Below are 57,671 nucleotides of genomic sequence, written 5' to 3'. Positions count from 1 at the left end.
GGGCGTTTTAACTGAATGACTCATAGGATTCCCGGAGAGAAAAGAACACCGAAGAGGGGGCAAGAAAAAACCTCTGCCAAACACGAAGAAGGCCAATTCTTAAGGCTGGCAGAGGCTGACCCGTTGAGAAAAACCGGACAGGCCCTCCCCAAAGGTGCGTTTGCAAAGAGTGGTGGAGCTAAGCGGGATCGAACCGCTGACCTCTTGAATGCCATTCAAGCGCTCTCCCAGCTGAGCTATAGCCCCACATGTTCTTGAAGCATCCGGCAACGACAACCCGCCGGACACGCTGGTTCAAATACCACCCCGGGGCATGGCATGTCAAGCGTTTTCTCCAGGAAAAGTCCTGCCATTTTTCTTGCCAAGCCCAGATGAGTCTGTTACAGTCTGGGAGATTTTCTTCTATAGTCATAACTCTCTGGAAATTAAAGGCATTCTAATAAAACGTAGAGGTAACCGCATTATGTTCTCGCCCTTTGATTCGCTGTTCGGATGGCTCTCCAACGATCTGGCCATTGACCTGGGGACTGCTAACACCCTGGTTTTCGTGAAAGGCAAGGGCATTGTCCTGCGGGAACCCTCGGTGGTCGCCATCCGCAAGGATGCGCGCACCAACAAGGTTCTGGCCGTGGGCAAAGAGGCAAAAATGATGCTGGGCCGCACCCCGGGCAATATCATCGCGGTCAGGCCGATCAAGGACGGCGTCATCGCCGATTTTGAAGTGACCGAGGCCATGCTGCGCTACTTCATTAATAAGGTCCACAATCGCCGCACCCTGGTGCATCCCCGCATCATTATCAGCGTTCCCTCCGGCATCACCCAGGTTGAAAAAAGGGCGGTCAAGGAATCCGCAGAATCGGCGGGCGCCCGCGAGGTGTATCTCATCGAAGAGCCGATGGCCGCGGCCATCGGCGCAGGTTTGCCCATCACCGAACCCACCGCCAACATGGTGGTCGATATCGGCGGCGGCACCACCGAGGTGGCGGTGATCTCCCTGGCCGGCATCGTCTATGCCAGCTCCCTGCGGGTGGCGGGCGACAAGATGGACGAGGCCATCCTCCATTACATCAAGCGCAAGCATAACCTGGCCATCGGCGAACACACCGCCGAGGTCATCAAAACAACCATCGGCGATGTCATGCCCGAGCCTCCCTACGACACCATGGAGGTCAAGGGCCGCGATCTTGTTTCCGGCGTACCGAAAACCCTGACCATTACCTCGGAGGAAATCCGCACCGCCATCACCGAGCAGGTTGACGCGATCATCGAGGCGGTCAAGATGGCCCTCGAACTGACCCCGCCGGAACTTTCCGCGGACATCGTCGACCAGGGCATTGTTCTCACCGGCGGCGGCGCCTTGCTCCGCAATCTTGACAAAAGGCTTTCCGAGGAAACCGGCTTGCCCATCATCATTGCGGAAGACCCCCTCTCCTCCGTGGTGCTCGGCTCAGGCAAAGCCCTGGAGAACATCGACATCCTCAAAGAGGTAATGACCACCTGAGCAAGAACGCGCAGGCCGTATTCTTGCTCGGTGTTAAGCAAAAAACCAAGGCGCACTTTCCTCTCTTTTCGGTATTCTCACGAGAAACATGGCGACATATAACTATTTGCAGAGTCTGTGATGAAGAAAAAAAACAAACGCGCCAGGCAGATCAGACTCTTTCTTTTTTTCGGCCTTCTTCTCGCCCTGTTCATTGTTCTCATTGTCTCCACGGTGGGCCGCCAGGAATTCAACGCTCCCCACAAACTAGCCCTTGAGGTCATCGGCACGGCCCAGTATGCCATGACCCGGATGACGGGAAGTTTCAAGAACGGCTGGCGGAATTATACCGCGCTGATCAACGTCCGGGAAGAAAATGCCCGGTTGCGGGAAGAGCTCCAGAAACACAAGGCCGTCAACAACGAATACCGGGAAGCCGTGGCAACCAATGTCCGGCTGGCAAAGCTCCTCGAAATGAAGGAAACTCTCCCGGCCCCCACCCTCACCGCCGAGATCATCGGGGTGGACCCTTCCCAGTGGTTCAAGACCATCATTATTGACCGGGGCAGCAGCGATGGCGTTCAAGCCGGCATGCCGGCCGTGACCGTCGAAGGCGTTGTGGGACAGGTCACGAACACCTCCCCCCATTTTGCCAAGATCTTGCTGGCAACCGACCCAAACAGCGCCCTTGACGGCCTGATCCAGGAAACCAGGGTTCAGGGAATCGTCAAAGGGGGCGGGGCCAACTTCCACATGGAATATGTCCTCAAAAACAGCGAAGTGGCCGAAGGCGACAGAATCGTCACCTCCGGGATCGGCGGAGTTTTCCCAAAGGGCGTGCCGATCGGCACCGTATCAAAGGTCGAAAGATCAGGCCGGGGGATGTTCCAGGAAATCGAGATCCAGCCTGCTGCGGATTTTTCCCAACTTGAATATCTTATTATTGTCATGAAAAAGGATCCGCTGGCCAAATAATGCTGCGCACTTACCGGGAAAAAATATTTCTTATCGAGGACGCGGCACGATTCCCCCAGGCGATGCGCCGGGGGGTGCTTCCAACAATCTCAACCCAGACTCCGACCCAATGGTTCTAAGTTTTCTTTTTCTTTCAGGGACCATTCTCCTCATCCTGCAGACCACCTTGCTCAATTCCTTGCCCGAGTGGTTTGGCAGGCCCAACTTCCTGTTTTTGTTTATCGTTTTTCTCGGCACCTACCTCGATGTTTACAAGGGCGCGGTACTGGCCCTGCTGTTCGGCCTGATCATGGATATCTTTTCCGGAGTTTTTCTCGGCCTGCACCCGGTGATCTACCTCGTCCTCTTCTTCCTCCTCCAGGTCATTTCCAGACACCTGGCCATCAATGAGTCGATTCAACAGATTCCGGTGGTCGCCTTGAGCTATCTCTTCACCGCCAGCAGCATCTTCATCTTCACTTCAATCCTGTCGCCGGAGAGCAGGTTGTACTGGGCCTGGGGAAATGAAATTCTGCAAATGCTTATTCTCTCCGTGCTCTGCATTCCGTTTTTCAATTTTTTCCATTGGCTCACCACGGTTTTTGACAGCAAGAACGCCAACAATCCGTTCCGCCGCCATAAAACAGGAAACCGCTACCGGATGTAGCAAGGATCCCCCTCGAAAAACATGCCACCACGTCCCCTTGCCAAAATAAACAAGATTGACCCGGCCGAACTCAAGATGCTCAAAAAGCGGATTGATATCGCCATGGTCGTGATCATTGTCTCCGCCACCCTCCTCTTGACCAGGCTCTGGTATCTGCAGATTTACCGTGGCGATGAGTACGCAAAGCTTTCGGAGATCAACCGTATCCGCATCCAGGAAATCGCCGCGCCACGCGGCAACATCCTTGACCGGACCGGCCAACCCATCATCACCAACCGCCCTCGTTTCAATGTGGTCTGGAACCGGGAAGACGCTCCCAACCCCGATGCGGTCATAAAGGATCTTGCCAAGATCCTCAACGAAGATATTTCCGTCCTTCTGGACAGAATCCGGGCTGCCACCGAAAATCCCCGCTACATGCCCACCAGGCTGAAAGAGGACATCGACTGGGAAACCCTGGTCACCATCGAGAACAAACACCTTTCGCTTCCCGGGGTCCGCATCGAGGTCATGCCTTCCCGCGACTATCTCTACGGTGATTTCGCCTCCCACCTGGTCGGCTACCTCGGCGAAATAAGCCGGGCGGAACTGTCGGAAAAGCACTATGCCACTTACCAAAGCGGCGACCAGGTTGGGAAACAGGGGGTTGAGAAGATCTTTGAAAAGTATCTCAAGGGCGAAAAAGGGAGGAACTATCTGGAGGTTGACGTCCATGGGTTTGAACAGCGCCAGATGCAGTTGCAGGATCCCTATCCCGGCAACGACCTGCACCTGACCCTTGATGTCGATCTGCAGCGTACCGCGGAGGAAGCCATGGCCGGCAAGGCCGGAGCCGTGGTGGTCATGGAAGTGAACACCGGCAATCTGCTGGTCATGAGCAGCAATCCCCCGCTACACCTCCAGGAATTTATCGGCGGCATTTCGCAAACCGACTGGGACAGGATGCTCAACGACCCGCTGCATCCCCTGCTCGACAAAACCATCCAAGGACAGTATCCGCCCGGCTCCGTCTTCAAGATCGCCACCGCCCTGGCGGCCATTTCCGAAGGCATTGTCACTCCGGACGCCACCTACTTCTGCGGCGGCTCCCTGAATTTCGGCAACCGGAGGTACGGTTGCTGGAAGAAAGGCGGTCACGGCACGGTGGATTTTCAACGGGCCCTGATCGAATCCTGCGATGTTTATTTTTATTCGGTGGGAATGCGGCTGGGAGTCGACAAAATCGCCAAATACGCAAACAGCCTTGGCCTGGGGAAGAAAACCGGCATCGACCTCGAACATGAAAAAGGCGGGATCATTCCATCATCGGCCTGGAAACAGCAACGCTACAAGGAAAAATGGCAGGACGGGGAAACCCTCTCGGTGGCCATCGGCCAGGGGTATGTACTGACCACCCCTCTGCAGCTCTGCCGCATGACCGCGGCAGTGGTCAACGGCGGCACCCTCTACCGTCCCCAACTGGTGCACAGCATCACGGCTCCGGACGGGAAAACCCTGAAAACATTCAGCCCGGTCAGCGAGGGCAAGATCCTCGGTTCCGCCCACTCCCTCGCACTCATCAAGGAAGCCTTGGTCGGGGTAGTGAACTCGCCGGGCGGCACCGCCAAGGCGGTGGCGCTTCCGGATGTGCTCATCGGCGGCAAGACCGGCACCGCCCAGGTGGTAAACCTCTCCCATGTCGCAGGCATGAGTGAAAAATCCATCCCCTACAAATACCGGGATCATGCCTGGTTCACCTCCTTCGCTCCGGCGGAAAATCCGGAGATTGCCATAACCGTCCTGGTGGAGCATGGCCAGCACGGCGGTTCCGCGGCCGGCCCCGTTGCCAAAGCGGTGTTCAAGCGTTACTTCGAACTTAAAAACGGCAAGCCGGAAAACCCAGCGGAGGAACCGCCCCCCTCCCCAGCCATGGATGAAAAGGGAGAATAACATGCTACGCTTTGATCGCCGCCTGCTGCTGAATATCGATTGGGTTCTCATCATGGCCGTGCTCGTTGTCGCGCTCATCGGCCTGGCCAACCTGTACAGCTCGACCCATTTGTACACCAATGTGGGGGCGCCGCTCTATCTCAAGGAACTCACCTACTACCTCTTCGGCGCGGCTGTCATTCTGCTCATCGTCAGCATTGATTACCGGGTGCTGCTCGCCCTGAATTACCCGTTGTATGGGGCGATGATCCTCCTGCTGGTCGTAGCGCTTGCCGTCGGCAAAACAGTCGGCGGCTCCCAGCGCTGGATCGATCTCGGCTTTTTCCGGTTGCAGCCTTCGGAACCGGCCAAGCTGATTCTGGTCGTTACCCTGGCAAGTTACTATTACCGCAAGGAAACGGGAAAAGGCTTCGGCCTGCTCGATCTGGCGGTCCCGGCCCTGTTGACCGGTCTGCCCTTTCTGCTGATCGCCAAACAGCCCGATCTCGGCACAGCTCTTTTGCTGGCCTTTGTCTTTGCCTCAATGACCCTGTTTGTCAAACTCCGCTGGGCCACCCTGGCAACCCTTTTGTGCGTCGGCCTCTCGGCCATCCCCATCGCCTGGAAATTTTTCCTGAAACCATACCAGCGCCAGCGGGTTGCCACCTTTCTCAACCCGGAAAACGACCCCTTGGGCACGGGCTATCACATCATCCAGTCAAAAATCGCCGTGGGCAGCGGCTTGATCTTCGGCAAGGGATACTTGCAAGGAACCCAAGGCCAGCTCGACTTCCTGCCGGAGCGGCACACCGACTTCGCCTTTTCGGTCTGGGCCGAGGAGTGGGGATTTTTCGGCTCCGCCCTGCTGATAATCTGCTACTTCTTCATGATCCTCTGGGGGCTGAACATCGCCATCTCCGCCAGGGATAAGTTCGGGGTATTGCTTGCATTCGGCGTGGTTTCGCTCATCTTCTGGCAGGCATTCATCAACCTGGCCATGGTCATGGGGTTGCTGCCCGTGGTGGGAGTGCCCCTGCCCCTCTTCAGTTATGGCGGCTCCTCGCTGCTCACAAACCTGGCAGGCCTCGGCCTCCTGATGAATATCCGGATGCGGCGCTACATGGGGACGAGCTGATCGACGCGGTCCATTCAGGTCTTAAAGAACTTCAGTTCGGTACAGACACGTTTCTGCTGATCGCGCACATCCCCGCTTATTTCCGCTTTCCCAAGTTCGTTGCAGATATTTTGGATTTTTCGGACGCGGTCCCGGATGCTGCCGATAGTTTGATTGATGGTTCCGACCAGATCCCGAAAGGGATCTCGGGGCCGCAATTTGATTTCCACCGTCAGGTTTCCCTTGCCTACTTCCGCCAACTCCTTTTCGATCCGATAAATCGGCCCGGCAATCTTTTGCGGCAAAAAAACGGCAAGGAGCATTCCGCTCAACAAACTTACCAGGGAACCTGCGGCAACCACCGGCCAGAGCAGATCACTGACCCGCCTGATGGTAATATGGGCATCATAAAAAGAATCGCCGAGTTCCTGGTTGGCATAAAAATACAGAATAAGAGCGGCAATCAGGGAGCTCAGGAGAACCACCCCGAAAATCCGCACCAGCAACCAGCGCTGCAACTCTTTTTTCACCGCCATATTCAATTTCTTTCTTTTAAAATCGGTCATGCCTCTCCCTCATTTTTTTGTTTCCATCCCGCTGTCGGAACATCAGCCGAAATTTTTATGACAGCCAAGGCATAATCTCTTTTTATCGCTCTTTACCACCCGGGCTTCATTGTCCGAGGCGTGGGCCACATGGCAGGTCATGCAGGTGAGCCGGCCATCACCAAGAATTTTATACTCACGGCTATCAATGATCATTCCTCGCTTGGGTTGCACATCCACGGGATGCGACAACACTCCCTTTGTTTGCGGATGACAGGTCAAACAAACGCCGGTATTGAGAAAACGGGGATCAACCAAGGGCAGATGTTCCGACGGAAGCTTGCCGCTCTGAAGACCGGAGTCTTTACTCGAAGCATGCATCGGCCCGTCAAGTGTCCCGAGCCGCATACTGGTCGGTTGATTAGTGACAAATCTGGCAAAAAACCGGTTGTCCACCCTGAAATATTTTCCGGAGACCGTGACCTTTTCAGTCGTTTTTGTTTTTTCGATACTCGGCTTGCTGAAAAATGCGTGAGTGGAAAACGTTTTGAGAGGCGAAACCTTTTGGTTGCCGAAAATATCCCGTGAAGCAACAGAAAAAGTGTACGTTTTGCGCGGCTGCAAATCCGTGAGCAGCATTTCATGATCCTTGGACAACCAGGGATCAACGATATTTTTGCGCGTCGCTTCGTTTTCACCATACAGCACCGTCGAGTCCGTAACCCTGTCGGTTTTCCAAGTAACCCGCGCTGTCAGAAAAACGCCCTGCTTTACCTCCTCCACATTGAGTTCTGTAATTTCCGGCGGCTTGGTAACCGCGGCCAACTGCTCGGCCTCCTGGAAATTCGGCAACTGCACTTCCAGCCGCAACGTTTTCTTGCCCTGTCCATCCGCCTGGAGAATGATCTTCTTGCCTGCCAAGGCCGGCGGAATGGAGAACCAGTATTCCATCCCCTGCCGAGGATAACTCCCTGGCAGCCAGCGGACCTTGCTCTCCTCTTTTTTGGCAACAGGTGTCCGGTCCGCTCCGATTGTGGCAATGTGGCACAATGCACACTGTTTTTCCCGGACCGGGGCATGCACATACCGCTTGTTCGCCGTATCCTCGCAAACCTCCCGGTGACATGCGCAGCACTGTTCAGGGCCAATCACCCCACCGGCAATCCCCCCTCCATGCCCAGCAAAAAAAAAAGGCCGCACACAACACTCCCACCACGAGTACGAGAGCGAAAGGTCTCAAGCGATTATGCAAAACGTTCTCCATCTTTTCCGTTTTTCCATTCTTGGAATACCCATCGCGGGCTTACTGCACAACGAGGAGATGCTGCGGTTTCGTGCCGAGTTCGACATGCTGAACAACCCGGCTTGCCGTCTGGTCGACAACAGCAAGCCTTCCCGTGGCCTGTTCCGCGACATACACCCATTTATGCCTGGTGGAAACCGCCATCTCCAAAGGCATCCCCCCAACTCGAATATCCCGGACCACTGTCTGCTGCCGGATGGCGAGCAGGGAGATTGTACTATCCAGAGAGTTGCTTATATATATCCGGTTGTCATTTTGAACCAGACGTCGAGGCCTGGACCCGACATTGAGCCTTTTACTGATCTGCCCGCTGCGCACATCATAAATACCCACTGTGTTCGACGCGCTTTCCGCCACAAAGAGATAATTGTCCGTGACCAGCAATCCGTCCGGCCCATTGCCCGTCAAGACAGTACTCCTGGTGGCCAAGGTTTCCGGATCAAGCAAATACACCGCCTGTGACAGGCCTGACGAGATAGCCAGTTGCTCACGATCGGGCACCCAGAGCATAAAACGCGGCTTGTCGCCCAGACGCACACGCCTGTCCAGGGTGCCTTGCAGCAGATCGATTTTGAGCAAGGAATCCCCGTCTTGATCAAGAACGTATCCCCATTTTCCATTATTCGTCACGAAATAGGACGGATTGACGCTCATGGGGATCTTGATCCGATCGATAATTCTGCTTGTGGCTGCTTCCACCACAAAGATGGTTGCATCCTTCGTGGCCAGCACATACAACCGCTTCCGATCCGCGTCATATGCCATGTATGTGGGCGTGCCGCTTATGGCAAGGGAACCGCAGACCCGGTTATTATCGGTTCGAACCAGATATACCGTATCGATTTCCGGACAACTCACGTAGGCCAGATCGGCAAGCAGGGGAAATTGTTCTGGCAATACCGCCAAGCTGGGGATGAAAAACGCGCTATTCCGTAAGGATGCTTCCTCATCCCAGGCCAGGAAAAGGGATCGGCTCATTCCTGCGTCCAAACGGAAATCGCCGGGCAGGGGCAACTCCACCACCGGTTCCGGCACTGCGAGGAACAGCTTCTCGCTCTGCCGTACCACCGCGGCTTTGTTGATGGTCAAACGCAAGGCCCTGTAACGGCCGGGCGCCACTGGCCCTCGAGCGACAAAACGCTGCCCGCCCATAATTTCTCCGGCTCCAAACGGCGTTGCTTGCATATCCAGGGGAATAACCGTATTTTCGCCCACCAGGGCCACGGAATCCACCTCCATCCAGAGTCCGGCGGAAGCAGGCTTGACAAGATGCAAAAAAACGGAAAGCAGGGCCTCATTGGCTGCAGCCGTCCTGGCCGGCGCAAGGGGAGGAGCCGAAGGCTTCACCTCGGCGCCAAGACAGGAGCTGAGCAGCAGGGCCAGAAGCAGAAGGACAAAACCGTTGCGCCCTCTCTGCCGACAGGGCCTTGAATCAATATCGTTTTTGTTTTCCGATCCGAATGATGTCATGGCTTCCTTGCCTTGCTGTTAATTCGTTGAAACCACATCCTGTACAATACCAAAAACGGCATGGGTGCCGAAGCGGAAAAGGCAAGAAGCACTGGGTATTCCCTTACTACGCCTAAAATGTCTTTCGATATGTCGGTGTTTTCCCCTTAGTTAACAACCAACTGTCATTAGAGCCATGGAAATGGCAGTTCCCGCAGGGGACCGGGTTGGAGGACGGCTGCCCCCCATGGCAGGATGTGCACTGAACCGGGTTTGGATAGGGCGCATTTGCAACGAGGTGATGAATCGATTCCATGCCTCCGGAATGGCAACGGCTGCAAAGCGGTCCCAAGGCATTGACAGTGCTGATTGCCCCGGAAAGTTCGGCCCCGTTTACCCTCCGCCGCAGAAGCATGATGTTCGATGAACCGTGGGGTTCATGACAGTCCAGGCAGGAAAAAACGAAATTGCTCTTGGATGAGGCTGCGGTGTCGTATGGTTCCCTGAAATTAGCAGGGTTACTGTCCCTGGCAAGGCCTCCATGCTTTTCCCCGCCGACCGCCCAGTTTATCACTCTGAGATTACGATTCAGGGTGGTGCTCCAGATGGTATTGGTGCTGGAATGACAATCGGTGCAGAACCCCACATAGTCCGGGGTTTTAGAACCGTCCGTGATGCTGCCCCCATCCGGCTCCCGGTAGGCGCTGACGTATGTGCTCTGCCAAGTGAGATAGGGCGCTTCGTAGCTATAGGATGACATCAACTGGGGGGAAGCCTCTCCCCAGAGACTGAAATGACTGGAGGGCTTTGAAATGGCGGAGTTTGCCGGAATGGAAACCCAGTTCCGCTTGGCCAAATGCGGATTATGGCAGCCGTCGCAGGGATTGCTGGAGTCGCTGAACCAGAGGTATGCGCTGGAATTGTTGACAAAGGTTTTGATGTCGCCGAGGTTATGGTAGGAGGCCTGGTTGAAGGCCGCAATGATGGATTGGGGGCCGGTCGCCAGACCTCCGCCCCCAAAGGTTGCGCTGTAATCCCGGTTTGTTACCTGCTGGGCCGACCCCGTGCTGTTGTGACAATAAAAACAAAAATTGCTCGTTTCGAGATACGGTTTTACCGCCGGATCAAGGCTCCCGGCAAAAAGCGCATAGGGGCTTGCCGCTCCGCCCGCCGGCGCAGGTTCATCGCCGGTGAGGCTGGCATGCATTTCATGGCAATGTCCGCAGTTGCCCCGACCGTATCCGGCGCTGGCCATCACCGCACGTTCCACCCCGATCGTGCCGGAACCGTGGGCAGAGAGCAAATAAGCCCCGGCCAGGGCCGCAGCAGGCAGGAAAAGGCAGAACAATCCAGCCCCAAAAGCAGCCTTGCGTGTTAGTTTTTGCTTGTATGACATACCGCGCACCCGTTATAGCCATCCGCCTGCGGCCACTTTTTGTAATCCCAGCGCATTATTGCGTCATACGGGGAGCCATGGGCCCGATGGCAGGAAAGACACATGACGATGGCATCATCGCTGGCAGCATAGACAGAGGTGTTCACCACGGGAGTGGTGCTGGCGGTTGCAACGGGAGAGATGACACTGTAGGGGTTGGCAGTGCCGGTTCCACTGTTATAGGTTGCATATTCCGTGGATGATACCGACCGGCTCATGTCAAAATCAATAGGATGCCTGAGCCAGACCCCAGCGCCAAAAGAACCTGCCGCCATCTTACCGCCGCCGTTATGAAAATCGCCATGACACCGGGCGCAGTGACTGCTGATGGAGCCGGCGGCCAGATTGGCCTCTGAACTGCGATCCACCCCGTAATACTTGTTGTGTTGATTCTGGGTGGGCCGAAACTCAAAATTCGGGTCTTCCCCTCCCTGGACGCCATTGAGAAATCGATAGCTCTTTGCCACGGAAGTACCGTCCTGCCAGGCGGTCATGTCTTTGCCGTGGTGCCCACCCATGATCGCCTGGGTCGGGGTCACGGCCGAAGAGCTGCCATGGCAGCCCAAGATTCCGCCGCAGGTGATTTGGCCACCCATGGCGGCCCCGCCCGGCGGGGTTACCCCGTGGACGGAATCCAGCGGCGTAATCCCGGCAACATTATGCCCGGTTCTCTCCGCTCCCATGCCGACCCAATGGAAATTTCCCCCGGCCAAGGTGGTTGTGCCTGCTTCGGTGCCGGTAAGACCATAATTGGGCGCACTTGCGTCGAAAACGAAAGGCACCGATCCACTGACATTGGCGCCTTGATGACAACCGATGCAATTGGTATTGAGCAAGCCTTCGTTCACCAGGCCGCCGTAAACCTTGCTCCCGCTGCTGATCGTAAAAGCCATTGGGCTGCCGCCCTGGCTGTTATGCATGGTATGGCAATTCACACACGGGCCGCTTACCTTGGCCGGAGATCCGACCGGACAAGCCGCCAACACGATGAAAAATGTCCCCCACGCTGCCAGGTGCCGCATCATCTAGGCCCTATCGTTTAAAAACCATGACTCGGCTGTTGCCCTCGTCCACCACACACAACCGCCCCAAGTGATCAAAACGTATCTCCTGGGGAAAGTAGAGATTGTCCCGCCCCTGGCCTTTGGTCAAAAACTGGTACTTGACCTCGCCGTTGCGGCCGAAAGCGACAATCGCGGCACGATGCCGGTCGAGAACATACAAGAGACCCGCCGGATCAACCGCCAGAGACACCGGGAAGTCAATGCCGGTTAATTGTATCGCAGGGCTGGGGCGTCCATTCTCGTCGTACGAATACACCTGTTTTTTCTTCTGATCCAGAACCCAAACCTTCTTCTCCGCCACCTTGAAGTCGGCAAGCCAACCGGCGCCGGCGGGCATTGTATAGCTTTTTGCCGTCTGCAATGTTTCGTCGAGTTGTAAAATCCGACCGGATGACCGATCAAGAACGTACACCTTGCCCCCGGCGATTTCCAGACGATCCACGAACACGTCCTGGCCCTGATGCTTTACAACAGTGTGCACTGTCTTCTTGTTTTTCAGATCGACCCTGGTCAGACTGTTACGGCCCTTTTCCACGACCAGCAGGGAGCCATCCGCCAAACGCACCATGTCGTAAGGCTTTTTCAGGTTGCCTTCGGCGGTGAACTCCTGCAAGTACTTGCCATCTGCGCCAAAGGAGACGAGCTTGTTGCCGGTGCTGTCCACCACATAATAGCGTTCTTTTTCATGATCGACATACAAGGCAACCGGCAAGGCCATGCCTTTGCCTTGCCCTTGAAGACTAAAGACAAATTTCCAGGGAGATTGCACTTCCGCCGCCCACACAAGGGAAGAGGCGGAAAAAAACATCCCGCAAAACAGCAGCCAACCGAGACGACACCTTGGGTTTTTCCGGAGCATACTCTCTCCCATGCGTTGGGTTAATAACTGCGATGACATTGCGTGCATAATTCTTTTTTCGCGCTCAAGACGAGATGATAACGATTCGGCGAGCCCATTGGATCATGACAGGTCACACAGGTCATCATCTGCCCGGTTCGCTGGTCAATCACCTTGTCTCCCACGGGATGGCTGAACTTCCCTTGGGTCAAATGGCAGCGCGAGCAGACCTGGTTGCCGTCATCCCGCAGCATGGCCAGCCGGTCGGAGCCATGGACCTCGTGGCATTCACTGCAAGAGCTGACAGGCGGGTGCCGATGCTGGCTTTGCGCATACCGGGCGAAAGTATCTTGATGGCAGGGCTGGCACACCTTGTTGCCCGAGGTCTTCAGCATTTTTTTGTCGTCCCCGGCATGGGGGCTGTGACACAGGATACAACCGTTTTCCGTGCCGGCGAACATATGATTATGCGGGGCCATCATGGTGGTCTTCATGCCCGCGTGGCACCGCAAACAGGCTTCGCTCCCGGTGTTTTGCTGAGCCCCATGACAGGAATCGCATTTTTTTTCGGCAAAAGGCTGATGCAAATGCTGCCGGACAAGCCCCTTGCGCGAGCTGCCATGGGGGTTATGACAGGACAGGCAGCCGCTGAGCTTGCGTGGAAAGCCGCGATGCCCGGCACTGCCTTGCGCCTGCTGATGACAGGACAGGCACAGGGCATCGGCATCCATCTTGAGAAGCTGGTCGTTTTTTGCCTGATGGGGCTGGTGGCAAACAGTACACTGCCCCTGGGCAAAGGGTTTGTGGCTGACAGCCTGCGGTTTTGCCATCTCCTGATGGCAAACAAAGCATGTTTCCGCCAGATTTTTCCTGAGCAAGCCATCATGCCCCGCGGCATGGGGCGCATGGCAGCCAAGACATTTTCCATCTCGAACAGGTTGGTGCACCACCCCTTTGGCAAACTCGGTTTTGGCCCGCTTATGGCAGGAGTAGCAGAGCGCCGCCCCCTCTCCCTGCAGCAATCCAGGATATTTGGCCACATGCGGATTATGGCAATCTCCGCACTTGCCTTGGGACACAGGACCATGAGTGAATTTGCCGGTGAAGTTTTTCTTGTCATGGCACTTGTAGCAAACCTCACTGGCCAGTGCAACAGAGCAGGCAAGCCCGGTGAACAGGCCGAATATCAGCAGAATAATAAACAGGCGCCGCATCAATTGTTCCTCCCAGGATGACAGGCTTTGCAACTTCCCTGCTTGAAGGGGGCGTGTTGCACCGGATACAGGAGCCCTTTTGCAGGAGCCCCATGGGGATCATGACAGGAAAGGCATGATTTCCCGGAAGGGGTCATCCCCGAGTGCGCCTTGGCATACCGGGCGTCATCTCCCTTGTGACAGGTGTTGCACAACTTCTCCGGCGCTGTTTTCAATAAAACAGTCTGGTTGCCGCCGTGGGCTTCGTGGCAAAGACCGCAATCCTTGCCTGCTGGCGAATGGACAACCCCGGTTTGCCAGTGGATGGCAATCTCCGGATGGCATGTCAAACACACGTCCGGTTTCTTCTTTGCCAGATGCTTTTCCTGACTTGATCCGTGCGCCAAATGACATTCTCCGCACTGCTGGGCTTTGAACGGTTCATGGATGTTCTTTTTCTCTGCCATCTCTTTCTTTGTTGTGGCATGGCATTGCAGGCAGAGCTCCCCCGGTTTTTTGATCTGCACAAAATCATGTTCCGTGGAATGGGCGCCATGACAGCCCAGGCAAGCGCCCTCTTGGAAAGGCGGATGCCCTTTCCCTGCCACCGGTTTTTTGAGCAGATTCGCATGGCAGGTCAGACACAGCTCCCCGCGGGTTGTGGGTTTGACAAGAAAGGCTTTCTCGCTCCCCTGGTGAGGGTTATGACACCGGCTGCATTCCCCGGCGGCAAAAGGCCGGTGCAGGCTGAACCGGGCAAGCTGTTCATCGACCTGCTGATGACACCCGACACAGATCTCGCCATCGCGCTTGAGAAGCAAACTCTTTTCTTTCGACTCATGGGGGGTGTGACAGGTGGCGCATTCATTCTTCGCCGCGGGAGAATGGCCGCGTTGCCCAGCCCCGTACTGTTGCCGGGGATGACACTGTGCACACAACTCGGACGGCTTTGCCTTCAGGCCGGAATTTTTACTCTGACCGTGCCCGAAGTGACAGGCCAGACAATCGCCTTTTTTCACCGGAGCATGCACACTCTGCATCGCACTTTTTTTGCCCTGCGTATGGCATTTCAGGCACAAGGTTGTCGCGGGCATAACCAACAGGGCCGGTTCGCCGCTGGCATGAACGCTATGGCATTGCGTGCACTTGCCTTCCTTCACCGGCTGATGCTGCCCAACGAGCATGGTCTGGTCCTTTTTATGGCATTGGACACAGAGCGCATCCGCCTTTTGCGCGGGCTTGACAAAGTCCGTCCCGGTTCCGTCATGGCAGCGCTTACATTGACCGGCAACAATCGGCTGATGCACTACTGCTTTCAACAGGCCCTTGTTGTCGCTGGCATGCGGGTTATGGCAGCTCAAACAGTTCCCTTTCAGCAGATACCCCTGGTGCGCTTTGCGCATGGATTCCTTGCCGCTCTCGTGGCACTTGAGACAGAGGCTGTCCGCCTCCTGCACCAGCAAGCGGGGCTGCTTGCTCTTATGGGGGGTGTGACAGGCAGCACATCCCTGGCTGAGTGGGGCATGGACATTTTTTTTCTCAAAAAGGGCGCGATCATGGCATCCGTAGCACAGCTCTTTCTGTTCCTTCAGCAACAGGCGGGGATGGGGAGAATTATGGCTTGCGTGACAGGCGGAACAATTCCCCTTTTTCACCGGCTCGTGGCTGGAAACCGCGCCAGGCTCCGGCGCCACGGCTTGATGGCAGCGCAAACACAGCTCCGGTTTTTCCTGCCGTAAAAATGTGCCGCCGATTATGCCATGGGGCAGATGACAGGCATCACAGTTTTTATCCCGGACAGGAGCATGGACAACCCCTTGCTGGAATTTTGCCACCATGTCGGCATGACAATCCACGCACGTTTTTCTGGGCTGTTGCGCAAAAGCTACCGGGCCGCAGGAAAACAGCAGCAGACCCGTAACAACAGCGACCAATCTACTTGTTTTTGACAGCGACATCGGCATTTGCCAGCTCCTTTCGCAGCTTTTTCCACACCTTGGGATTGATGCTGATCTCAGATCCTTCCTTCAACCTGCGCAGTAACTCTTCACGGGCCTGTTGATATTTCAGGCGGCTCAATTCCTGGCGAATCTGTTCCTTGACCTGAACAAAAGGCACAGAGACTTTTTCCTTATATTTTACCAGCCGCACCAGAGCACTACCATTTTTAAATGCAAAGGGAAGACTTACCTCGCCCGGACGCAGGGAGGAAACAATCTCCTTCAGTTCCGGGCCAAGCTGACTCACCGGCATCTGCTGAAGAGAAGGCCCGCCCGGGACATGCTCTGCCGCGACTTCAAAAAAATCGTGCCCAATGGAAATCTTCTGCCACATTGCGCTGATCGTTTGCGTCTCACCTTCCAGCAACATAAAATCCACCATCTCCGGATGCGAGAACCGCTCGGAATTTTCCCGATAAAATTGCTCGAGCTCCGGTTCGTCAACCTTTACCTTCGGCTCGACGAGACGTTTTTCAATCTCCTTGTTCAGCCGATGGTCACAGTAAAATCGATACACCCACTTGAATGGCTCCTTTTCCTCATAATGCCGGTCCGCGGCCTCCCAAGAGACCACGGTCTGCGAAATCATGCTGGCCAAGACCCTTTTCTTAAGAACGTCAACTTCCTCGGGTGGGAATTTATTTTTTTCCCTGAAGTTTTTTTCACTCTGCAAACTCCCCCAGAAATTCGCCGCGGTAACATCCCCTTGTTTTGAGCTGATCACCAGCTTGTTAGCCAACTCCTCGGCCGGGGGCGACAGATCGATTTGCGCCAAAACCTCCTCATCCACCTGCATGTTATATTTTTTACCCAAAATATCCACCAGACGGGCGGTCAGTTCGTCAGCTTTCCGGGCTTGCAATTTTTTGAGTATGATCCCTTTGAGCTGCTCCATATCCTGCGGGTCTTCACCTTGCCTTTCTTCGATTTTCAAGACAACAACACCCTTGTCCATCGTGACCGGTGGCGTTATCTCCCCAACCTTGGCGTCCTCTAGAAGCGTCCGCCATTCTCCCTGCAACTGGGGAATACGGAACACTTTTTCTTCATGATATGTGGCCCCCCCTTCCTCGGGCTTTAAGGCAATAAACTCTTCAACGGACAGTATACCATTACGCAAGGCGGTTATTCTCTCTTCCGTCGGGCTCCCCGCAATATAATAAAAAACCCGGGCTCGCAATTTAGGGATATATTCTTCGCGATAAAAATTACGGACTTCCCCGTCGCTTACCGAGACTTTTCCGTTCACCTCTTCTTCTTGCAGCAACATAAGAGAACGAACTTTTAAAAAGGTGCCCACCTTGCTTCTATAGGTGGGCTCTAAAAAAAGCTGCATCTTGGTCGCTTCCTGAACCAGAAGCTGCCACTCAATAAACTCTTCGGGAGACTCCGGCAACGGTGTCGCTTCTTCCCGCCAATTCCACCACCAGTTTTTGAAATCTTGCGCGGAATACTCCGTGCCATTCACCGTGGCCAGGTTCGTTTCCTCCCAAAACCAGGCAGCCACGGCCCGTTCTTGCGCAAGCCCGGCGTAAGACAGCAGAAAAACACAGACCCCTATTACGAATCGACGCATGACAACAGTCCCTTTTCTTTCCATACTCCCAAAATCTCCTGCATCATTTTTTTCCCGAGCTCGCTTACCGTGTTTACCATGCCGAAATGCATCATTTTCTGATAATCTCCGCCCTCCCGGCGATACAGGCTGGACCACTGAAGAAGCCCGCTCTTCCCATCATAGACCCGCACCTGGATACTCAATACCGGGCTCACTCCGCTTGACGTGACTTTTTCGTCCATCTCAAGCACTTCTCCCACAATCAGAGTATCAACCCCGAGGCGCACGGCAATAATCCGCAATTGCTCAACATCCGGGACTTCCCACGGCTTGAGCCGCATCTGCCTATACAGTTTAAGGACATCTCCTTCCAGCGCCACCCGCCAGTTGCACTGCTTCACCAGCTCAACCAACACAAGGCGATAAACAATCTTCGCCCCCTGATCATAGCCACTCCTGTCGGCAAAAGGCAACACCGCAATGCCTTGAGGTTCATGGGTTGTTTTTTGGGAAAACTCCTGGACATAAGGTTTTTGCCCGCCGCATCCGGTCAGGGCGAACATCCCCCACAAGAAAACAGTTACTCCCGACAACACACAAAAAACCTTTTTGCGTTCATCCATTATTTTTTTCCCACAGCACATCCTCACCATCACGCGACCGGCGGGGAAACCTATCCCCGCCGGTTTCCTTGGGCTTTCTGCTAAAAATCCACCGACCAAGCATTTTCCTCGGCGCTTTTCTCCTCGGCCTGCTCTGCTGTCTTCTCGCCCCGGGGTTTCAGGGAGACGATATTATCGATGACCTGCCGTATCTTATTGCCCAAGACATCCTGTCCATAGATGCGGCAAGAAATTTTCTCGTTCTCATTGCTGAACGGCACCGAGAACCGAACCGGCAATTTTTCTCCATTTTTCTCCAAAAGAATCGCTCCGGCACCGTTTCTCAGATCAACCCGCCAAAAAGCCAGGGGGACCTTCCCGTCATAGTTCAAATCAACCTGTATCTCTCCGCCCTTTTTTTCCGTGACAAGGGCAAGCTCCGGTCTTTTGCGCACAATACGAAATTTTTCCGTTGCCACAGCGTTGTTTCCAGCTCGATCCGACACCTCCACCCGCACGCTGTACAGGCCGTCTTCCGCCAGCATTCCATCCTGGCGTTGCCCCCACCAGGAAAACCGCCCCGGCAGATTGCCGCGACCGCTCTCCGACTTGACTACCTGCTCGGAACCATCAAGGATGCCGATATTCCAGGAGACGAGGGGTTCGGGTTCTTTCAGCACGGAACTGATCGTCACCTGACGCCGCAAAACAACCTCTCCATCCAGTTCCTGCCCTCGCAGCGCGAGAGTAATTTCGGGTGGCTGGCCGTCAACCAGAAAGCTTCCGGCAAAAACATTTTTCCTGCCCTGTTGCCCTCTGTTGATGCTGACGGATACCGGATAGCGGCCATCTTTTCCTGTTGCCGGCCAAACAGCCTCGAAATACTTTTCCTGGGGCAGATAAACCGCCTCGATAACCTTGCCGCTGACCACTACGGAAACGGCCACTTCAGCCTGCTTCGCATTGGTCTCGCCAAAGCGGATCCGGCAACGCATTGTTTCTCCCGGCTTTACCACCTCAGGGCTGAGATGAATCTCCTCGCTGAAATTTTCCTTGGGAGCCTCCGAACTTGCCGGCAAGTTGTGCGGCATAATTTCCATTGCCCGCACAACCACGATATCCTCTACCTCCGACAGGTTCTGCGGCTCGGCAAGGCCGAGAAATTTACGAACATCCGCCCGGCAGAGCTGGACGCTTCCGGCCCAGATCATTTTGGCATCGTTTGCCCTAATTATCTGCAAGGAAATACCCAAGGCCGCAGGCTCTTTGTCCCGCAACTGATTCACCGAGCCGAGCAAGAGATAATCAATGCCGAGTTCCTGCCGAAGCCGCAAAATATTATTGGAATCAAGGCTACCCACCCTGCGGATGCGGTTTTTTGCCATGAAATCGATAATCCGTTTCTCTTCAACAACGGTATAGCCTTTCCGAATGAGCACCTCGCGCAGCCTGCTCGTCATGGACGGATTCAAGCCATTATCCCCCTGGCTCAGATCTTCAACGGGAATCACCGCCATCTGTACGGCAAAAGCCTGTTCAACCACGAACAGCAGCACGAACAGCAGTACGCTGATCCCTGCTCCTTCTTTCCGCCTGTTTCTTCTCCGGTTCAGCGCAAGCATGAAAAATTTTATCGGGGGATAGTATGCAGAATGTCTTCCAACAACGACACCGTCACCTGATATTTATCTCGTCCGGCAAGACCGAAAAGCCGACGCCAGACCGAATCGCCACTTTCATGGCCACCGGCTTGCCAGATAACCAGGCCTGTTTCCACCTCCAGCAGTCGTAAGGTAACGGACACTTCGGGATAACTCATTGTCCCTTTGCGGCTGTCCGCTGCAATGTCCAGGGTCGTGAGCAACAGGCTCTGCACATTGAGTTTCTGCCCCAGCCGTTTGATTGTTGAGACATCAAGAGGCTTACCCGGATCGATGGCCTCTTCCCGCAGAAAACTGTCCACAAGCCCTTTGTCCGTCACATCAAAAAGTTTCATGGCAAGGATCCGGGTGATCGTGATATCCCGCACCAATTCCGGAGCAAATTCGTCCTTGCTGTTGTTTTCAACAGGCAACACCGCAATTTTTTGCACAAACCCGAAGTCTACGTTCTCGCGGACAAACGCCTTTGATTTCCCCATAAACGGAAAGCCACAGCCGGCCAAACCGAGAGAAACGCCGATCAACAGCAACACGCAGAAGGTTTTTTTCCCCAACCGGAAAAACGATTCGGACCGTTCCAACAGTATCGACGACAACCGCATCTTGATTCCCACTGATCTTCTCTCCTCGACACCAACTCTCATTCGTCGGATCAAAATCTGGCAATCAGTTGAGTTCTGATCTGCCAGTCCGTCTCGGCCCCTTGCGCCCCGAAAACAAAGCTTTCCTGCTCACGCTCAACATAAAAAACATTCCCCTGGAGAGTCAAATGAGGACCAATGGCCCAACTTCCGCTCAGGGCGTATCTGCTGAGATCGTTGTCGTCATTAACAACATAATAACTGAAAGAAAATTGGGTATTCTCCGTTGGCGCCACCGTGGTTTGAAACAACCCGTCTTCGCCGGCGCTTTGCCAATTTTCCCATTTTTTACCAACCGCTGTCAAAACAGAAAGGATATCGGACACCCGCCAATTCAGGGTAAGTTTGTTGTCCAGCAATTCCGTGCCGACAGCTCCCTGGATTTTCTGGTAGTCGGTGATCAAATCCGCGGTCAGGCGCGGAACAAGCCTGGCGGTCAGGGTCAGACGCGAACCATAATCCGTGGTCGTTGTTCCTGAATTTTCATAGCGAGAACCATAAATGGAAGTCAGCGTGGAGGTCTGCTCATATTCCGTCCGCCCGGTGGTGAGATCAAGATTGGCATCAAGATCGGGATAGAGGGCAGCAGAGGTATAGAGTCCCGTCACATACGAGGTGGACAGCAACTGTTTTTCTTCATACCGCTCGGTTTTGGATAATCCGAGGTTGATATCAACGCTGGGGACGGGAAGAGAATTCAAGCGCAGCGAATAGGCCCTGTTGAGGGTCTCCGGCAGTCCTTCAATCTTTTCCATGTTCTCGCTGACCCCAAAAGCGGAGGAAAAATATTCCCAAGGAGCCCACCGCATTTCGCCGATCTGATTCTGCCGGCTATAATCAATTTCCGAGGCATAATTCCCATTTTCAAGGGAAAGATTATAGGTCATGCCCAAGGCTTGGGAAAGTTTGTATCCCACATTCAGATCGCTGATATTGCTTAATGTTTTGTCCTTTCGAGTGACAAAATCCTCGGAAGAAGCGACCTGGCTATATGTCTCTATTTCTGTAAAATCCACCCGCTGGACAGGGCTGCTGGTAACAACCAGCTTAAGCCACCGGAAGGTGACGTTGCTCGTCTCTATCTCGAAGCGTTTTTTTGCAGAGTCATACGTAACCAGTTTACTAGGGACAATATTCTGCTCGATACGCTGATAATCGGTGCCGTTCGTGCTCCCATAGAGATCCATGGTGAAGGAGCTGGCCGTCACCTGGCCGATATTTTTTTCCGTGTACAGGAAAATCCGGTTGACCTCCCGCAGATCGACCCGGAAGGCAATGTTAAGCGGCGGATTATCAAAGCCATCCGTGTATACTCCGCTCACGACCTCAACATCACTGTCGGACATCAGGGCGTTGGTGCTCAGTTCGCCGGAATCGCTGATGAGCGGGGTATCATCCTTGCCCACGAGAACCTGGCCGATGCCCTGTTTTATCAGGGCAAGTCCGCCTGCGACCGCAGTGGAAGATTCGGTCTGGCTTGTGGAAAACTGCTGGGAAAAACCAAGGCTGAGCCGATTGTCGAAAAAACGGCCGGAACTGTCCAGTCTGGCAAAGTGATTGGTGGCGGTGGTTTCACCAAAAGTCACATTGTCATTCTGCTGGGTGCGATTAAAATTATAATGGGTTTTAAACAGTTCGAAATCCCAGTCTACCCCCACGGACTCCCGGGTATCATCGGTATCCTGCAGATGGGGAGTTTCGCTGTCGCTACTGAAATCCCTGCCGTAGGAAGCCCGCAATTTCGGCCAAAAACGATCCTGCCAGTTACTGGCCCAGGTAGATTCCCAACTCCGCCGGCTTCGATCCGTGGCAATGGAACTCCGCTGTTCGCTGACCGAACCGAACAGGTCAAAAAGAAAAATATCGTTCTGGATGGCAAAACGCAGACTCGGATCAAATCCCTCCGTGTCTTCCTGTTCCCCCCAGTTCCGATTATAGCGAAACGCCTCCTGCAATGACATGGCCTCGGTAATCTCCTGCTTGAGATCAACCGTATACGTTACCCTGTACTCATCGGCCTCGGGATCGTCTTTTGTGTTTTCATGCAGCCAACTGGAGGTCAGGGCCTGTCCTGCAAACGCATTTCCGGCGGAAGAGACCAGCACGGCAAGGGCCGAGAGAACCATGCTCCGAAAGCATCCACGCCGCGATCTCAAACAGGGCATTCCTCCTGCTTATCCTTCAAAGGGCAAGCCGAAATGGCTTGCCCCCAATTCACCTGCCGCCATTGCCGGCCGTACCATTTCCGGAGTCCGAACGCCATGGCCCGCGACAGAGATCATCTACCTGCTCGGTTTGATTTTCGGATTTTTCCGGTCATAGGTTTTCGGCGCGTGGCAGCCCACCACGCACGTTCCGCCGGTTTCGGTCTTGGTCATGGTAATGGGGTACGACCAAGACCCGAACGGAACCTCCTTGCGGATATGCTTTGCCTGGCTGCTGGCATGCGCATCGTGACAAGAGACACAGTTTCGGCCCTTTTTCATATTGACATGATAAAAGTGCAGATTGTATTCGCCATCCCGGAAATTGGTCAGGGTGCTGGTAAACTTATTCTTGGCAATTTCCTTGTTATGGCAGCCGAAGCACAGATCGTAATTCTCCGGACTGTATTCCTTGTAAAACTCCTCGGGATAATACCGCACAAGAAGACGGCTGTACTTGGAGCCATGCACCTTATGGCAGGCCATGCAATCACCGGTCTGCACCGGGCCATGCTTCGACTTGCTGCCGGTGACAATGTCGCCCAACTCATCATGGCAGGTAAAACACATTTTTGTTGTGTTGTCTTTTAGCAGAGCCTTCTCGTTGGAAGAATGCGCCCGGTGGCATTCCGTACACTTGCCCTGATCAACGGGCGCGTGTTTGAAGGTGGCGGTTTTAATATCACTGTAGACAGCAGGGCTTAACTTCTCATGACATTCAGCGCAGAGCGCGCTGCTTTTTTTATGTAACTGAAACTGGGAATCGGAACTGTGCGGATCATGACATTTGTTGCAGTTTTCATTCACCGGTTTATGGACATTTTTCATGCTGAATTCATTTTTTCGTTCCTGATGGCACTGGAAACACAGCTCTGCTTTTTCAGGGGAAGCAATCAGCAATTTTTTATGCTTGCCGGAATGGGGCCGGTGACAGGCGATACAATCCCCCGCGCCGACTGGACCATGGCGGTGGGATTTGGTAAAAACCGCTGCCGCATGACAGTTGAAGCACAGGCTGCTGACGCTTGAGCCATTCCCGCGCAACTGAAAACGCATCGGGGATTCGTGGGGATTATGGCAATCGACGCACCCTTCCTTTACCGGTTGATGCACAACGCTGTCATTAAATTCTGCCTGCTTTGCCTGATGGCAGACCAGGCAGAGGTCCTGCCCGGTTCGCTCCATGGCCATGGGATTAAAGGATCCGTGCGGGCTATGGCATGAGATGCAGACCCCGGCGCCCACAGGCCCATGCACATGGGCGGCCTTGCCCATATTGGCATGGCATTTTCCGGTGGTACAATTGGCTCTGGTCGGCACAATCTTTTTGAAATCATACTGCCCGCGTCGCAGCCTATGGCATTCTTTACAGTCCAACGCCACGGGATTGCTATGCACATAAAAACGCTTGTAGCCTTTGGGGCCTGTCTTGTCTTTTTGAGGTGGCCCATAAAAAACCTTCACCTTTTTCTGAAGCTTGCCGGCGCTCAAGCTGATGACATTTTCCCCTTCCCTAAGAGAAATCATCCCCCCGAAGGCTCCCCCTTCCACCGGCAGAACTCCACCCGAAGCCTTATTACTCACCCCTTGGATGGCAACGCCCTTAACCTCAACGCCACTCACAAAGCCTGCCAGAAAAAGGTCTTTCCCGGTCACCCAGGCGCCATCGAGCGGAGAAACAACGGTGATCTCCTCCTGCGCACCCCAGGTTACCGAAGGCGCGAAAAAAATACCAAGCCCGACAAAAAGATATAATGCCGCGAGGATGCCTTGCAACAAACCTGCTTGTCCCGATGGCCTGTTGCCGCTCTGTGTTGTACCGAAAAAGCGTTTCAAGTTTTTTCCTCCCAGCACTATTTTTATTCCAGTCATCTCGCAGTAGTCGCGAGTATCAGTTGTCCTTGGCGGTGTGACAGGTAAAACATCCCGTGTTTACATCCCCGCTTTGGTGCGCATTCATCTGGCTGTAATCCCAGCGAAGCATGTCCGGATACGGGCTGGCATGGGCCATATGGCAGGAGAGACAGGTAATGACATCGGCGCCGGGAGTCACAACGCTGCTGGCGGAGGCCGGTACCGCGGTGCGGCCGATGGGAGCCTGAACACTGTAGGTGGTGTAATTCTGATATTCCTTGGAGGCCGGAAGCACGATATCGTTGGGGTGCCGGATGAATGGCGAGGTTATGTTCGGACCTATGCCGTCGTTGTCGCCTGCCGTGAGGGTGTGAAAATTACCGTGGCAGGTGCCGCAGAACCCGCTGATCGTGTGGTTGGGCGGGGAGACGCCATTGCTTCCATGGCAACTGGTGGCGCCGCAGCCCAAAGTCATGGGCGTAGTGGCTCCGTAATATTCATTATGACTGGAAGGACTCGCGTTCTGCCATCTGTCGGTTTGGTTTTCATAGCCTCTGACTCCAACCAGAAAGCGATAACTGTTTGCCGCGGTGTCGGCCACCAGCAGTTGACCATCCACATTGTTGTGGTGAGCTCCCTTGAGTGCGACAACATCGGTCGGTGAGCCGCTGGTCAATCTATAGCCATGGCATCCGTTTACCCCGGCGCACGTCAGGTTGGAGGCATTGACAATATACCCATCATGGAAAGACTCTGCGATTCCGCCGGGCAGTGTGCTGACAAAGGTGGCATCTCTAAACGCCTCGCCAAGAGCAATGACATTATGGCCATGGCTGTTGGAAGCAATTCCTTTGATTCCGGTAATATACCCGAAATTGCCTGCGGCAAGGTCGCCGCTGGGGTCGGAATGCATAACCTGAGGAACAAGACTGCCGTTTATGTTGACGATTTTCTGCGCGGTTGCCTGACCATGACAACCCAGGCAGTCTCCCCGCAACAGGTTTCGCTCCACCTTGGCAGTCGAGTTAAATTGCATGCTGGCGCCTTGCTGACTGTTGTGCATGGTGTGGCAATTGTCGCACTCGCCGGTGATTTTTGCGCTGACCCGGGTTTGCATAGCTAAAAAAAGTAGGGCGCTCAGGGCGCAAGAAAAAACGACATGGCCAGTTCGGCAGATCAGCCTCACGTCAATTCCCCCCCGGAAAAAATTAGTACTACGAGTCACTGCCCCACATGTTCTTTTACACTTAACCCGCTGTCTTTAATAGATATTCTCAATCTTGTGCCGAGGCATAATAAAACACCGCGCCGGGGCATTGCCAACTGACCGGCGCGGTGTTCATCATTTCCCAGCCACCATGGCTTACTCGCTACGCCACAGATCAAGTATCCTTGGTGGTATGGCAGGCAAAGCAACCGACATTGCCACCCGCGCTGGCATGGGCATTCATGGCGGTATAATCCCAGCGCAACAGGTCGGCCTGATCACTGCCATGCGCCCGGTGACAGGAGATACAGGTGACGATGGCGTCGCCGGCAATCTGCAGGACCGTAGACTTCACGGCAGCGATGCTATTGCTTGCCACTGGCGCCTGAGGCACATAGGCATTGACTCCGCTTCCTCCGTAATCACCGTATTCTTTCGCCTTCACGGTGAACATGTCAAAATCGGTTGGGTGACGTACCCACGGAGAGGTCATGTTGTTCGAATAACTGATCCCGACATCATTGGCGGCATGCGCGGCGCTTGAAGCGTGGAAAGCGCCATGGCATTGCCCGCACAGGGCGCTGATGGTTTGGGCAACAGCCGCATCAGTGGTACGCGCCACCCCGTAGTACTGGTTGTGGGCAGCGGCAGAAACCGTCTTTTCCCAGTCAGCGGCCTCAATTCCCTTCGTTCCATTGAGGAAGCGGTAGCTATTGACCAGGTTTGATCCGTCAACAGCACCGGCGACGCCTCCGGAATTCTGTGGCGGCGCATGATGCGAGCCGCTGAGCGCCGCATATTCATCCCCTTGGGCTCTGTCGCCATGGCAGCCGGTGGTGCCGGCACAGGTCAACTGCGAGCCCAAAGCCGCCCCTCCCGGAGGGGTATTGCCCAGCACACCATCCACGCCGGAGACCCCCTTCACATTATGCCCTTTGGCATCCACGGTCTGCGCCCAGAAGAAACTGCCCCCGGCCAGGGTCGCCGCAGGTGCGGCAGTATGATTCACCTTGGGGATATTATTGTCCGTCAAATCGGTTGCCGCGCCGGTGTGGCAGCCCACACAGTCGCCCTTGGTCAGGGATCGATAGACGGTGGACGTAGCAGACATGCTCGCCCCCCCCTGGCTGTTATGCATGGTATGACAATTGACGCATTGGCCAGTTACCTGGGCATTGCCGCCTTTCGGCAACAAACAAACCGCGCCGAGCAGCACGGCTGCCATGGCAACCGACATCTTCCGTACGGTGAAAATACTTCCTGTTGTTTTGGATGTGTAACGCATTGTTCTCCCCCCTCCGTTTTTCCCCGATTCCATAAGCTCACTCAGCCCATACATCCCCTTCCGCCTTCCTGCTCTCCTTCCTCGACTCTACAGATTTTCTCAACAAAAACACAACTCCTTCATATATACGATATGACATAATCAACTGGTCGTCAATTCAAAATAAATATCGCAAAATCAGGGAGCAATCGCTCAACCTGACCCAGAATCCAAAAAATATAAAAGCAAGTCTCGTGCCACAAAATGGAGCCAAAAAAAATGAAAACCGCCGGACACTCGAAACCCGCTCCGGTCAAGCAAAAATGAGGATGTACTGGAACTATTTATTTTTTTAGACTCAGCAAAGACGGGAATTTGCAGATGAAAACAAGCGGCAGATGGTCAGTTTCTGTTGGGCGCACAATCAGAAACTGACCACCGGATCAGGCGAAGGGATTCAGCAACTCATAATCGACAATTTTTTTCCGGAGGGTGGTCGGGGAAATATCCAACTGCTTGGCCACCTTCGTGATATTCCACCGAAGGCTGTCCAGCGTTTTTTCGACATGCCGCTTCTCCGCTTCAGCCAGAGTGGTCGGCCTGGCGCCGCAGTCTTCCGCCGCCGCGCTTTCCTTGCCCGGACCAAGTTGCAAATCCTCGGCCGTGAGCACCGCATCGACGGCCAAAACAGCCGCCCGGGTCAAAACATTTTCCAATTCCCGAACATTGCCCGGCCAGTCATAGGCCAACAATTTTTGCAGGGCATCCTCGGAGAGCGTTGGCTTATAGCACTGGAATTTCGCGGTTATTTTTTCAAGCAGCGCCTCGGCCAACAGGGGAATGTCCGATCGCCTCTCCCGCAACGGGGGCATCTGAAGCGAAGACACGCTCAGACGGTAGAAAAGATCCTCCCGGAACCGTCCTTCGCTGACAAGCCGCCGCAAATCGCAATGGGTAGCCGCCACAATGCGCGCCTTAAGCGGGATAGGTTCCAACCCCCCGACCCGGACAAACTCCTCTTCCTGCAAAACCCGCAACAACTTGGCCTGTAGATCCATGGCCATATCGCCGATCTCGTCAAGAAAAACCGTACCGCCGTCGGCATACTCAAGCTTTCCTATTTTCAACCGGTCGGCCCCGGTAAAAGATCCTTTCTCATGGCCGAAAAACTCGCTTTCCAGCAAAGTCGGCACCACGGCCGAGCAGTTGACGGCAACAAACGGTTTGCCGGGCGAGCCCGCCTGATGCAAGATTCTGGCGGCTAATTCCTTGCCGGTTCCGGACTCCCCCTGAACGAGAACAATCACCTTGGTTCTGGACAACAACCCTATTTTTTTATGCAGCGCAACTACTTTGGGGTGGGCGCCGATCATATCAAAACCAAAGCCTTCGCACAGAACCTTTTCCGGAATTTTCCCCTCCGGCTCAACCCAACTGCGGTGGCGCTCCACCCGGGTCACGATGGCCCGGATCTCGTCCATATCCAACGGCTTTCGCAGGTATTCAAAGGCGCCGCGCCGCATGGCCTCAACCGCCGCATTATTGTCGGATTCCCCTGTCATGATGATAACCGTCGGCGGGCAAGGCCCCTCGAGCAGCTTCGGCAAGGTTTTGAGCCCGCTCTGATCAGGGAGATTCACATCAAGAAAAACAATATCCGGAGAAAAGGCCTGCGCCTCAATCCCCCCCGCGTCTGCCGAAAAAGAGCAACGCACCTCATGCCGCTTGAGAGTAAGCGCAATCTGCAACGACCGGCATAGCGCCTGATCGTCATCAATTATCAACACCTTCATCGGGGTTACCCTCCAGAAACGGTAACTGTCCGGCATTGAGCCGGCCAGTTACCGAGCAAACAACACAAACCATGACACAAAAAAAGCCTTTTACCGAAAAAAGGCTACCTCACTTTTTGCAACAGGTCAACGTGAACCACACTGCCAGCACGCATCGCCCAAAATATGCACACCCGTCAAGATTCCAGAACGGGCAAAGATCCTCCAATTTTTTCGAATCTTTTTCACAATTAAGTTGTTGATCATTCGAATCAAGAGGAGTATAAATGTGAAACTTATATGGTAATTCCCCATTGCCATAAAGCCTTTCACCTCTTTTCTTCATTGCTTGATTTTCCATGGCATTTAAATGCATGCGGGCCGAATTCCGCCACGGCTCAGCATACACAAGGAGAGAGGTGCGCCATTGAACGTCCGTTCCCATACCGCCATTTTCAGTTTCCTCGCAACATTCTATTTCGTTTTCAGCACCGGGGCCGCGGAATCCTTCCCGTTTCGGTCGGTCAACCCCGGCGACATGCTGCCTGTCACGACAATCTCGCAGAGTGATTCCGGCAAAAAAATTACCGTGGGCAAACCGGGAGGCCGTATTACTGTCCTCGCCTTCTGGGGCGCCGATCTACCCACAAAAAAACAGCGGTCCACCCAAGCGCTGAACCAGCTCCAGCAACTGGCCCCTTTTTTCCGGGAAAAACAGGTCGATTTGCTGGTGGTCAACGCCCAGGGAGACTCTGCAGAGGTCATGAAAGAGGTTATAGCCGCCTCGGGAGTCTCTTCCCCGACCTATCTGGATTCGGATCAAAGCGCTTACCAAAACCTGGGCCTTCTGGTAATGCCGGCGGTAATGCTCGTTGACAAGGGGGGCAAGGTGGTCAATGGGTTTGGCTACAGCCAGGAGATGGTAAGCAGGCTCAAGGGCGAAATTGAGATTCTGCTGGGCGAAAAAAACCGGGCGCAATTTGAGGCCGAACTCCACCCGGTCATGATCGACAAAAGCAAGGAAGAGAAAGATGGCGCTCGTCACCTGAACATGGGGCGCGTCCTGGCTAAAAAAGGTCAGCCCGATGCCGCCGCCAGGGAATATGCCCTGGCCATCAAAAACTCTCCGAAGCTTGCCGACGCCCATATCCAACTAGGCTGTGTCCTCGTAGAGCTCGGCAAACTCGCGGAAGCGCAAACCGCCATCGACGCTGGTTTGGCCCTGAATCCCAGTTCTCTCGAGGGCGAAATCTGCAATGCGCAAATACGGGCGGAAAAGGGAGAGGTTGCCCAAGCTATCGCCGACCTGCAGCCCATGGTTTTTCGCAACAATCGCAACCACCATTTACATTATATCCTTGGCACATTCTATGCCAAAAAAGCCGACCACGAAAAGGCCTCCCAGGAATTTCGCAAGGCCTATGAATTGCTCAACAAGCAGGCACACGCTGAAGAGTGATCCCGTGGAAGTTCAATTGCCAGCCACATGCACTCAACACAATACGGGATGAAGATGAAAAATCCTCCGGAACACGCATCGGACAAACGGTTGCCCCGAAAGAGCAGGACAGTGCGCGCCATGCTGTTTCTTGTGCTTGCCTCGTTCTTTTTCCCTGCGGCCGCCTGGGCTGAAGAGCCTGAGATCCTCTACCCGCCGGCAAAAGCCGTCATCCATGCCAAAATTCCATCGATATCCATTATTGCCCGGCAAAAAGACGACAAGGGCCTCAGCCAGATCCGGGTCAGAAGCGGCGATATCCTGTACGCACCGCTCGGCATATGGGCCGCCCAGGGCTCCCATTATCTCCATTTCAACGTGCCGCTCAAGCCCGGCAAAAATTCCTTCGAGCTGCTCTCTTCCGGAAAAAATATTTCCATCACCTACAAACCCTTGCGTTCCCTGTCGACTTTCAACCCCAACGACAAGGACGCCTATCTTTTCCACCGCACTGAAGTGCTGCCCGAGAGCTGTACCCAATGTCACGACCCCAAAAAAATAAAGCTCTCGGAGAACCTCAGCGGCGAGGCTCAAGCCCTCTGCTTTTCCTGTCATAAAAATATTCTGGGGAAAACTCCATGGCAACACGGACCAGCCGTCAACAAACAATGCCTTGCCTGCCATAAAGAGCCGGGCTCCCTTTTGAAAATCACCATCCCCGGCGGGAAATCGGAAAACCTCTGCTTCCGCTGCCACGTCAACAAAAAATCCTGGCTTCAAAAAAGCCACATTCACGGCCCGGTCGGCACTGGGGATTGCACGGTTTGCCATAATCCCCATGGCGACATCGAGCGATTCCAGCTTTGGGCTGCCGGCAAAGACGAACTTTGTGTCGCCTGTCATACAGACAAAAAGAGCTTGGTCAACGGCAAAAAGCCCGTCTACTATGTGCACGGAATCTTAAACGGTATCGGTTGCATCGCCTGCCATGATCCCCATGCCACCAACAATGCCTTCCAGCTCTATAAACCGATCAACGATCTTTGCACGGGGTGCCACACAACCCTTAAGGGAGTCACCAGGGGACACCCGGTGGGAGGGCATCCGGTTTCGGGCGCAAAAGACCCCCGCAGGCCGGAACGTTCATTCACCTGCACCAGTTGCCACAACCCCCACGGCTCTGATTTTAAGTTCCTGCTGATCGGCGATATTCTGGGCGGCCATATCTGCAGTCAATGCCATTATTAATAAGGCAACCTATTCATGGCATACTTTTTCCTCCGCACGATAACCGCCCACGCAAGATCTCCGCGCCCAGCAGGGGCGGCAGGACGCTGTGCACGCCACTGTTTTTGCCTCGCATTCTGCCTCCTCTGCATTACCGCCACGTCCGGCCGCTGCCGGGCAGAGGAGCCGGCGGCGGCTCCCGTTCAACAACCAATGAGCGTGGTGACCATCCTCACCGATGACAACCAGGGCAAACCGTTACGGTTTCCATCCACCGTTGCCTTTGATCCGGAACAGGAAGAAATATACGTCATCAATGGCGGAAAAACAGGCTTTGTCATTTATGACAACGACTTCATCCCCCACCTTTTCCTCGGAGCCGGACGAGGCATTGATTCTCCGCACAGTGTTTTTTTCGACACCAGGGAGGGAAACATCTTTGTCTGCCAGGGGAAGTCGGCCGACCATCCGCCGCGGCTAACCATTCTGAACGGCGCTTTTTTTCCGGTCAAGGAGATCCTTTTCGACACTATTCCGGAAGCTGAAAATTTTTCCCCCTTTCGCGGCGCCCTGGGAAAGACGGGCAACATATATTTGGTCGACAACAATATTCGCGGCGTCCTGGTCCTTGACAGGGACGGGAATTTTCTCCGTTGGCTCAAGCCCAAGGACAAGATTCTCCGGAAGATCGTCCGGGAGACTGCGGACAAGAATTCGCCGACCGAAAAAGAAGCCCTTGAAACGCCCTCCCCTTCGGAACCTTCCCCCGAAACCGCCCTCCTTGACCTGCCGCCGGAACTTCGCCCAAAGGCTCGAGTCCGCGTAGCGGAATCATCAGGAGGCCCCGCATCGGAACCGATCACAATCACCGACATCATGACGGACAGCGATGGGCATCTTTTCTTCCTCAGCGAAGAAACCAGCAAGGTCTATGTATACGCGACCAATGAAGAATTCCTGTTCAGTTTCGGCGAAAAGGGCGGCTCCACCGGAAAAATGAGCCGGCCGCGAGGGATTGCCATCAACGAAGGCCGCAAGATTATTTACATCGTTGATTACATGCGTCACACCATCCTGGCCTACGACCTGGCGGGGAAATATCTTTACGAGTTCGGCGGACGCGGCAGCGGCCCGCTCTGGTTCAACTTTCCGAACTCCATCACGGTTGACCGGAAAGGACGGCTCATTGTTGCCGACCTGTTCAACAATCGTGTCCAAATTCTCAAAACGGAATTCGACATGACCTTTACCGGCTCCAAGGGGCTGAAAACCGGGACTCCACCCGCGGCACCGGCGGATACGCCGCAAACCGTAACGCCAGCGGCAGGATCGCCGAACCTTCCGCCGCCCGGGGCATCCACGCCGGAAGCGATACGCAGTCCCGCGAATAATTTCGACCTGGAGACAGGGGCAATACCAGACCGGCAAAATGGTGCGCCGCGATAACAAAAAAGTGGGCTCCCCCGGCACCAACCGCACCCGAAGGCTCTGCACGGCGCCGTTCGTCCCTTCCCGTGTCGCTGGATGCCATTGAATTGTTTAGCAGACGAAAAATACAAAATTGAAGCTAAAAAGAACCACATACATATTGCTGATCACGCTCGGCCTGCTATTGGGAAGCACTTTCTTCGCAACGGCGGCGGACTATATCCTCGTGGTGAACAAGGAAAATCCCGTGGACAGGTTAACCCACCAGGAAGTGAAGGATATCTTTCTCGGCAAGAAAACCAAATGGGGCAACGAGTTACCCATTACCCTTGTCATGAACACCAATGACGAGATCCATGAACGATTCACCAGGATCATGCTGCAGAAACCACCCGTCCAACTTTCCGTCTACTGGAAAAAGATTTTATACAGCGGAGGCGGCATGCTGCCCCTTGCCGTAAAGGATGACGAGGCGGCGAAATCATATGTTGGCACACACAAGAACGCCATCAGCTATATTACCGAAGACGCCTTGGACCGACAGGTGAAAAAAGTGGAGACCCGCTGATGAGTGGCGGCGGGAGCATCCGTGCAAGAATCTGGCGTTGCGTTTTGGTCGCCCTTATCGGCTATTTTGTGGCGACCATGGCGAGCTTCTATCTGAACATGTCGCAATACGACAGACTTTCCAAACTGGTCCAGGTTCATTTTCCCCAGGCAACCCTGGGAAACGATATCCTGTACACCTTCAAGAAACAGACAGAGCGGTACGAAGAAGCCTTTCTCACCGGGGAAAGCGAATTGGCCGCCCAGACGGATGGGCTCAGCGCCGACCTGTCCACCATGCTTGATACGCTTCTGGTGGCGATTAAAAACTCTCCCCATCCCCAGGTAAGTCCGGCCTATGTGCAAAAGCTGCGGGATGATTATCGGGATTACGCGCAGATTGCAAGCAATGTGTACGCCCATGTCTCCGAGGTGGAATCTTCCCTTGATCTGCAAAAAGAAGTGGCCCAACTTGGCAGATCACAGCGTCACCTTCTTGCGGGATTCACCGATCTCGACAAAAGACTGAACACCTTTCTTATCAGCGAAATCGAAGAAAACAAGACCAAATCACTCAAGAGCACCATCTTCCTCGGCACCTTGTTCGTTCTGGTGCTCCTGACGGTCACTCTTATCATTGACCGCGTGGCCCATCGCCTGCTGATCACCCCCCTGGCCAGACTCCAGGAAAATGTGCACACGTTTTCCCGAACCCAGGATGCCATTCGCCCGGAACAGGCCGGCGCCACAGACGAAATAGGCCGTTTGGCCAAGGCCTTCTGGGAGATGACGCAAAACCTCAAAAGTACCACCGTTTCTAAAAAATATGTCGACAACATCATAAAAAACATGACCGGCGGGCTTGTGGTCGTTTCCCCTTCCGGAACCATCCAGACCGTGAACCAAGTGACCCTGACCATGTTCGGATACAACGAAGACGAGTTGCTCGGCAAGATGGCCGCCACCCTGCTTACCCCGGAAGACGAATCGCTTTTCTCCGCAAGCCTGATCAACACTCTGGAAAAAAATGGCCCGATGAAGGACAGGGAAATCACCTGCCTCACCAAAAACGGCCGCCGGTTTCCCGCCCATTTTTCCGGATCGGCCATGCACCATGAGGCGGGGTCCCTGGAAGGGATTATCTGCGTATTCAATGATATTACCGAGCTGAAAAAAGCGGAACATACCCTGAAAAAGATGGCCCATTATGATGCCCTCACCGGAGTCGCCAACCGGAATCTCTTCTTCGAGAAGCTGGAAAACTCCATCCGTGAAGCACAGCGAGAAGAGCGTATTTTTGCCTTGCTCTATCTCGATTTGGACAAGTTTAAAGCGATCAACGACAGCATGGGCCACGAAATCGGCGACCTGGTTCTCAAAACCGTGGCAAGCAGACTGCAAGAGGTTGTGCGCACCGGAGATATGGTGGCAAGGATGGGCGGCGACGAATTCACCATTATTCTCAATGCCTTGCATTCACCCGCAGATGCCGAGATCCTCGCCAAGAAAATTACGAAAACCATCGCCGCCCCGGTTGCCGCGAATGGATTTGATTGCACCCTGGGTGTCAGTATCGGAATCAGCCTGTTTCCGAAAGACGGCACCCATACTGAAATCTTGGTAAACAAAGCAGATTATGCCATGTACCTGGCAAAAGCGGCCGGACGCAATACCTTCTGCCGTTTCACGGAAGAACACCTCGACAATTATCTGGCAAACAGCCAGCAAAGGGACCATGAACTGTAAACTGAGCAAAATATTTTTTGTTGCCGGCAACATCAGAACAAAAGTCTGGATATGTGTGCTCATCGCGCTGGTGGGATACTTTATCGCCACCCTTTCCAGCTTTTACTCAAACAGCAGGCAGGCCGAGAGGCTTGCAACCCTGCAGACCATCCACTTCCCCCTGGCGCGGCTCAGCGACGAAACGGTCAACACCTTCAAAAACCAGATAGCCAAATATGAAAATGCCTTTCTGACCGGGGAAACCGACCAGGCGATCGAGGGCAACCATCTCAGCGCAACAATTCTGCAGCTTCTGGAACAGATGAAAAAGGTGTCCGATCAAAACACCATTTTTTCGCCCGAAGCAGCCCTTATTGATGAACTGCAAAAGCAATACAATGAATTCTATCAGTTGGCGGCGGAGGTCTACCTCAGAACGCAGTCCATCGAAACCTCTCTGGAACTGCAGCAAAAAGTCCAACACCTCGGCAACATGCAAACCCGCTTGCTCAATGATTTTCTCGATCTATCCCAACACCTCGCCCATAGCGTTGAGCAGCACATCCAGGACGAAAGACGGCATGCCCAGACAAACACGCTGTTTCTCGGCCTTCTTTTTGTGCTGGTTTTGATCAGCGCAACTCTTATCAGCCGTTGTTTTGCCAATAGACAACTCATCGAACCGCTCACCCACATACAGGAAATGGTGGTCCGCTTTACGCAAACCAGGGAGATCCTTCGTCCGCCCCAGGGCAACCAGGACGACGAAATCAACAACCTGGCCGCCTCCTTCTGGAGCATGACCGAAGAACTCAAACAGACCATGGTTTCCAAAAGCTATGTGGACAACATCATCAAACACATGAGCGGTTGCCTCATGGTCCTTTCCTCCGACCGAACCCTGATTAAAATCAACAACAACGCCGCAACACTTTTGGGCTTTTCCGAAGAAGAGCTGCTGGGGTGCCAGATTGACGAATTCATCAGCAACGACACAATCACCGTGTTCAAAAATTTTGGGCTGAATGTTCTCGCTCGGGGAGAAGAGGTCAATAATCTGGAGATTTGCTTGATGACCCGGCAGAGAACAAAAATCCCCGCTCTTTTTTCCGGTTCGGTGATGCGCTCTCCTGACCGGGAAATCGAGGCGATAATCTGCGTGGTCAACGACATCACCCAGCGCAAAAAAACAGAGGAGATGCTGCGGAAGGTCGCTGTCGAGAGAGCTCTTGCGAAAACAGCATCCCTGGCGGCGATCGGAGAACTGACCTCCAGTATCGCCCATGAGATGCGCAATCCTCTCTCTTCAATAAAAATGAACATCCAGACGATTCAGCAAAACTTGGGCAGCAAGGACGCACTTTTTTCCGAGCTGGCGGAAATCACCTGCCAGCAGTCGCTGCGCCTTGAAACCATGCTGAACGATCTGTTGAGCTACGGCAAACCCTTACAGCTCAACCTGAGCCGGAGCAGCTTCCCGGAACTCATGCAAAAAACGCTTGTTGCCATAGCCCAGGAAAAGAAAAACAAGGGCGTCATCTTGGAAATCAACAACAGCCTGGGCGATGATCTGCCCTTGGTGGTGGATGTCGAATTGTTCATCCGGGCCTTCACCAATCTGATCTTGAACGCCATCCAGTGGTCGCCCAAGGAAGGGACCGTGCAGATCTCGGCCCGGATCGCACAAAGCCAGGACGACCAGGAAAACCAGGTGGTTATTCTGGTGCGGGATAATGGCCCGGGGATCAACCCGGAAAAAATCGGCCGTCTTTTTCAGCCTTTCTTCACGACCCGCGAAGGCGGCACCGGCCTGGGACTTGCCAATGTCAGAAAGATCATCGAATATCACGGCGGCATGGTCACCGGCAATAACAGTCCCGACGGCGGCGCGGTGTTTACGATTTTTCTGCCCCTGTTGCCGCAGCAACCCGCCATGCGCGCATAAAAAAGCCCTTACTTTTCGGCATCGCACCGACAGTAAGGGCCTCTGCATCTCTCGCAAATCCCGGGGTCATCACACATCTTCTTTTCGCCCCCACCTTCCGGAGTCAGGCGAAATTCAGGCCCTCATCTCACGCCTCCGCCAACTCCTCCTGAACATCCAAGCCAAACTGGGCAATCTTGCGACGCAAGGTATCCTTGGAAATGCCCAGTTCCCTGCAGGTTGCCATGCGCCGCCAGCCGTTGCGGGTCAAGGCGCTAAGGATGGCCCTTTTTTCGATCTGAGTAAGGGGCAGCGGCCTGTTCAGGTCCATCCCCCCCATCACCGGGTCCAGTTGCGCGGCCAGCGGCGAGGGCAGATGATCCGGCTGGATCAGGCCGCCCGGACACAGGATGAAGGCATATTCGATAATATTCTGCAACTCCCTGATATTACCAGGGAAATCATAGGCCATCAATATCCGCAGAGCCTCTTCGGACACCCCGCCGATATCGCGATCTTTCTCGGCATTGAGTTTTTCGACAAAATGCTCCACCAGCAGCGGGATATCCACGGCCCGTTCCCGCAAGAGCGGCAGCTCCAGCTTTGCCACGTTCAAGCGGTAAAAGAGATCGTCCCGGAACTTGCCCTCCTGGACCAGCAGTTCCACATCGCGGTTGGTCGCGGACACGATGCGGACATTGGCCTTTATCGTCCGGCTGGAGCCCAAAGGCTCATAGCATTTGGTCTCAAGGACACGGAGCAACTTGACTTGCATGGCCGGCGAGATATCGCCGATCTCGTCGAGGAAAAGAGTACCCCCCTCCGCTGCGGCAAAACGCCCCTGACGGTCCTGCTTGGCATCGGTATAAGCGCCGGCCTTGCAGCCGAAGAGTTCCGATTCCAGGAGCGTGTCCGGCAGGGCTCCGCAGTTGACGGCAACGAAAGGCCCCTTGCATCTCTCGCTCATGTTGTGCAATGACCAGGCAATCAGCTCCTTGCCTGTTCCGGATTCGCCGAGAATGAGCACATTGCTTTCACTCTGGGCAATCTGCGGCAAGATATCAAAAATTTTCTTCATGGACGCACTTTTGCTGATCATATCGCCCAACCGTTCCCGCTGAAAAATCTTTTTCTGCAACGCCTTGACCACACGCAGATCCCGAAAGGTTTCCACTCCGCCGATCAAGTTGCCGTTGCTGTCGTACATGGGCGCGGCGCAGATGGACACCGGCACCCTGGCCCCATCCACATTGCAGATGGTTATGCAACGATTGGTTTCCGGCTTGCCGGTGCTGATGCTGCACGCTATGGCGCAGGAATTCCCGCAGATGCTGGCATGAAAAACTTCGCTGCACGGCTTGCCGATCGCCACCTCCCGCGGCAAACCTGTAATCCGTTCCGCCGCCTTGTTAAAAGAGGTGACCCGCCAATTGGTGTCCACAGTGAACACACCATCGGCAATGTTGTCGAGAATCACCGCCCGGTGTATGGAGGCCTTGGCGCTCCGAAAAACCTGAACACCGCCCACCACGTTATTTTTATTATCCAACAGGGGCGTGGCGCTGATCGTGGCGCCGATCCGGGTGCCATTGGCGTGGGTAATGAAAACAGACTTGTTTTCCACCGGTTTTTTTGAATCGATGCTCTCGGCGAGCACGCAGTCCGTGCCGCAACAATTGGACTTGAACACCTCTTTGCAGGTTTTGCCCAGGGCATCTTCGCGCTTCCACCCGGTCAATTCCTCGGCGGCCCTGTTAAATGAGGTAAGCCGCCAGTTCTGATCAACGCTGAAAACCCCATCCACAATGCTGTCGAGAATAAAATCCGTGGAGGTCATCACTCCGGAACCCTTTGGGCTGGTGTAGGTTTTGGTGAGAACCGGCAGGGGAATATTCCAGTCAACCCGCCTTTTGAAATTGATCCCGCACAACATCTTGCCGCTGTCGTTCAACGTTTTGACCCAACTGATCTCGCCGTGCACATAATAGCTGTCGAGGATGTTATCCTCCGGCCACAGCTCCACATCCATCTGCGGGGCGACCGGTGCATCGGTTTCCAATTGGATCCCGCAAGGATGGATATCGCAGCTTGTGGCAAGAAAGGTTCGCCGGCCACTGTCTTCCCGGATACGGAACTTGAGATTGAACGGCATGCGGACGAGAGACCGACGATCATTGCTGTTTGTTTGTGCTATGCTCATTTTTCCCATCTCGTTATGTTCATCCTGGAGTTGATAGAGCGACACGGCGGTAGCCGTATCCTTCTCTGGTGAGGTCCGCAAAACTTTCCCAATACGGTGAACAGTGTGGACGCTTGTCGCCACGGAATAACGCAAAAAGCACCCGCGCCCATTTCTTCTTCAGGGATAGCAAGAACGGTACCACAAGGAAATTTACAACAATAACTCATTGTTTTTTCACAAGAAGTTTAAACATCACCACCACCACTCCCTCCCGGCCCATCATTTTCTTGGGAGAGGGTGGTCAGGAACTGGCCACTGTTCCTGCGACCATATGCCGCATGGGCGCACAATTCTTTACGTGTGGGGAAATTGGACTTGCAGCACGCCGAAACGAAATAAAAAATCATGCCGTGCCGGAAGAAAAGAGCGATACGCGATCGCGTATCAGGGCGAAAATATCGCGAAAAAACAGCAGAAGGAAATCAGAGCCAACCCTGCTTTGCGCAGGTATCCTTCACCAGCGTGGCCAGCCCTGCAATGAAAAGGGGATGGGTATTGAGGGAGTCGGTGCGTTCAAGCCGCATGCCGAGCTCTTTAGCCTGCTCCCGATACTGGATATCGATCTCGTAGAGGGTCTCCACATGGTCGGAGACAAAGCTGATCGGCACCATCAGAACATTTTTTATCCCTTCCCCGGCCAATTGCTCCAGCATCTCCGGGGTGGAAGGGGTGAGCCACTCCACCGGGCCGCTGCGGCTCTGAAAGCACAAGCGCCCCGCCATGCCGGTGCTTTTTTCCACCGCCGCGATGGTTCGCTTGATCTGATCCAGATAGGGATCGCCTTCGCGGATGAAGGAGACCGGCAGGCTGTGCGCGCTGTAGACCAACTGCACCGGTTCTCCGCCGAATCCCGCCATCCCGTTGCTGATGCTTTCCGCCAGGCAGCCGACATAGTCAGGCTGATCCGGCCATTCCCGGATCTCGGCAAGCTCAAAGGCGTGCCCCGAGGCAGCAATGGCCCGGCGCAGATCATCCAGCGAAGAGCCGGTGGTGGCGCGGGAATAATGGGGATACAGGGTCAGGGCCACAATGCGACGGATCCCGGCCTGGGCGAATTCCGCCAGGGCCGTTTCCGCTCCCGGCCGCCAGTAGCGCATGGCCATGCGCACCTGGAAATTACCGTCCGTGGCCAGGGCCTCTGCCAACCCCCTTCCCTGTTCGCCGGTAATCCCCGCCAGGGGCGAGCCACCGCCGATCAACCGGTACGCTTCGCAACTCTTCGGCGCACGTTTGGCCGCGATCCTGCGGGCAATGAATTTCTGCAAAAAAGGGAAAGGGGAAAGCCGGATGATGGTGCGGTCGGAAAAGAGGTTGACCAGAAACGGCTCCACGTCGGCGAGGGTTTCCGGCCCGCCGAGATTGAGGAGAATAACGCCGATGGGTTCTTTCATGTGCCAAACGCCTCCAGCGGGAAAAAATCCCGGCGTAACCGTTGCTCCAGCTCGGCCGGAGAAAAATCAAGCCCGGCGAAAAGCCGCGCCTCAATGGCATGGGCCTGGGCGAAGTTTTGCCGGATTCTGGCGTGGAGAACCTCGTCTTCGTTGCCATAGCGGCGGATGATATAGTCGAGGCGCGCCTCAAGGGGCACCACCTGGTCGTGGAGCACCCGTTTGTCCGCGTAATAGACGATTTCCTTTTCCGTGCAGCACTCGGGCAAAGCGCCTTTCAGGACCACATGCTCGGCCACGATCTCGGCCAGCTCGTCAAGGCCATGTTGCAGGCAGATTTCCCCTCCCAATTCATCGTGGCGCAACGCCGTCTCCAGGGTGGCGGTTTTGGCAATGTCGTGCAACAGGGCGGAGCTGACGATGAGCTCCAGGGAAAGCGGGCGGCCGGCCCGCCTCAACCCGCTGCCGATGAGCCCGGCCACCCTGCCGACCATCAGGGAATGCTCCCGGATATTGGGCAGCATCGCATACTGCTCCATCAGCGCAAAACATTGGGCAACGGAGGGAATCACCCGCTTATCCTTTTCTGCTCAGCCGATGCACCGCCTCGACAAAGAACCTGGCCTGTTCCGGCGGGATCTCGGGGACGATGCCGTGACCGAGGTTGAAGATATGGCCCCGCGCGCCCTTGGCCTGATCGAGGATGTTCTGGATCAGTTTTTCCATCTTGGCCGGCGGCAACAGCAAGGCGATGGGGTCCATGTTGCCCTGGAGCGACACCCGTTGCCCCACCACCTTCACCGCCTCGTCAAGCGTAATCCGCCAGTCGAGCCCCAGCACGTCGGCCCCGCTCTCCAGCGACTGGGGCAGCAGGGTCGCGCCGTTGTTGGCGAAATAGATGATGGGCACGGTCACGCCGTCCGCCCTGAGGGCGGCGATGATCCGTTTCACATACGGAATGGCGAACTCGGCAAAATCATTGGGCGCCAGCACCCCGGCCCAGGAGTCGAAGATCTGCAACGCCTGAGCCCCGGCTGCGGCCTGGGCCTTGAGGTACAGGGTGGTGCAGTCGGTGATCTTGTTCAGCAGATCAGCATACAGCGCCGGATCGGTGTACATCATCTTCTTGGTCAAAAAGTAGTTCTTGGACGAGCCGCCCTCGATGAGATAGGTGGCCAGGGTGAAGGGCGCCCCGGAAAACCCGATGAGCGGCACCCTGCCGGCCAGCTCCCGGCGCAGGATGCGGATGGTCTCCATGACATAACCAAGCTCCGCTTCGGGGTCGGGCACATGCAGCTTCTCCATCCCGGCCCGGTCCCGGATCGGCTCCAGGAAAACCGGCCCCCGCTTTTCGTGGAATTCCAGGGGGGCGCCCATTTTTTCCAGGGGCACCAGAATATCGGAAAAAAGGATGGCCGCATCGACCCCCAGGATATCCACGGGCTGGATGGTCACCTCCGCCGCGGCCTCCGGGGTTTTGCACATCTCCAGAAAGGTGTATTTGCTGCGGACCGCGTGGTACTCGGGCAGATAACGGCCCGCCTGGCGCATGAGCCACACCGGGGTATATTCGGTCTTCTCACCGCGACAGGCCTTCAAAAAGGTATCGTTCATTCTTTCATTTCTCCTCAGTTCTCATCTTGAGCGGTATGTAGGTGCAGTAAGGCTCCTCGGCCATGTAGTCGCCGGTCACCGCATAGGCCCTGGCCCGGCATCCCCCGCAAACATTGACATACTCGCAGGAGCCGCAGCGCCCCTTGTACGCCTTGAAATTGCGCAGATCGTGAAAAAGCTCCGAATGCTCCCAGATCTCCTTGAAGGATTTCTCGCGGATGTTGCCGGCGGCCATGGGGAAATAGCTGCACGGCAGCACATTGCCGTCCACATCGATCAGGGAGATGAGCTGCCCGGCCAGACACCCCTTGGAGCCGCCCGTTGAAAACTGCAGGGTCCGGCGCTCATAGTCATCGCCCTGCTCCTTGGCCTGCTGGAGCACGACCCGGTAATAGTTGGGGGCGCAGGTGGGCCGGACCAGGATATCCTTTTCCCTCTTTTCCATCTCGTAATGCCAGACCAGGAGCTTTTCGTAATCCTCAGGGGCGATCAATTCATCCATGATATCCTCGCCCCGGCCGGTGGGCACGATCATGAACATGTACCAGGCCGTGGCGCCAAGCTCCTTGGCCAGATGGTAGATCTTGGGGATCTCCTCCTGATTGCGCTTGGTAAAGGAGGAGTTGATCAAAAAGGAAATCCCGTTCTCCTTGAAGAGCTTTGCCGCGTTGAGGGTGCCGGCAAAGGCGCCGGGCTGGCAGCGAAAATCGTCGTGCACCTCGGCGCTGGCGCCGTCCAGGCTGAGCGATACCATTTTGATCCCGGCAGCCTTGATCTTGACGCAGATCTCCTGGGTCACCAGGGTGCCGTTGGTGGCCAGACACATCCGCAGCCCCAGGTCGGTTCCATATTGGGCGATCTCGAACACATCGGGCCGCAGCAGCGGCTCGCCGCCGGAAAGCACCACCACCGGCTTACCGTAGGAGGCGATATCGTCGAGCACCCGTTTGGCCTCGGCCAGGGTGAAATCGGGGTGCCCTTTTGCCTCAAGCCCGGAGGAGGAGCGGCAATGCACGCACTTGAGATTGCAGCGCCTGGTGATCTCCCAGGCTATCCATTTTGGTTCAAATTCCACGGGTGGACCTCGCAACGTTGAAGACTAAAAACAAACCGGCAGGTTGAAATACTATAGTCAAAGCCGACAAAAGAACAAGCAGGTGCTACAAAAAATCGGCGGCTATCGCGGCAAGAAGGCTCCGCTCGCTTTTGAGCAGGGTAATGTGCCCGTGAATCTTCTGCTGTTTCAACCGTTCCACCGCATAGGTCAGCCCGTTGCTGCTGGTGTCGAGATAGGGATTGTCGATCTGGTAGGGGTCGCCGGTGAGCACCATCTTGGTTCCTTCCCCGGCGCGGCTGATAATGGTTTTCACCTCATGGGGCGTCAGGTTCTGGGCCTCGTCCACGATCACGAACTGCCTGGGGATGGAGCGGCCCCGGATATAGGTCAAGGCCTCCAGCTCCACCACATGGGCCTGGAGGAGCTTGTCCACCTTCTGCTTGGCCGATTCGTCCGTTTCGTGCTCCTTGCGCCTGGTGCCGTCGGCCATCAGATAGGTAAGGTTGTCGAAAATGGGCTGCATCCAGTGGGCCAACTTTTCATCCTTGTCGCCGGGCATGTAGCCCAGATCCTTGCCCAGCGGGATGATGGGCCGGGAAACCAGAATCCGGTCGTAGCGCTTGAGGGAGAGCACGCATTCCAGGGCCGCGGCCAGGGCCAGCAGGGTCTTGCCGGTGCCCGCCTGCCCCACCAGGGTCACCAACTGGATGGCCGGGTCCATCAGCAGCTCAAAGGCCATGCGCTGCTCCTTGCTGCGCGAACGGATGTTCCAGACCGTTTCGTATTCCTCCTGCAAGGGGACCAGCATCTCGTTCTCCCGGGCGCGGGTCAGGGCGGTGTGCTTTTCATCGTTTTCATCGCGCAGGAGAACAAACTCGTTGGGCATCAGATTGAGGCCCTCGCTGGACACCTCTTTCTTCTGATAGAATTCGTCGATCACACTCCCCGGCACCAGCAATTCCCGCTGGCCCCGGTACAGCTCGTCGATATTGACCTTCTGTTTCTCGAAATCCATCACCTCGATGCCGATGGCATCGGCCTTGAGCCGGGCATTGATGTCCTTGGAAACAAAGATGACCTTTTCCCCTTTTTGCAGAAGGGTGAAGGCCACGGCCAGGATCCGGTTGTCCGCCACATGCATGTCCAACCCGGTGTCGACACATTGGCCCTTTTCCATGTAAATCCACAAAGCGCCGCCGCCCTCCATGGGCACCCCTTCGCCGAGCTTGCCTTTCTGGCGCAGCGCGTCGAGCTGGCGGATCACATGCCGGGCATTGCGGCCCAATTCGTCGTTATGGCTCTTGAACTTGTCCAGCTCTTCGATGACCGACATGGGCAAAACCACGGTGTTGTCGGCGAAAGAGGTGATGGAATCGGCATTGTGCAAGAGAACGTTGGTATCGAGAACAAAGTATTTTTTCAAGGAGACTCCTGATTGAGGGAAAGCGGCGGCCGGAGATGGCCAGCCGGCAGGGGTTGTCCGCGTAAGGGCGGCCATGCGGTTTCAGGCAAATCGTTGCGGCACAATACCCCTGCCCATGGGCGTGTCGAGAACGGCTCTTAGCTTAGCCAAACAAACCATTCCTTGGCAAGCAAAATGATGGGCGGACAACGGTGGGACGGACCTTTTTCCATCCCCTTTCCCAAGGGAGTATGCTATGATGGCGGCCATGAAAATCGCCCTCATCCAATACAATCCGGTTATCGGCGACTTTGCCGGAAATATCGCCCGGATCGCGGACTGGCTGAAAAAAGCCAGGGCCGCGGACTGCCAGCTTGCCATCCTGCCGGAGCTTGCCGTCAGCGGCTATCCGCCCCAGGATCTGCTTGAGCGCCCCGCCTTTCTCGACGATCAGGACCGGGCCTTTGCCCAGATGGTGGCAACAGCCCACGGCATCGGCATCGGCGTGGTCTGCGGCCTGGTCACCCGCAACCCCACCCCCATGGGCAAACCCCTGCACAACAGCGGGGTGCTCTTTGCCGACGGCGAGGTACTGTTCACCACCCACAAGCAGCTCCTTCCCACCTACGATGTCTTTGACGAGGCCCGCTATTTCGAGCCGGGCAGCGGCAGCGGAACCTTTCGCTACCAGGGGCTGCGCCTGGGCGTCACCATCTGCGAGGATATCTGGAACGACACCAGCCTCTTTCCCCACCCCCTCTATGCCACCGATCCGGTGGCTGCCATGCTGGCCCAGGCCGACACCCCCGTGGACCTGCTGATCAACCTGGCAGCCTCGCCCTTCAATCTGGGCAAGGGCGGTATCCGGCACAAGATCTTCGCCAACCTCTGCCAGCGCCACGCTCTTCCGCTCATCTACGTCAACCAGGTGGGCGGCCAGGACTCCCTGATCTTTGACGGCGGCAGCGTCGCCCTGGATAAACACGGCGCGGTTGTAGCCCAAGCCGTCCGGTTTGCCGAAGACCTGGTGGTGGTCGACACCGCAACCTGGCAAGGGGAGATCCACGGTGCGCCCGGCAGGGCCGAGGCGGGGCAGGAAACCGGCGAGGTCTGCGAGGCCCTGGTGCTGGGCACCCGCGACTATGTGACAAAATGCGGCTTTTCCAAGGTGGTCATCGGGTTGTCCGGCGGGGTGGATTCGGCCCTGACCGCGGCCATTGCCAGCCGCGCCCTGGGGCCGGAAAACGTGCTGGGGGTGGCCCTGCCCTCGCCCTACTCCTCGCCGGAAAGCCTGGAGGATGCCGAACAGTTGGCCAAAAATCTGGGGATCGATTTTACCGTTCTGCCCATCACCGGTCTGTTCGAAGCCTATCTCGCCGCCTTGGCCCCAGTCTTTGCCGGGGCTGCGGAAGATGTCACCGAACAGAACATCCAGGCCCGCATCCGGGGCAATCTGCTCATGGCCATTGCCAACAAGCAGAGGCGACTGCTGCTCTCCACCGGCAACAAGAGCGAAAACGCCGTGGGCTACTGCACCCTGTACGGCGATATGAGCGGCGGGTTGGCCGTGATCTCCGACGTGCCCAAGCAACTGGTCTACGGTCTGTGCCGGCATCTCAACCAGAGCCGGGAGATCATCCCCTTTCGCACCATCGACAAGCCCCCCAGCGCCGAGCTGGCCCCCAATCAACGCGACGAAGACGACCTGCCGCCCTACCCGGTGCTGGACGCGATCCTGGCCGCCTATCTGGAAGAGCATCGCTCCATCGGTGAGATCGTGGCCATGGGCTTTGCCCGCCCAATGGTGGAAGACGTGGTCCGCCGCATCCGGATCAACGAATACAAACGCAAACAAGCCCCCCTCGGCCTCAAGGTCACGACCAAGGCCTTCGGCCAGGGCCGCCGTTACCCGACGGCCGAGGGCTACCGGGAAACCGTCCTGCCATGAAGCTCCCTTCCTTCTCCCCGCGCTGGCTTCTTTTCTCCCTGCTCCTGGTGGTGCTGGCCCTGGTGGTCCGCGAGAACCTGACCAAAAGACCGGACAAACTCTACCAACTGGTCAACGGCCAGGTGGAGATGTGCCTCTCCTGCCACAAGGAGGAAAAGCTCGACCCGGCCCATGGCCGGGAGGTGCTGGGCTGCTCGTCCTGCCATCTCGGCGATCCGCTGGCCATCGACAAGAAGGGGGGGCACAGGGGCATTGTCAAGAACCCCGGCGACCTGCGGGTGGTGGAAAAAACCTGCGGGGTCGAAGGATGCCACGCCCAGGATGTCAAAAAGGTGAAAAACTCGCTCATGGCCACCAACCGGGGCATTCTCGCCACCCTGCTCCACTACTGGGGCGAGGCCCCGGATCAAAACGGCGCCTTCTCGGTGGAGGAACTGATCAAAACCGGCAAGACCTCGCTGGCCATCGACTATTACCGCAAGCTCTGCGCCACCTGCCATCTCTGGAAGGAAAAAGGCGACCTGGAGGGGTTCTTCGGCGAGAAGGGCGGCGGCTGCACGGCCTGCCATTACACCCGGCCCCAGGCGCCTAAAGCCATCCGGCCCTGGGAAACCTTTTTCCGGTTCGGACAGGACAAAAAAAAGCCGCACCCGCTCATTAACAAAAAGGTGCCCATGGAAAATTGCATCCGCTGCCATAACCGGAGCGGCAGGGTGGGCACCTCCTTCATCGGGGTCTACGAGGGAGAGAGCTACGGCACCCCCTACGAACACGGCGGGCCATCGAAAAAAGAGCTGCCCGGCGACCGCTACTATCTCGATCTGCCCGCGGACATCCACCACCAGCAGGGCATGGCCTGCATCGACTGCCACACCCGCGACGAGATTATGGGCGACGGCACCAATTACGCCCATTACGAGCAGGCGCTGGAGATCTCCTGCGAGCTTTGCCACACCAACAACGGTGCGCCCGGGACAACCAGAAAAAATAAAAAGATGAACAATATCAAGCAGGAACCCGATGGCCGCTTCGTGCTGACCGGGAAACTCGACGAGAAAAAACATCCCCTCAACCCGCCCAAGGCAGGGATCTGCGACTACCAGGGCCACAAACGCATGGGCTGCGCCTCCTGTCATTCCAGTTGGATTCCGCAATGCTACGGTTGCCACGCCAAGCGGGACATGCGCGACACCCATCTCGACAAGCTGACCGGCAAGGAAACCGATGGCTGGTGGGAGGAAGGCCGCTCCTACCTCCGCTACGAAAAACCCATGCTGGCCGTGTGGAAGGATAAGATCGTCACCGTCACCCCCGGTTGCCAGGATGTCGTGACCCTCATCGACAAACAGGGCAAACCGGCAGGCTCCTTCAACTCGCTGACCATGGCGGCCTTAAGCCCCCACACCACCCAAAAGGCGGGCCGCGCCTGCGCCGACTGCCACACCTCCACCAAGACCGTGGGACTGGGCGAGGGCACGGCCTGGAAGGAAAAGGGGCAGTGGCGTTTCAGCGGGGTTGATCAGGGGCTGCAAACCGAGGCAGGCCCGACTCCGCCGCTGGACGGCTATGTGGATATCGAAGGCAAGCCGCTGCAGAAAAGCGCCCGGCCCGACCTGCGCCCCTTCAACAAGGGAGAGCTGGCCCGCATCCTGCGGGTGGGGCAATGTTTGCCCTGCCACAAGGACTACAGCGACAAGATTTACACCAATTACACGCCCGAGCGGAAATGCCCGGTGTTTGACGAGGAGTCCGGAACCACGAAACGATAATCCCGTGGCGCAGCCACTATGCCTTTAAGTACCAACCCCGGAGGAGCACAATGCGCAATCCCATCTTCTTGTGGAGCATAGCCACCCTTTTGCTGGCCGGATGCGCGGTGGAACAGCCACCCGCGCCGCAGTCCCTTGCCCAGAATGCGACCACGCCAAGCGCCAGGGCACAGGCGGCGCCAAATCCGGTGGCGCCGACCGCCCCGGCCCATACTGCTGCGCCGCAACCAACGGTAGTGCAAAAACCCCGCGCCACCGGCACGCCGGAAGATGCCCGGCGCCATATGCTTCGCGGCATGGCCGCCATTGAAATAGCCAAATCCAATGATGACCTGGCCCTGGCTGAAGACGAGTTCCGCATGGCCACCGAGATTGCCCCGCAGATGGCCATTGCCTGGTTCAACCTGGGCAAGGCCCAGACCCAGTTGGGACGCAATGACGAGGCCATGGCCAGCTTTCGCCAATACCTGACCCTTGCCCCAGACGCCAAGGACGCGCAAAGTGTGCGCGATGAAATTGTCAAACTCGAATTCCGGAGGGAATTGGCAGCCAAGGCCCAGGCGCGGGTGGGACTCTGGGTGGGACAGGACGGTTCCTTGTACCGCCTGACGCTCAACGGCAACCGGCTGACCCTTAAAACCGACGAGCGGCGGGTGCCGGAAGACGAAGTGCGCTCCACCTATTCCCTGGTCGGCGATGTCCCGGTTTTGGGGTACTCCCCGGCGGAATACCAGCTTACCCTGCAGGGCAACCGTCTCGCCGGCACCTGGAGCCGTGGAGGTCTGCGCGCGGACAAATGCATGATCCCCCCGGACACCTCGGAGGCCACCGGCGAACTGAACGACCGCGAGGGCAAGATCGTCCTGCACCATGAGAGCACAAGCTACCAGGCCTCCACGCAAATGTCCCTTCTGGGCGACGACAGTTGCGGCGGCGTCGTTGCCGTCGGGAAGAAAACAGCGGAAGATACGCTCTACGGCCCCCTCGGAAAAGGCGGCCTGGGCGTGGCACTCTATGGACTCACCTTATGGTGGGATGGCGGTTTCTCCATGGTTCAATACGGCTGGCAGGGACGCTTGAAAGTGCGCGTGCAGCCGGGAACCCCGGCCTTTGAGGCGGGATTGCGCGACGAGGATGAAATACTGGCCATAGACGGCGTGGCAGTCAAAAGCCTTTCCGCAGGCCAAGCCGTGATGCGGCTGCGCGGCGAGCCTGGGAGCACCGTCACTCTGGAGCTCTGGCGGAAAGGCAACCCAACCCCCTTTACCCTCGCCATCCAGCGCATCGATGTCTCTTCGCTACAAGCCAAGCAATGATGCGCCAGGAATACTGATTGAACTGAATAGCCGCACTCTTCGTATCAATTTGGAAACAGCGGGAGGAAAAAATCGTATGTCTCGGATGAAAACGCTCTTGGGATTCACTCTGTCTCTTTCCATCATGGCCGCTTTGCCGGGCTGCGCGCCCATGGGTTCCGGAGGGAGCCAGCCCAAAGACGTTATCCCGGCAGGGTACACCTATCACCCCACGCCCAGGCCAGAAATTGTAAGCCCTGAGGCGGCGAAGAAGGATCTGGCCGCGCTGCTGGCCAGCAGCAAAAACCCCGGCATCAAATACCATGGGCAACCCGGCCTTAACAATGAAGCCAATAAGGAGGCGTTAGAGGCATTCATCCGGGGCAAAAGCGGCCCGATCGCCTTCTGGTACGACCCGCAGAACGAACTCCTGTTCATGGCCTTTTCCGGCAGTAGCGCCCTGGAGGACCGGATCGAGGTGCACCCCCGTATCCTCTTTTTCTATGCCGATCTCTTGGACCAGCCCATCGTGGTTATAAAAACAACGGAATTTCCCGCCCATGGCCTCCATGTTGTGGGAGAGAGCCTGGAAGGGATTGTGCGCCCCTATAAAATCCATTTTCCGGGGCTGATCTCCTTTGTCTTCGAAGACCTGCCTGAGGCGCAACGGTTTGCCGACGACCTCTTTGTTATCCAGCAGGCGTTGCAGAAGAATCGTGACGAACGACTCGCCCTTTTTCAGGCCAAGGCGGCCCAATATCGCGGGATGAAGGTCAAACCGCCGGTGTCGGAGGAGCAGCGGAAATACATCGTGCAGGCCAATGCGGCGAACGTGCAGAAGGATTATGCCGGGGCCATCGATCTGTACAACAAGGTCATCGACGTCGATCCGGTTTCCTACCCGGAGGCGTACTTCAACCTGGCCCTGCTCTCGGCCCAGACACAGCGGTTCAAGACGGCCATCGCGTACATGAAACAGTATCTCCAATTGGTGCCGGACGCCAAGGACGCCCGCAGCGCGCAGGATAAGATCTACGAGTGGGAATTCCTGCTGCAGAAAAAGGGACGATAACAAAAAGTATGAAACAGTATCTGCTTTTGGTGCCGGACGCCAACGATGCCCGCGCTGCTCAAGCCAAGACCTACGAATGGGAACTGAAATAGAGCCACACACCCTGCGCCTCTCACGCTAACGTCCCTTTATATCTCCGGGAGTAGACATATGCACCGAGCTTATTTTTCTTTGCTGCTTACGATTTCCCTTGTCGCAGCCTTGACGGCGCCAGCCTTGGCCCAGAGCAATACCGAGGATGCCCACACATACATGGTGCGCGGCATGGCTGCCGTGGAAATGGCGAAGAGCAATGACGAGTTGGCGGCAGCCGTCAAGGAGTTCAAGAAGGCCACCGAGATTGCCCCCACTTTGGCGCCCGCCTGGTACAATCTGGGGTTGGCACAGTCCAAGATAGGGCAACTGAAGGATGCCATTGCAAGCTATCGCAAATACCTTGCAATGGCGCCGAAGGCAACTGACAGCCAGAAGGTCAAGGACGAGATCATCAAACTGGAATATCGGCTCGAACAGATAGAGCAGATTAACGCCTTTTCTGGAGAATGGGTGTCAGCCGACGGCATATCGGCCTCTATCGTTGCTGACGGAAACAAATTGACGATCACAATGAATACCACTGTTACATTTGCCGGCGGCACCGAGGCCTGGATTTATGATGATCCAATTCCCTCTCCCAACGTATACGACAGCAAAAGTCTTACCTTTCACCTTGAGTCGAGGGGGAGCAAGTTGCTGGGAACGCTTGAGTCGCCGGAGATACCTCCTTTCACGACGGGAGCATGCTCCCTGCCCCCCGAAAAAAACCAGGCCGAAGGAACGTGGGAGAATGGCCGCATTGTGCTCAAATCGAACGTGATGAAATTTAAAGTGATCATGAACAGCAATGACAGCCTGTTTGCCGGCCCGAAAGTGCGTTGTGACGGGATTGCAGCAATCGGCACCATGCCGTTTGCGCTCGCCCTCTTCGGGCCATTAGGTACAGGGGGAATTGGCGCCGTGGTCTCTTCCGGTGCGTCGGGTGGCCTGATGGTTACAGAGGTAATTGCGGGGGCGTCGGCTGAACAGGCGGGGCTGAGGAAAGGAGACGAAATTATTGCCGTCGATGGAACCGAATTGTCTCTTCTCAAGGGAGATGGAGAAAAACTCATGAAGCTACGCGGGCAACCGGGAAGCATGGTGCAACTGGTTGTGAACCGGGGACAGGAAAAGACCGATAGTTCTCCAGCAACGGAAAGAGGGAATACGCTTACCCTTTCTGTCGCTCGGGTGGATATTTCAGCTCGGAAATAGGAAAATCAACGCCGAAAAAGAAGCGATTGCCCACAGCGCCCGGGAGAAGATTTACGAAGGGAAGCCTTGATGAAACAATAAGCGTCGTGAATATCCATCATGATGCCATTTGCAAAAGAAATTGTACGGAAGAGGAACCGGTTATGAGGTATCAGGCCAAAACTGTTCTCGTTTTCAGTAGTTATATTATGCTCATGGTTATATTAACAGGATGTGCAGGAGTGGGCAAGGTAGCTTATCGCCCTGTTCCTCGGCCGGATATGACCTGTGCCGTTGCCGTGGATGATATTCTGAACGCTGCACGCGCCGGCAAGATATATACGGCGACAGGACCGTTTACACCCGTGCGTCACATTACCAACATCATTGTTAATGAAAACGGGACGGTAAGGTGGGAGCTTACCCCTGAACCGGGCCTTCCCCGTGCTTTCGACATGTCCTTGTTAGCGCCCAGGCAGGATTTCGCTGTCAATGAGTGGGGGCCGAGCTGGGCAATCACACTTCCCGGTTTCATGATCGCAGGAAATCTGCCGAACTTAACAAAGGTCGCAGACGACCTTTATGTTATCCAACAAAGCATGGAGAACCTGCCGGAGAAACAGGATAAGGAGCTTGCTCTTTTCCAGACAATCGCCGCCAAATATCGAGCCCTTACCATCAAGCCCCCGGTGTCGGAAGAGCAGAGAAAATTTGTCGTGCAGGCCAATGCATTCAACGAACGCAAGGAGTATACGAAGGCGATTGATCTATACCAGAAGGCCATCGAGGTGGACCCGGTTTCCTACCCGCCCGCCTATTTCAATCTGGCCCTGCTCTCCGCGCAGATGCAGTGGTTCAAGTCGGCAATCCGGTATATGAAACAGTATCTTCTCTTGGTCCCGGACGCCAAGGACGCCCGCAGCGGACAGGACAAGATCTATGAATGGGAAGCCATGGTGGACAAGTAACACGGGACGGGACTCGCACGATGAACATACAAGTAAAACATTTTTTTGAGCATCTTCTGATTTTCTGTTGCGTGCTCTTGCCCCTGCCGGTTTTGGCAGGTCCGGCGCTTGATTGCGAAGGATCGGCCAAAGCGTATGCGCTGCAGGGAATACCGTGCACCTGTGTAAATGGACAAATCGTGTGCGATAAACCTGCCGGGGGGCACAAAACCAAGAAGCATGGCGTTACATCCGGAGACATCAATGCCATGGTCGTGGGCACCATCTTCCAGGGGTTGCTGACCTCCATGTTCGCGCCCCCCACCAGCTCGAACAATGCGCAGGAAGCCCTTGCCGCCCAGCAAAAAGCCGCCGCCCTTGCCGCCCAGCAGGCGGCAGAACTCCAGCGCGCCCAGGAGGCAGCCTTCCAGGCCGAACACAACAAGATGATGCAGTCGTTCAAGCAATTGGATGGTTCCCAGGGCGTGGCCTTCAAAAGTTTATCGGATGCTTCCCTTGCCTTTAAAACCCTGGACGATGACCCGGAATCCCTTGCCGCCGATGCCCGAAAACCCTTCGACACCGCCGCCGAGCCAAGCCCGCCCACCCCCTTCTTCGGGGACACCATGCCGCTCAAGGACATCCAATTTCTGGTCAACCCCGAGAATGACCCCAGGGTTGTCGATCTGCGAAACGCCACCGCCTATGTGGCCAAGAATTTAAAGAATGAGGGCGATGGCTCTGCTCCAGCCACGAAGCCGCGGGATGGAAAGGCTGACGGCAAGCCCATAATCAAGGCGCCGGACTGCGCAAAGCTGAACCAGAAATTACAGGGGTTCCTCACCCAGAGGGACAAGTTCCACAACACCATCACCATGGCGCAAGAACAGGTAACCACCTGGGAAACCGCCAACCGCAACGCCCTGCTCAATGCCGCCAAGGACGGCATCGAATACTTCACCGGACAGTTGCTGGAAGGGGTTGCCAATCGAGGCAAAGCGGCGGATCGGTTGCAGCATATTTACGAAAAAAATGCCGCGCAGATGGCGCAAGAGGGGGTGGATGTTGCCGCACTAGGGGCCAAGATACAACGGTTAAAAATGCTCTCTTCCGCAGGCAAAATCTCCGAACTCACCAGCAACATCCTCGATTGGCAAACATTCATCAAGGATGGGATGTCCGGCTTGATGTCACAGTTGACCTCCTCAAACCAGGAAGTCCACGCCCTGCTCGACGATCCGAAACTGCAAAAATATTTCGAAACAGAATCCCCGGAGCTGAAGGCCCTGCTCGACATTTCAAAAATAGCCGCTTCCAATAAGGTTTTCGGCAAATGGGTCGCGAAAAAAATCCCCCTCATTGCAGGGATCGAGCTTTCGATCAATCAATCCTACAACGGGCTGGATTGGCTTCTGAGCTTCAAACGCATGACCGAGGCCAACAAGATCAACGGCAAGGTTCTGGCTTCCGCCAGATCCCTGCAACAACATATTGATGATACCTCCTGGGCCTTGCGGGATTGTCCTTGAAGGAGAGAACGCCAGGAGAGCCCTCCTCTGCAAATGCTCCTCGCCAATTTGACAAAAACTTATAATTAACTTATATTCTAACATGTACAGCATTGAGTGGCAAAAGAAAGCCCGCAAGCAGCTTGACAAGATAGCCGACAGCGACACTCGCCGGGAAATCAAGAACGCGGTCGCCACTCTGGCCGATTTTCCAAGCGCCACGCAGGTAAAAAAGCTGGTCAACCACCGCCATGAATACCGCCTGCGCGTTGGCCGGTACCGGGTATTATTCGATGTCCTGGACGCCGTTCAGATTGTGTCCATCGAGGAGGTAAAAAAACGCGATGATCGAACCTACTAAAATCCAACCGATCTACCAAGGCGGGGTGCCTGCCTTCGTGGTTATCCCCTTTGCCGACTTCGCCCGCGAACATCCGAAAGAGGCGGCAGCCATAAAGCCGCTTCATCCGCGCATCCCCGAGGGAGACGCCGTGCCCCATGAAGTGGTGTCCATGCACATTGACCGGGACATCACCTACCTCCGCGCCTGGCGGGAATACCTGGGCCTCACCCAAGCCGAGGTTGCCGAACGGGCCGGGATCACCCAGGCCGCACTCTCCCAAATGGAATCGGAGGAAGCAAAGCTCCGCAAGGCCACACGGGAAAAGTTGGCGCAGGCCATGGGCTTGAACCCGGAACAAATTACTTAGAGCAACCATGAACAGACTGCCCAACATCCATCCCGGCGAGATACTTCGGGAAGAATTTCTCAAACCCATGGAGATCAGCCAATACCGGTTGGCCAAGGCCATCGGCGTTTCGGCCATGCGCATCAGCGAGATTTGCGCCGGAAGCGTTCGGTCACCGCCGACACCGCCCTGCGGTTTTCCCGCGCTTTCGGCACCACGCCGGGATTCTGGCTTGGCTTGCAGGCCGACTACGACACCGAGGAAGCTGAAAAAATAGCCGGTGAATCGCTTGCCCGCATCACGCCATGGCTGCGTGAGGGGCGAAAAAGCGCGATGAGCGAGGCTGCCCAGGTCAAACCCAAAACGCCACGCATCCCGGAAGGCGATTACATCCCCCACGAGGTGGTCGGCTTGCACGCGCAAGACGGCATCCCGTTCGCCCGCGCCTGGCGGGAATACCTTGGCCTCACCCAGGCCGAGGTTGCCGAACGGGCCGGAATCACTCAGTCCGCTCTCTCTCAAATGGAATCGGGGGAAGCAAAACTCCGCAAGGCCACACGGAAAAGCTGGCACAGGCCTTGGGCTTGAACCCGAAGCAGTTAACCTAGCTAACAAAGCCAGAGTTCATTAAAAACAGTGAAATGAGATATCCCTAACTTTCCCACACGGCGGATCGCCAATAACAATAAGAGGGCGCATATGGCAAAGTTATTACAAATAGATTTTCCATTCACCGGGCCTTTTGGACATCAAATGGCCGAAGCACTGAGAGAGCTTGCTATTTCTATAACCGAAGAGCCTGGGTTCATATGGAAAATATGGACAGAAAATGAAGATGAAAAAGAAGCTGGCGGTATTTACTTGTTTGAAACAGAAGAAACCGCGAAAGCCTATCTTGACAAACACGCTGCCAGGTTAAAAGGCTTTGGAGTCCCAGAAGTGCATGCCAAGATTTTTGATGTAAATGAAACACTTTCAAATATAACAAATGGACCCATCGGATAGTTTTGTCGAAGTGGCTAAGCAATACATGCTAACAGCGCGCGCCGTTAAACATAGCGCTGCCTCGGCATTGACAAACACAAATTACGACCACCCATATGCAATACAACTATATCGGAAAAAGCGGCCTGCGAGTCTCCAACATCTGCATGGGGACCATGACCTTCGGGAAAAAATGCGATAAAAAAATATCGTTTGAAATTCTTGAGAAGGCCTATGCCAATGGCGTCAACTTTTACGATACCGCCGAAGTGTATCCCGTTCCGCCAACAGCGGAAACCTATGGGATCACGGAAGAGATTTTTGGGGAGTGGCTGGCCGGGAAGCCACGGGATGCAATTATCGTTGCCACGAAAGTCGCCGGAGCGGCCAATGGCTGGTTTGTCCCCCCGGTACGGCATGGGCTTACGGCCATCGATGCCTTCCATATCACCACCGCTGTTGAAGGGAGCTTGCGGAGACTCAAGACCGATTACCTTGATCTCTATCAGGTCCACTGGCCCGACACTGTGGTGCCCATTGAAGAGAGCCTCGAAGCGCTCGACCAGCTCGTCCGCAGCGGGAAGGTGCGCTATATCGGGACTTCAAACGAGAACGCCTACGGGTTGACCAAGGCCTTGGAGACCAGCCGTTACCGGGGCTTCAAGCGATTTGAGAGCATCCAGAACAATTTTTCCATGCTCAACCGGCGCTTCCTGGATGAAATCGCCATCGTCTGCAAAAAAGAGCAGGTCGGCCTGCTCCCCTTTTCGCCCTTGGCCGGCGGGGTATTGAGCGGCAAGTATAAGTCCGACCGCCACTGGGACGGCTTTCGCTTCGGGGATTACCTGAACAATCCTGATCCGAGGATGCAAGCGCAGGCTGGGCGATTTGCCGGGGACCGATCTATTGCAGCCGCACAAAAATATGCAGCCATCGCCATAAAACATGGGCTTGCTCCGGCAACCATGGCGGCGGCCTGGACGCTCAGTTTTGATTTTGTCCCCAGCACCATCGTTGGGGCAACGCATCCTTCGCAACTGGACGATACCCTCAGGGCCTCGGAAACCGTCCTTTCCCAAGAACTCCTGAAAGAGTGCGACAGCGTCAATCAAGAGATTCTGTACCCGATGGGATAAGAGCAATGACGCAAAGACCCTTTTACACTTGGGACGGCGCTGTTCTGGTCCTCAATATCCTCGGCACCCCCAATGCCAAGAAAGATGCCATCGGCAAGGTAAAGGGGCATCAACTCTGCGTCAGCGTCAAGGCCGTGCCGCGGGGTGGAAAGGCGACCGACTACATGGTGCGCTTTCTGGCGGAGGAGTTTGGTGTTGCGGTGCGTGATATTGAGGTCGTAACCGGCCGGATGAATGTCAACAAGGTGCTGAGGATCAAGTCTCCCCAGCGGCTGCCAGGGGTTATCGGGCAGCAGAAGTTGTTTTAGTCTCTTATTGATCCGGCGAGTAAATACGTCATGCCCGAATGC

48 protein-coding genes, 1 tRNA gene and 2 pseudogenes (1 of these 51 only partly in view) are annotated in these 57,671 nt (G+C 55.5%); 25 read left to right on the top strand and 26 right to left on the bottom strand.

Features of this window, described 5'->3' with window-relative positions:
* Positions 1–24, bottom strand: the beginning of a protein-coding gene (locus tag MWR57_RS14025; RefSeq protein WP_423125446.1) for a hypothetical protein. The gene continues 156 nt to the left of window position 1, outside the view; the window shows 24 of its 180 coding nt (coding positions 1–24); the start codon lies at positions 22–24; its stop codon lies beyond the left edge, outside the window.
* Between the two features lie 146 nt (positions 25–170).
* A tRNA-Ala gene (locus tag MWR57_RS14020) sits at positions 171–246 on the bottom strand.
* A gap of 217 nt (positions 247–463) precedes the next feature.
* Between MWR57_RS14020 and MWR57_RS14015 the strand changes: the two genes are divergently transcribed.
* The 5 genes from MWR57_RS14015 (at position 464) to rodA (ending at position 6,144) form a co-directional block, all read left to right on the top strand.
* A complete protein-coding gene (locus tag MWR57_RS14015) occupies positions 464–1,501 on the top strand; it encodes a rod shape-determining protein (RefSeq protein ID WP_423125445.1) in 1,038 nt (345 codons plus the stop codon).
* Between the two features lie 120 nt (positions 1,502–1,621).
* Positions 1,622–2,455, top strand: coding sequence for a rod shape-determining protein MreC (gene mreC, locus MWR57_RS14010; RefSeq protein ID WP_423125444.1), 834 nt, complete (start codon positions 1,622–1,624; stop codon positions 2,453–2,455).
* Positions 2,456–2,564: 109 nt separating this feature from the next.
* Positions 2,565–3,101 (top strand): rod shape-determining protein MreD, encoded by a 537-nt coding sequence (gene mreD / locus MWR57_RS14005; protein ID WP_423125443.1) that lies wholly within the window; start codon positions 2,565–2,567, stop codon positions 3,099–3,101.
* A gap of 21 nt (positions 3,102–3,122) precedes the next feature.
* Positions 3,123–5,030: a penicillin-binding protein 2 gene (gene mrdA, locus MWR57_RS14000; RefSeq protein WP_423125442.1), complete on the top strand. Its 1,908-nt coding sequence runs from the start codon at positions 3,123–3,125 to the stop codon at positions 5,028–5,030.
* Between the two features lies 1 nt (position 5,031).
* Positions 5,032–6,144, top strand: coding sequence for a rod shape-determining protein RodA (gene rodA / locus MWR57_RS13995; RefSeq protein ID WP_423125441.1), 1,113 nt, complete (start codon positions 5,032–5,034; stop codon positions 6,142–6,144).
* A 14-nt stretch (positions 6,145–6,158) separates the two neighbouring features.
* Here rodA and MWR57_RS13990 read toward each other — a convergent pair whose 3' ends face one another.
* The 18 genes and pseudogenes from MWR57_RS13990 to MWR57_RS13905 all read right to left on the bottom strand — a co-directional run bounded on the left by MWR57_RS13990 (position 6,159) and on the right by MWR57_RS13905 (position 28,734).
* On the bottom strand, positions 6,159–6,689 hold the full coding sequence (locus MWR57_RS13990; protein ID WP_423125440.1) for a methyl-accepting chemotaxis protein: 531 nt from the start codon (positions 6,687–6,689) through the stop codon (positions 6,159–6,161).
* 42 nt (positions 6,690–6,731) lie between these two features.
* Entirely contained in the window at positions 6,732–7,820 is a 1,089-nt protein-coding gene (locus MWR57_RS13985) for a cytochrome c3 family protein (RefSeq protein WP_423125439.1), read from the bottom strand.
* 151 nt (positions 7,821–7,971) lie between these two features.
* A complete protein-coding gene (locus MWR57_RS13980; protein WP_423125438.1) occupies positions 7,972–9,441 on the bottom strand; it encodes a YncE family protein in 1,470 nt (489 codons plus the stop codon).
* Between the two features lie 112 nt (positions 9,442–9,553).
* Positions 9,554–10,816 carry a hypothetical protein gene (locus MWR57_RS13975; RefSeq protein ID WP_423125437.1) on the bottom strand — a complete coding sequence of 421 codons (1,263 nt, stop codon included), beginning with the start codon at positions 10,814–10,816 and terminating at the stop codon, positions 9,554–9,556.
* Complete coding sequence (locus MWR57_RS13970) at positions 10,795–11,748, bottom strand: cytochrome c3 family protein (protein WP_423125436.1); 954 nt, start codon at positions 11,746–11,748, stop codon at positions 10,795–10,797. The genes MWR57_RS13975 and MWR57_RS13970 overlap by 22 nt, the downstream gene beginning before the upstream one ends.
* Positions 11,749–11,887: 139 nt before the next feature.
* Positions 11,888–12,637: an NHL repeat-containing protein gene (locus MWR57_RS13965; RefSeq protein ID WP_423125435.1), complete on the bottom strand. Its 750-nt coding sequence runs from the start codon at positions 12,635–12,637 to the stop codon at positions 11,888–11,890.
* Positions 12,638–12,798: 161 nt separating this feature from the next.
* Positions 12,799–13,251, bottom strand: coding sequence for a cytochrome c3 family protein (locus MWR57_RS13960; RefSeq protein ID WP_423125528.1), 453 nt, complete (start codon positions 13,249–13,251; stop codon positions 12,799–12,801).
* A gap of 123 nt (positions 13,252–13,374) precedes the next feature.
* Positions 13,375–13,971: pseudogene (locus MWR57_RS13955) on the bottom strand (cytochrome c3 family protein); the annotation flags it as partial.
* Positions 13,971–15,806: a cytochrome c3 family protein gene (locus MWR57_RS13950; RefSeq protein WP_423125434.1), complete on the bottom strand. Its 1,836-nt coding sequence runs from the start codon at positions 15,804–15,806 to the stop codon at positions 13,971–13,973. The gene MWR57_RS13950 and the pseudogene MWR57_RS13955, both read right to left, overlap by 1 nt.
* 79 nt (positions 15,807–15,885) lie before the next feature.
* Entirely contained in the window at positions 15,886–17,550 is a 1,665-nt protein-coding gene (locus MWR57_RS13945; RefSeq protein WP_423125433.1) for a peptidyl-prolyl cis-trans isomerase, read from the bottom strand.
* Positions 17,511–18,131: a hypothetical protein gene (locus tag MWR57_RS13940; RefSeq protein ID WP_423125432.1), complete on the bottom strand. Its 621-nt coding sequence runs from the start codon at positions 18,129–18,131 to the stop codon at positions 17,511–17,513. Before MWR57_RS13940 ends, MWR57_RS13945 begins: the two co-directional genes overlap by 40 nt.
* A gap of 80 nt (positions 18,132–18,211) precedes the next feature.
* Positions 18,212–19,732 carry a flagellar hook assembly protein FlgD gene (locus tag MWR57_RS13935; RefSeq protein WP_423125431.1) on the bottom strand — a complete coding sequence of 507 codons (1,521 nt, stop codon included), beginning with the start codon at positions 19,730–19,732 and terminating at the stop codon, positions 18,212–18,214.
* Between the two features lie 8 nt (positions 19,733–19,740).
* On the bottom strand, positions 19,741–20,385 hold the full coding sequence (locus MWR57_RS13930; protein WP_423125430.1) for a hypothetical protein: 645 nt from the start codon (positions 20,383–20,385) through the stop codon (positions 19,741–19,743).
* Positions 20,386–20,423: 38 nt separating this feature from the next.
* Positions 20,424–22,538, bottom strand: a complete 2,115-nt coding sequence (locus MWR57_RS13925) for a hypothetical protein (RefSeq protein ID WP_423125429.1) — start codon at positions 22,536–22,538, stop codon at positions 20,424–20,426.
* Between the two features lie 156 nt (positions 22,539–22,694).
* Positions 22,695–24,395 (bottom strand): cytochrome c3 family protein, encoded by a 1,701-nt coding sequence (locus MWR57_RS13920; protein WP_423125428.1) that lies wholly within the window; start codon positions 24,393–24,395, stop codon positions 22,695–22,697.
* A gap of 112 nt (positions 24,396–24,507) precedes the next feature.
* Positions 24,508–25,506: a cytochrome c3 family protein gene (locus MWR57_RS13915; protein WP_423125427.1), complete on the bottom strand. Its 999-nt coding sequence runs from the start codon at positions 25,504–25,506 to the stop codon at positions 24,508–24,510.
* 346 nt (positions 25,507–25,852) lie between these two features.
* The gene (locus MWR57_RS13910; protein ID WP_423125426.1) at positions 25,853–26,962 is read right to left on the bottom strand and encodes a cytochrome c3 family protein; all 1,110 of its coding nucleotides are present in this window, start codon (positions 26,960–26,962) and stop codon (positions 25,853–25,855) included.
* A 422-nt stretch (positions 26,963–27,384) separates the two neighbouring features.
* Entirely contained in the window at positions 27,385–28,734 is a 1,350-nt protein-coding gene (locus MWR57_RS13905) for a sigma-54-dependent transcriptional regulator (RefSeq protein WP_423125425.1), read from the bottom strand.
* Between the two features lie 406 nt (positions 28,735–29,140).
* On the opposite strand from MWR57_RS13905, the gene MWR57_RS13900 reads away from it, so the two are divergent.
* From MWR57_RS13900 to MWR57_RS13875, 6 genes are all read left to right on the top strand, one after another.
* Positions 29,141–30,172, top strand: coding sequence for a peroxiredoxin family protein (locus tag MWR57_RS13900; protein ID WP_423125424.1), 1,032 nt, complete (start codon positions 29,141–29,143; stop codon positions 30,170–30,172).
* Between the two features lie 120 nt (positions 30,173–30,292).
* Positions 30,293–31,399, top strand: a complete 1,107-nt coding sequence (locus tag MWR57_RS13895) for a cytochrome c3 family protein (RefSeq protein WP_423125423.1) — start codon at positions 30,293–30,295, stop codon at positions 31,397–31,399.
* 192 nt (positions 31,400–31,591) lie between these two features.
* Entirely contained in the window at positions 31,592–32,824 is a 1,233-nt protein-coding gene (locus MWR57_RS13890; RefSeq protein WP_423125422.1) for a 6-bladed beta-propeller, read from the top strand.
* 208 nt (positions 32,825–33,032) lie between these two features.
* Positions 33,033–33,374: a substrate-binding domain-containing protein gene (locus tag MWR57_RS13885; protein WP_423125527.1), complete on the top strand. Its 342-nt coding sequence runs from the start codon at positions 33,033–33,035 to the stop codon at positions 33,372–33,374.
* The gene (locus MWR57_RS13880; RefSeq protein ID WP_423125421.1) at positions 33,374–35,098 is read left to right on the top strand and encodes a diguanylate cyclase domain-containing protein; all 1,725 of its coding nucleotides are present in this window, start codon (positions 33,374–33,376) and stop codon (positions 35,096–35,098) included. The genes MWR57_RS13885 and MWR57_RS13880 overlap by 1 nt, the downstream gene beginning before the upstream one ends.
* A complete protein-coding gene (locus MWR57_RS13875) occupies positions 35,088–37,022 on the top strand; it encodes a sensor histidine kinase (protein WP_423125420.1) in 1,935 nt (644 codons plus the stop codon). Before MWR57_RS13880 ends, MWR57_RS13875 begins: the two co-directional genes overlap by 11 nt.
* Before the next feature lie 127 nt (positions 37,023–37,149).
* Here MWR57_RS13875 and MWR57_RS13870 read toward each other — a convergent pair whose 3' ends face one another.
* The 6 genes from MWR57_RS13870 to MWR57_RS13845 form a co-directional block, all read right to left on the bottom strand.
* Positions 37,150–39,201, bottom strand: a complete 2,052-nt coding sequence (locus tag MWR57_RS13870; protein ID WP_423125419.1) for a sigma 54-interacting transcriptional regulator — start codon at positions 39,199–39,201, stop codon at positions 37,150–37,152.
* Positions 39,202–39,665: 464 nt separating this feature from the next.
* Positions 39,666–40,634: a ferrochelatase gene (hemH, locus tag MWR57_RS13865; protein WP_423125418.1), complete on the bottom strand. Its 969-nt coding sequence runs from the start codon at positions 40,632–40,634 to the stop codon at positions 39,666–39,668.
* Positions 40,631–41,203: an HD domain-containing protein gene (locus MWR57_RS13860; protein ID WP_423125417.1), complete on the bottom strand. Its 573-nt coding sequence runs from the start codon at positions 41,201–41,203 to the stop codon at positions 40,631–40,633. Before MWR57_RS13860 ends, hemH begins: the two co-directional genes overlap by 4 nt.
* Before the next feature lie 4 nt (positions 41,204–41,207).
* Positions 41,208–42,245, bottom strand: a complete 1,038-nt coding sequence (gene hemE, locus MWR57_RS13855; protein ID WP_423125416.1) for a uroporphyrinogen decarboxylase — start codon at positions 42,243–42,245, stop codon at positions 41,208–41,210.
* A 4-nt stretch (positions 42,246–42,249) separates the two neighbouring features.
* A complete protein-coding gene (locus MWR57_RS13850) occupies positions 42,250–43,320 on the bottom strand; it encodes a radical SAM protein (protein ID WP_423125415.1) in 1,071 nt (356 codons plus the stop codon).
* Positions 43,321–43,405: 85 nt separating this feature from the next.
* On the bottom strand, positions 43,406–44,725 hold the full coding sequence (locus MWR57_RS13845) for a PhoH family protein (RefSeq protein WP_423125414.1): 1,320 nt from the start codon (positions 44,723–44,725) through the stop codon (positions 43,406–43,408).
* A 235-nt stretch (positions 44,726–44,960) separates the two neighbouring features.
* On the opposite strand from MWR57_RS13845, the gene MWR57_RS13840 reads away from it, so the two are divergent.
* The 14 genes and pseudogenes from MWR57_RS13840 to MWR57_RS13775 all read left to right on the top strand — a co-directional run bounded on the left by MWR57_RS13840 (position 44,961) and on the right by MWR57_RS13775 (position 57,629).
* Positions 44,961–46,652 (top strand): NAD+ synthase, encoded by a 1,692-nt coding sequence (locus MWR57_RS13840; RefSeq protein WP_423125413.1) that lies wholly within the window; start codon positions 44,961–44,963, stop codon positions 46,650–46,652.
* The gene (locus MWR57_RS13835; RefSeq protein ID WP_423125412.1) at positions 46,649–48,421 is read left to right on the top strand and encodes a hypothetical protein; all 1,773 of its coding nucleotides are present in this window, start codon (positions 46,649–46,651) and stop codon (positions 48,419–48,421) included. Before MWR57_RS13840 ends, MWR57_RS13835 begins: the two co-directional genes overlap by 4 nt.
* Before the next feature lie 50 nt (positions 48,422–48,471).
* Positions 48,472–49,737, top strand: coding sequence for a PDZ domain-containing protein (locus MWR57_RS13830; RefSeq protein ID WP_423125411.1), 1,266 nt, complete (start codon positions 48,472–48,474; stop codon positions 49,735–49,737).
* 76 nt (positions 49,738–49,813) lie between these two features.
* The gene (locus MWR57_RS13825) at positions 49,814–50,788 is read left to right on the top strand and encodes a hypothetical protein (protein WP_423125410.1); all 975 of its coding nucleotides are present in this window, start codon (positions 49,814–49,816) and stop codon (positions 50,786–50,788) included.
* A gap of 150 nt (positions 50,789–50,938) precedes the next feature.
* The gene (locus MWR57_RS13820) at positions 50,939–52,078 is read left to right on the top strand and encodes a PDZ domain-containing protein (protein ID WP_423125409.1); all 1,140 of its coding nucleotides are present in this window, start codon (positions 50,939–50,941) and stop codon (positions 52,076–52,078) included.
* 221 nt (positions 52,079–52,299) lie between these two features.
* Entirely contained in the window at positions 52,300–53,025 is a 726-nt protein-coding gene (locus tag MWR57_RS13815; RefSeq protein WP_423125408.1) for a tetratricopeptide repeat protein, read from the top strand.
* A gap of 179 nt (positions 53,026–53,204) precedes the next feature.
* Positions 53,205–54,533, top strand: coding sequence for a hypothetical protein (locus MWR57_RS13810; protein WP_423125407.1), 1,329 nt, complete (start codon positions 53,205–53,207; stop codon positions 54,531–54,533).
* Between the two features lie 82 nt (positions 54,534–54,615).
* Positions 54,616–54,873 (top strand): type II toxin-antitoxin system RelE family toxin, encoded by a 258-nt coding sequence (locus tag MWR57_RS13805; RefSeq protein ID WP_423125406.1) that lies wholly within the window; start codon positions 54,616–54,618, stop codon positions 54,871–54,873.
* Positions 54,857–55,222, top strand: a complete 366-nt coding sequence (locus tag MWR57_RS13800; protein ID WP_423125405.1) for a helix-turn-helix domain-containing protein — start codon at positions 54,857–54,859, stop codon at positions 55,220–55,222. Before MWR57_RS13805 ends, MWR57_RS13800 begins: the two co-directional genes overlap by 17 nt.
* A 7-nt stretch (positions 55,223–55,229) precedes the next feature.
* A pseudogene (locus MWR57_RS14470) lies at positions 55,230–55,504 on the top strand (HigA family addiction module antitoxin); the annotation flags it as partial.
* A gap of 30 nt (positions 55,505–55,534) precedes the next feature.
* A complete protein-coding gene (locus tag MWR57_RS14465; RefSeq protein WP_479723982.1) occupies positions 55,535–55,789 on the top strand; it encodes a helix-turn-helix domain-containing protein in 255 nt (84 codons plus the stop codon).
* Between the two features lie 111 nt (positions 55,790–55,900).
* The gene (locus MWR57_RS13785) at positions 55,901–56,206 is read left to right on the top strand and encodes a monooxygenase (RefSeq protein WP_423125403.1); all 306 of its coding nucleotides are present in this window, start codon (positions 55,901–55,903) and stop codon (positions 56,204–56,206) included.
* A 95-nt stretch (positions 56,207–56,301) separates the two neighbouring features.
* Positions 56,302–57,321 carry an aldo/keto reductase gene (locus MWR57_RS13780; protein WP_423125402.1) on the top strand — a complete coding sequence of 340 codons (1,020 nt, stop codon included), beginning with the start codon at positions 56,302–56,304 and terminating at the stop codon, positions 57,319–57,321.
* 5 nt (positions 57,322–57,326) lie between these two features.
* Positions 57,327–57,629, top strand: a complete 303-nt coding sequence (locus tag MWR57_RS13775) for a DUF167 domain-containing protein (RefSeq protein WP_423125401.1) — start codon at positions 57,327–57,329, stop codon at positions 57,627–57,629.
* The last annotated feature ends 42 nt before the right edge of the window (positions 57,630–57,671 follow it).

Origin of the sequence: Hydrosulfovibrio ferrireducens, assembly GCF_046883345.1 — a bacterium.
Taxonomy (GTDB): Bacteria; Desulfobacterota; Desulfobulbia; order Desulfobulbales; family Desulfurivibrionaceae; genus Thiovibrio; species Thiovibrio ferrireducens.
Note: the sequence above shows the minus strand (reverse complement) of the source record. Positions and strands in the feature narration are given on the sequence as shown.

Excerpts from the sequence above, each read along its gene's own strand:
- MWR57_RS14015 (WP_423125445.1), top strand. The coding sequence starts at position 464 with ATGTTCTCGCCCTTTGATTCGCTGTTCGGATGGCTCTCCAACGATCTG.
- mreC (WP_423125444.1), top strand. The coding sequence starts at position 1,622 with ATGAAGAAAAAAAACAAACGCGCCAGGCAGATCAGACTCTTTCTTTTT.
- mreD (WP_423125443.1), top strand. The coding sequence starts at position 2,565 with ATGGTTCTAAGTTTTCTTTTTCTTTCAGGGACCATTCTCCTCATCCTG.
- mrdA (WP_423125442.1), top strand. The coding sequence starts at position 3,123 with ATGCCACCACGTCCCCTTGCCAAAATAAACAAGATTGACCCGGCCGAA.
- rodA (WP_423125441.1), top strand. The coding sequence starts at position 5,032 with ATGCTACGCTTTGATCGCCGCCTGCTGCTGAATATCGATTGGGTTCTC.
- MWR57_RS13990 (WP_423125440.1), bottom strand. The coding sequence starts at position 6,689 with ATGACCGATTTTAAAAGAAAGAAATTGAATATGGCGGTGAAAAAAGAG.
- MWR57_RS13980 (WP_423125438.1), bottom strand. The coding sequence starts at position 9,441 with ATGACATCATTCGGATCGGAAAACAAAAACGATATTGATTCAAGGCCC.
- MWR57_RS13975 (WP_423125437.1), bottom strand. The coding sequence starts at position 10,816 with ATGTCATACAAGCAAAAACTAACACGCAAGGCTGCTTTTGGGGCTGGA.
- MWR57_RS13970 (WP_423125436.1), bottom strand. The coding sequence starts at position 11,748 with ATGGCTTTTACGATCAGCAGCGGGAGCAAGGTTTACGGCGGCCTGGTG.
- MWR57_RS13965 (WP_423125435.1), bottom strand. The coding sequence starts at position 12,637 with ATGGCCTTGCCGGTTGCCTTGTATGTCGATCATGAAAAAGAACGCTAT.
- MWR57_RS13960 (WP_423125528.1), bottom strand. The coding sequence starts at position 13,251 with ATGAAGACCACCATGATGGCCCCGCATAATCATATGTTCGCCGGCACG.
- MWR57_RS13945 (WP_423125433.1), bottom strand. The coding sequence starts at position 17,550 with ATGGAAAGAAAAGGGACTGTTGTCATGCGTCGATTCGTAATAGGGGTC.
- MWR57_RS13940 (WP_423125432.1), bottom strand. The coding sequence starts at position 18,131 with ATGGATGAACGCAAAAAGGTTTTTTGTGTGTTGTCGGGAGTAACTGTT.
- MWR57_RS13935 (WP_423125431.1), bottom strand. The coding sequence starts at position 19,732 with ATGCTTGCGCTGAACCGGAGAAGAAACAGGCGGAAAGAAGGAGCAGGG.
- MWR57_RS13925 (WP_423125429.1), bottom strand. The coding sequence starts at position 22,538 with ATGGTTCTCTCGGCCCTTGCCGTGCTGGTCTCTTCCGCCGGAAATGCG.
- MWR57_RS13915 (WP_423125427.1), bottom strand. The coding sequence starts at position 25,506 with ATGCAATTTAACTCGACTGCCAAGGTGGAGCGAAACCTGTTGCGGGGA.
- MWR57_RS13910 (WP_423125426.1), bottom strand. The coding sequence starts at position 26,962 with ATGCGTTACACATCCAAAACAACAGGAAGTATTTTCACCGTACGGAAG.
- MWR57_RS13905 (WP_423125425.1), bottom strand. The coding sequence starts at position 28,734 with ATGAAGGTGTTGATAATTGATGACGATCAGGCGCTATGCCGGTCGTTG.
- MWR57_RS13895 (WP_423125423.1), top strand. The coding sequence starts at position 30,293 with ATGCTGTTTCTTGTGCTTGCCTCGTTCTTTTTCCCTGCGGCCGCCTGG.
- MWR57_RS13890 (WP_423125422.1), top strand. The coding sequence starts at position 31,592 with ATGAGCGTGGTGACCATCCTCACCGATGACAACCAGGGCAAACCGTTA.
- MWR57_RS13880 (WP_423125421.1), top strand. The coding sequence starts at position 33,374 with ATGAGTGGCGGCGGGAGCATCCGTGCAAGAATCTGGCGTTGCGTTTTG.
- MWR57_RS13875 (WP_423125420.1), top strand. The coding sequence starts at position 35,088 with ATGAACTGTAAACTGAGCAAAATATTTTTTGTTGCCGGCAACATCAGA.
- MWR57_RS13870 (WP_423125419.1), bottom strand. The coding sequence starts at position 39,201 with ATGAGCATAGCACAAACAAACAGCAATGATCGTCGGTCTCTCGTCCGC.
- hemH (WP_423125418.1), bottom strand. The coding sequence starts at position 40,634 with ATGAAAGAACCCATCGGCGTTATTCTCCTCAATCTCGGCGGGCCGGAA.
- hemE (WP_423125416.1), bottom strand. The coding sequence starts at position 42,245 with ATGAACGATACCTTTTTGAAGGCCTGTCGCGGTGAGAAGACCGAATAT.
- MWR57_RS13840 (WP_423125413.1), top strand. The coding sequence starts at position 44,961 with ATGATGGCGGCCATGAAAATCGCCCTCATCCAATACAATCCGGTTATC.
- MWR57_RS13835 (WP_423125412.1), top strand. The coding sequence starts at position 46,649 with ATGAAGCTCCCTTCCTTCTCCCCGCGCTGGCTTCTTTTCTCCCTGCTC.
- MWR57_RS13830 (WP_423125411.1), top strand. The coding sequence starts at position 48,472 with ATGCGCAATCCCATCTTCTTGTGGAGCATAGCCACCCTTTTGCTGGCC.
- MWR57_RS13825 (WP_423125410.1), top strand. The coding sequence starts at position 49,814 with ATGTCTCGGATGAAAACGCTCTTGGGATTCACTCTGTCTCTTTCCATC.
- MWR57_RS13820 (WP_423125409.1), top strand. The coding sequence starts at position 50,939 with ATGCACCGAGCTTATTTTTCTTTGCTGCTTACGATTTCCCTTGTCGCA.
- MWR57_RS13805 (WP_423125406.1), top strand. The coding sequence starts at position 54,616 with ATGTACAGCATTGAGTGGCAAAAGAAAGCCCGCAAGCAGCTTGACAAG.
- MWR57_RS13800 (WP_423125405.1), top strand. The coding sequence starts at position 54,857 with ATGATCGAACCTACTAAAATCCAACCGATCTACCAAGGCGGGGTGCCT.
- MWR57_RS14465 (WP_479723982.1), top strand. The coding sequence starts at position 55,535 with ATGAGCGAGGCTGCCCAGGTCAAACCCAAAACGCCACGCATCCCGGAA.
- MWR57_RS13785 (WP_423125403.1), top strand. The coding sequence starts at position 55,901 with ATGGCAAAGTTATTACAAATAGATTTTCCATTCACCGGGCCTTTTGGA.
- MWR57_RS13780 (WP_423125402.1), top strand. The coding sequence starts at position 56,302 with ATGCAATACAACTATATCGGAAAAAGCGGCCTGCGAGTCTCCAACATC.
- MWR57_RS13775 (WP_423125401.1), top strand. The coding sequence starts at position 57,327 with ATGACGCAAAGACCCTTTTACACTTGGGACGGCGCTGTTCTGGTCCTC.